This is a genomic window from Lysobacter sp. GCM10012299 (assembly GCF_042649405.1).
Lineage (GTDB): Bacteria > Pseudomonadota > Gammaproteobacteria > Xanthomonadales > Xanthomonadaceae > Lysobacter_J.
In genome coordinates this window covers 1-57,671 of record NZ_JBHRZC010000005.1, presented here as the reverse complement: position 1 = coordinate 57,671, position 57,671 = coordinate 1, and the positions used below count along the sequence as shown (strand labels likewise).

Below are 57,671 nucleotides of genomic sequence, written 5' to 3'. Positions count from 1 at the left end.
ACGACGCGCGGCCAGCGCCTTGCGCAGGTACGACAGCGGATGCCGGCCGAGCGTGGTACCGGTCAGGGCGTAGTCGGCACGCAGGTCCTCGTCGGCGGTCGGCATCGGCAGGCGAATCTGCGATTCCTTGCCGGACACGGTCGCGCCCAGCAACGGCAGCTGGCGTTCGACGCCGGTGATCGCCCAGCGTGCGCGATGGCGATGGCCCGCGAGTGACTTCAGCGCACCGGCATCGGCCAGCAGGCCCTGCTGGCGGCGATCGAGCGCGGCGCGTTCGCACAGGTCGGCGACGTCGTCGAACGCGCGCCGTGCCCGCGCCGCCTCGATACGTTCGGCGGCGACGCTGTCGAAGCCCTGGATCATGCGCAGGCCGAGCCGGATCGACGGCTGGTCGTCGAGCCCGTCCTGGCCGCGCAAACGCTCCAGGCTGCAGTCCCAGTCGCTGAAACGCACGTCCACCGGCAACACGCGCACGCCATGGCGACGCACGTCCTGCAGGATCTGGTCGGGCGTGTAGAAGCCCATCGGCCAGCTGTTGATCAGGCTGCAGGCAAACGCCGCCGGCTCGTGCCGCTTGAGCCAGCAGGTGACGTAGGTGATCAGCGCGAAACTGGCCGCGTGCGACTCGGGGAAACCGTAACTGCCGAAGCCCTTGATCTGCTCGAAGATGCGGTCGGCGAACTCCCTTGAGTAGCCGTTGTCGAGCATGCGCGAGGTCAGCCGCTCGCGATGGTGCTCCAGCCCGCCGTGGCGCTTCCATGCCGCCATCGAGCGGCGCAGCTCGTCGGCTTCGCCGGGCGTGTAGTCAGCGGCCTGGATCGCCAGCTGCATCACCTGCTCCTGGAACAGCGGCACGCCCAGGGTGCGTTCGAATACTTCGCGCAGGCGCGGCGGGTACTCGACCGGCTCCTGGCCGTTGCGGCGGCGCAGGTAGGGATGGACCATGTCGCCCTGGATCGGCCCGGGCCGCACGATCGCCACCTCGATCACCAGGTCGTAGAAGTTCTTCGGCCGCAGCCGCGGCAGCATCGCCATCTGCGCGCGCGATTCGATCTGGAACACGCCGACGGTATCGGCGCGGCCGATCATCTCGTAGGTGTCCGGGTCATCGGCCGGGATGTCGGCCATGGTCATGTCGCGACGCCCGTGCCGGCGCAGCTGGTCGAGCGTCTTTCGCACCGCGGTCAGCATGCCCAGGGCGAGGCAGTCGACCTTCGACACCTGCATGACGTCGAGGTCGTCCTTGTCCCACTGGATCACGGTGCGGCCGTCCATCGCCGCGTTCTCCACCGGCACCAGGTTGTGCAGCGGCTGCTCGCTGATGACGAAGCCGCCCGGGTGCTGCGACAGATGCCGCGGGAAGCCGATCAGCTCACCGGTGAGCTGCAGCACCCGGCGCAGGATTGGCGCCTCCGGGTCGAAGCCGCGCTCGCGCAGGTACTCGGGCATCGGCAGTTCACCGCTCCAGCGTTCCATGGTCGCGGCCAGTTCGTTGACCTGGTCCGGTGGCAACCCCAGTGCCTTGGCGACGTCGCGGATCGCGCTCTTGCCGCGATAGCTGATTGCCACCGTCACCAGCGCCGCGCGCTCTCGGCCGTAGCGTTCGAACACGTACTGAAGCACCTCCTCGCGGCGCTCGTGCTCGAAGTCGATGTCGATGTCCGGCGGCTCGTTGCGCTCGCGCGAGAGGAAGCGCTCGAACAGCATGTTCATCGCCCCGGGGTCGAGCTCGGTCACGCCCAGCGCGTAGCACACCGCCGAATTGGCCGCCGAGCCGCGGCCCTGGCAGAGGATCGCGCGGCTGCGGGCGAAGCGGACGATGTCGTGCACGGTCAGGAAGTACGACTCGTAGCGCAGCTCGGAGATCAGCGCCAGTTCGTGCTCGATCTGGTCGTGGGCCTTGTCGGGCGTGCCCTTGGGCCAGCGCCAGCGCGCGCCCTCGTCGGTCAGTTGCCGCAGCCAGCTGGCGGCGGTGTGGCCTTCGGGCACCAGCTCGCGCGGGTACTCGTATTGCAGCTGGTCGAGGGTGAAGCGGCAGCGCTGCGCGACGCGCACGGTCTCGGCCAGCAGGTCGGCCGGGTAGATCGCCGACAAGGCGCGACGCGTTCGCAGGTGGCGCTCGCCGTTGGGGAACAGCAGCGCCCCGGCCTCGACCACCGTGGTGCGGTGGCGGATCGCGGTCAGCGTGTCCTGCAACACCCGGCGCGAACGCACGTGCATGTGCGCATCGCCGGCGGCGACCAGCGGCAAGCCATGGCGATGTCCGAGTTCGCGCAGTGCCTGCAGGCGTTCGTCATCGTCCGGGCCGCGGTGGAGTTCGACGGCGATCCACAGGCGGTCGGGGAATATCGATTTCAGCCAGTCGATCTCACCGTCGCCGCCATCGGCCGGCAGCCACAATGCCAGCAGGCCGGCGGGAAGTCCCTCGAAGTCCTCGCGCAACAGGCGGTAACGGCCCTTCTCGGCGCGGCGCCGGGCGACGGTGATCATCCGGCACAACGCGGCGTAACCGTCCAGGTCCGCCACCAGCAGCACCACCGCCGGACCGTCTTCGATCCGCATTTCGCTGCCGACGATCAGCGGCAGGCCGCTTTTCCGCGACGCCTCCAGCGCGCGCACGATGCCGGCCAGCGAGCATTCGTCGGTGATTGCCAGGGCCTGGTAGCCCTGCTCCCTGGCGCGGTCGAACAGTTCCTGCGCGACCGAAGCGCCGCGCTGGAAGCTGAAGGCCGACAGGCAGTGCAGCTCGGCGTAGTCGGGCAACTCCGTCATGCGAACCACCCATGCAGCATGTACGGCCCACGCTCGCCGGCGACGCAATAGGCCCAGGCGCGCTGACCGCTGGACGTCTCGACCAGGTAGTAATCGCGGCGCACTTCGAAACCGTCCCACCAGCCCGATTCGATGCGCTCGGGCCCGGCCAGCACGGTCAATGCGTGATCGCGCAGCGGGATCGGCTGGTGCAGCAGCCAACCCGGTCGCGGCAATGACGGCGGCGCGGCTTCGCGTTGCCCCGGCGCATCGAGGCCCCAGGCGCGCTCGGGCCGATGGTCGCCACGAATGGCCAGCCCATGCACGGCGTCATCGCCGAGACGCGCGCGCAACCGCTCGCGCAACTGCGGCCACGGCATCGCCTGCTGCGAACGCGCATCGAACAGGTCGCGGCTGGCCGGCACGAACGGTGGCAGTTCGCTCGCGATCAGGCGCAGGCCGCGCACCGGTGCAGGCACCCGCGCCTGCTCGAGGCGGCCGCGGGTGAGTTCGAACAAGGTCGCCGCCGCACGCTCGGGCGCGAGCAGGCCGACCGTGACTTCGCTGTCGTCGCAGCGCTCGTGTTCGAGCACCAGCACGAAGCGCTGCACGCCGCCGTCGCGACCGGCGAGGAAGGTGGCCAGGTCGGCAGTCAGGCGGCGCAGCGGGAACAGCAGCGCCTGGCTGGATTCGATCTCGTGGTCGAACTCCATGCGCTGGTCGAACACGTCCGGCGGCCGGTACAGCGTCAACGGCTGCGTCATCTCGCCGCGCAGGGCATCCAGGTACGGCAGCACCGTCTTCGGAAAGCGCCGGGTGATGCTGTCGCGCGGCAACTCGAAGACCTGGCTCAGGCGACGCAGGCCCATGCGCGACAACGACAGCGCGGTTTCGCGATCGAGCCCGGCCCGCTCCACCGGAATCTGCCCCAGGCCGGTCAGCAGGCTTTCGTCGGTCAACCCGATGCCATCGTGGACATTGGCCAGCACCCGCGCGGCATGCGGATTGGGCGCGGCGACCAGGCGATGGCGGAAGCCCATCTCGCGCAGCTCCTCGCGCATCTGCGCTTCCAGCCGCGGCCACGGCCCGAACAGCTTCAGACTGCGGCCGATCTCCAGCACGATGGCATGGGCGAACTGCGTGCTGACCTGCGAACTGAAACGGTAGGCCCAGGCCGCGACCAGGTCACGCCAGTGTGCCGCGTCCTTCGCATCAAAGGCGACGCTGGTGAAACCGGCATGGATCGCCTGCGCCGCCGCCAGCGATTGCCCCGCCCGCAACCCGAGCGCGCGTGCGGCCGGATTGACCGAATGCAGCACGCGCCGCTGCACCGGTCCATCGATCAGCGCCAAAGGCTGATCGGGCATCGGCTGACGGCGCAGGACACCGTCCAACGCCAGTTGCGGCAACAGCAGGCAGACCCAGCGCATGACGGTCCTGCCTCACTGCCATTCGAAGGCAATGGGCCGCGTCGGCGCCAGCCCGCCGCGGCACTTGAGCACGCGCAATTGCTGCGGATCGGTATCGATGGCGATGCGCAGCGCCGCCGGCGAAGGATTGCGCGCGGCCTTGGCCGGACGGATCGCGAAGCCCAGGCAGCGCCCGCTCTCGGCCGCCACCTGCAACCGCCGCAGCGCGCGATCGTCGGCGTGCAGCGGCCAGCACAGCACCGCCGCGCACGCTCCCGAACGCAGGCACTGCTCGGCCGCCCACAGCGCATCACGCGGCGGCGTATCGATGACCTGCAACTGCGACAGGCGCACACCGGCGCGTTGCCACGCCGGCGCGAACGGCACGTACGGCGGCGCGACCAGAACAATCGTTCCTTCCTGCTGCGACAACCGCGCCAGCGCCGGCCACAGCAGGCGCAACTCACCGACGCCGTCGGCCGGGATCAGCAGTTCGGTCAATGCACCGTCGGGCCAGCCGCCCGAAGGCAGCGCCGCATCGAGCAGGGCGTGCCCGCTCGGCTGCGGACTGGCGGGCAGCACATGGCGCTGCTGGCCTTTCCAGAGCCGGCGCTGGTCCAGCAGGCTGTCGATGGCGACGACCGCGCCCATGCCCTGCCCTCAGCCCTGCCGGATCAGACCGCAGAAAATGCCTTCAATGGCGAAGTCCTGGCCCGGTTCAACCACGATGGGCGAATGCGCCGGATTGCGCGGCAACAAGCGGATGCCATCGCCCTCGTGCTCCAGTCGCTTGATGGTGATCTCGCCATCGACCCGCGCCACGACCACCTGGCCATCGCGCGCCGCGTTGCTGCGATGCACCCCGACCAGATCGCCGTCGAGGATGCCGTCATCGATCATCGAATCGCCCTGCACCCGGAGCAGGTAATCGGGCGCACGCGAGAACAGTCGGCGATCCAGGCGCAGACGCGGAGCGTCCTCGACGATGTCGGCGCCAATGGGCACACCGGCCGCGACCCGTCCCAGCACCGGCAGGCTGACCAGCTCACCCGGCGCATCGCGACCGAGCAGGCGAATGCCACGGCGCTGGTTCGGCACCAGCTCGATCTGGCCCGCGTCGGCCAGCGCCTGCACATGCTTTTTGGCCGCGGTGACCGAAGCGAAACCGAACGCCTGCGCGATCTCCGCCAGGCTCGGCGGCTGCCCCTCCTCGATCCGTTCGCGGATGAAGGCCAGGACGGCGGTACGTTTCGGAGAAGGGCTGGCCATGGTGCATATATTTACACCTTGGCGCTGGAGTTGAACAGATCCGGCTGTCGTCTTTGCAAAAGGAGGGATTCGTGTAGCACAGCCTTATGCGGCCAATGACCTCAATTGGTTCAATCGTTTACAAATAATTGTTGAAGTCCGCGCGAGGTGACAGGCAACGTCAAGGTCAAAATGGATCCCGGCGTTCGCCGGGATGACGAGCTCCCGATCGTCCGCGGGGCGTAGCAATCCCCGGGTCGGCGGACGGCGCCGCTCCGGAGACGGAAGCCCTGTGACCACCGCAGACCGCAAAGAAAAGAGCCGCCCAAAGGCGGCTCTTTCCGAATCACACAACCAGCTGGAGATCAGGACTCGATCGGCACCAGCGTGATCTCGACACGACGGTTCTGCGCACGACCGGATTCCGAATCGTTGCTCGCCACCGGATGCGTCTCACCCGCACCCACCACGATGAAACGATCGCGATTGAGGCCGCGGCTGGTCAGATAACCCGACACCGCATTGGCACGCTGCTCCGACAGCTTCTGGTTGTAAGCATCGCTGCCGACGCTGTCAGTGTGACCGGCCACCTCGACGATCGTCTGGTTGTACTCCTGCAACGTACGCGCAACGTTATCCAGCACCGGATAGAACTCCGGCTTCAGATTGGACTTGTCGAAATCGAACGTGATGCCGCTGGGCATGTTGAGCGTGATGTTGTTGCCATCGCGCACCACGTCCACGCCAGTGCCGGCCATCTGGTCGCGCAGCGCACGCTCCTGGCGGTCCTGGTAGTTGCCGATCGCAGCACCGGCCAGGCCACCCACACCCGCACCGACCAGCGCACGCTGGCGGCGCTCGGTGGCATCGTCACCACTGAGCAGGCCCGCGGCAACGCCGGCCAGCGCACCGATCAGCGCGCCCTTGCCCGTCTTGCTCATGCCCTGCTGCTGCGCCGGCGGCTGCCCCTGCTGCGGCTGTTGGCCCTGCGGATACTGGCCCTGGGGGTACTGACCCTGCGGGTACTGCTGGCCGTAATACGGCTGGCTCGTGGCGCAACCGGCAAGCACGGCGGTCATCGCCAGTGCGGCGAATGCGATCTTGATCTGGGTCTTCATCGGGGCGGTCCTTCTGGGAAGCTCGGTTGAACTGTGGCGCAAGCTAATCACGTCCGCGTGCGCCGGGAGTGACCAGCGGTCACACCTATTCAGTTTCCGGCAGGGAACATGGCTTCAGCCGCAACGGCATCCAGCGTGTGCTCCCAGCTTCCCATCAGGGACAGATACAACAGCTTCTCGAACTCGGCCCCGAAGCGGCTGATCACCGCGTCCGGATCCGGAATCAGGCGACCGTCCGCGATCAGGCCGAAGTGCACGCGGCCGTTGTAGCTCAGGATCGAAATGCCGATCCCGATCGAACCGGTCTGCGGCACCCAGAACATCATCTCGCGCAACATGCAGCCCGCCAGGTACAGCGGCTGCTGCGGCCCGGGGACGTTGGTGGCCACCGCAGTCGCCTTGCGGCTGAAAAGCTCCAGTGCGAGGCCCTGCACTGCCGCCGGCGCCATGCCGAGCGCAGCCAACAAGCCATATGCAACAATAGCTTGCCTCGAATTCTTCAGGTTACGCATGCACTCGGCGACGAGTTCCAGCCGCCGGATCGGGTTGCCCTCGCCGACCGGCAGGTCGAGGAACACCAGGCCGAAGTGGTTGCCGAGCTTGCGCGCGTGTTCGAGCGGACGCAGGTTCACCGGCACCGTCGCGCGCAACGTCATGCCATCGACGCGCTCGCCGCGCTCGATCATGTAACTGCGCAGCGCGCCGGCGGCCGTCGCCATCAGCACGTCATTGACGGTGCAGTCGCAGGCGCGACCGACCGCCTTTACCTCTTCCAGGTCGAGCGGCTCGGCCCACGCCACGCGCTTGCTCACGCCCAGGCGCCCGCGCAACAACGACGGCGGATCGTCGGACAAGGCCAGCGCATGCAACAGCTCGCGCGCGATCTCGCCGCCCTCCTTCGCCAAGACCGCGGCCAGGCCCGGATCGCGATAGAAGTCCATGCCCTTCTCGACGACCTTGCTGCCCAGCTGCATGTAGCGGTCGACGGCGCCGACGCGACGGGCGACGTCGGCGTGGTCCTGCTTGAGCCACGCACGTGGCAGCTCGCTGTCGTTGCCGGCGTCGGGCTGGGTGTCGGTCAGCGACAGCAGCACCTGCACCAGCGCGATGCCGTCGGCGTAGCTGTGGTGGATGCGGGCGATCAGTGCCGAGCCGCCGTCGTAGCGCTCGACCAGGTGGAACTGCCACAGTGGCCGGTCGTGGCTCAATGGTGAAGATGCCAGCTGGCTGACGAAGCGTTCCAGCGCGCGCTTGTCGCCGCGGCCCGGCAATGCTGCCGGCTGCACGTGCCAGTCGAGGTTGAAGTTGGGGTCGGTGCGCCAGGAGGCGCCAGCGGGTGTGTCCACGGCCTTCTGGCGGAAGCGGCGGTAGGACAGGAAGCGCTGCTTGATCACGCGCTTGAGCCGCTCCAGCGACATCGGCTCGGCGAACATCAGCACGCCGGTGATCATCATCGGATTGGTCGGCCGTTCCATCCGCAACCAGGCCGTGTCGACGCGCGACATCGCCTCACGGCGCGCGCGCTTGCGCGAAGTTGCCCGATCTCCTGTCGTCGCCATGCGCCCTCCCAAGCCTTGTCGCGAGTGAATCACGCTGCCGAGAGCAGCGTCAACGCAATGTGCGTGATGGGGCGCGTCCCGGGTGCGCTTCGCTTACCCGGGCTACGAGACTCGCATTTGGCGGTAGGCCTTGAGGGCACCGTCACGGCCGGCGAACAGGTCCACCAGGGGTTGCATCGGGTAGTCGGGTGCGAGCCGTTGCGAGGTGGCCGGGTCCTGCCACGGTGCGAACCGCAATGGCACCGGCAGACTGGCCAGCTCTGGCAGCCAGCGCGCGATGTAGCGTCCGTCCGGGTCGAACTTCTGCGCCTGCGTCACCGGATTGAAGATGCGGAAGTACGGCGCGGCATCGGCCCCGGTGCCGGCCACCCACTGCCAGCCCAGCGTGTTGCTGGCCAGGTCGGCATCCACCAGCGTGTCCCAGAACCAGCGCGCGCCGTGGCGCCAGTGGTAACGCAGGTGCTTGGTCAGGTAGCTGGCCACGATCATGCGCACGCGGTTGTGCATCCAGCCGGTGCTCCACAACTCGCGCATGCCGGCATCGACGATGGGTACGCCGGTGCGGCCCTGCTGCCACGCCTGCAGATGCGAAGGTGACACCTGCGCCCAGTCGAAGGCGTTGAACTTCGGGTCGAAGTTCTGCTGCGGTGTCTCCGGGAAGTGGTGCAGCAGGTGGTAGCCGAACTCGCGCCAGCCCAGTTCGCGCCGGGCGGCGTCGATGTCGGTGTCGGCCACCTGGCCACGCAGGCGCTCCAATGCCGCGACCACGCGCCACGGCGCGATCTCGCCGAAGTGCAGGTGCGGTGACAGGCGCGAGGTACCGATACGGTCCGGGCGGTCGCGTTGCTCCGCGTAACCGTGCAGGGCGCCATCGGTGAATGCCTCCAGCGCCTGCATCGCACCCTCTTCGCCGGGCGTCCAGTCGTTCCAGAAGGCGCTGTCCCAACCGCGCGCCGGCGCCAGCCGCAACGCCAGCAGCGGCACGCCTTCCGGCCCCTCGCCACTGTCAGGCAGTCGCGCAGGTGCATCCACGCACGGCTCCAGGCGCCAGTTCGCCAATGCCGAACGCCAGTACGGAGTGAACACCCGGAACGGATTGCCCTGCTGGGTCTTCAGCGTCCACGGTTCGAACAGCAACGCGCTGTTGAAGCTTTCGGCATGCAGGCCCTGCCCGCGCAGCGCCTGCTTGATGCGGGCGTCCCGGCGTTCGAATGCTGGTTCGTAGCGGCGGTTCCAGAACACCGCCTCGGCGCCGGTGGTGGCCACCAGGGACTGCAGGGTTGCCAGGCTGGGACCGAAGAAGCGCCGCAGGTGAGAGCCGCGACGGCGAAGTTGCGCGTCGAGCGCATCGAGCGAACGATGCCGCCATGCATCGGAGGCCGCACCCGGGCGCCAGTCCCCGGCTTCGTCGGGGGCGTGGATGTAGACCGGGATCGGCGTGTAGCCGCCCTCGAGCGCGGCCTGCAGCGCCGGGTTGTCGGCCAGGCGCAGGTCGTTGCGGAACCAGACCAGCGCCGGTGGCGCCGGACTCGCAGCGGTTGCGGGCATCGCCCCTCCAGATGTCTCGACGGGCGAAGTATGCCGGCTACGGGGCGCCGTGGTACTCGCGCAGGCTGTACTCGCGTGGGATTCGGTCGTTGAGGCCGACCAGTATCTCGTAGGGGATCACGCCGGCCCGCTGCGCCAGTGCCTCGACGCTGATGGCGTTGTCGCCCTGCGAACCCACCAGCACCACTTCGTCCTCGTTGAAGGCGCTGTCCTGGCCGATGTCGACCATGAACTGGTCCATGCACACGCGGCCCACGATCGGGTAGCGCTGGCCACGGATCAGCACCTCGCCGCGCGACGACAGCGCCCGCGGGAATCCGTCGCCATAGCCGATGGGTACCGTCACCACGCGCGTGTCGTGTTCCGGCGCCCAGGTCGCACCGTAGCTGACCGGATTGCCGGCCTTGACCACCTTGAAGTAGACCACCCGCGAGGCCAGCGACATCACCGGCTTGAGGTCGACGGTGTGGCGCGACGCCGGATCGGGCTGGACGCCATAAAGCATGATTCCCGGGCGAACCATGTCGAGCCAGGTCTCGGGGAAGTGCAGCACGCCGCCAGAATTGGCCAGGTGCCGGATCGGCATCGGCGCGCCAATGCGCTCGATATGCGCGCACGCCTCGAGGAAGCGCTCAAGCTGCTGGGCGCTCATCGGCGAAAACGGATCGTCCGAGCACGCCAGGTGCGAATAGATGCCCTTGAGCACGCACCACGGCGAGGCCACCGCGGCCTCGATGAAGGGGCGCGCGGAGTAGCTGTGCACCCCGATGCGCTCCATGCCGGTGTCGATCTTGAGATGGATGACCGCCTTGCGGCCCAGCGCCTGCGCCGCGGCCTCGGCCAGGCGCAGCTTGTCCAGCGAGGAGACGGTGATCTCCAGGTCATGGGCGATGAACTGCGTCACCTGGCGGCCGAAGATGCCGCCCATCACCAGTACCGGTGCGGTCACGCCGGCCTGGCGCAGCGCAATGCCCTCTTCCAGGAACGCCACGCCCAGCTGCTCCACGCCCTGCGCCTGCAGGTGCTGCGCGACGCGCACCAGTCCATGCCCATAGGCATTGGCCTTGACGATGCCCATGACCGGCACGCCGACGTGGCCGCGGATGCTGCGCAGGTTGAAGGCCAGATGGTCGAGATCGACCACGATACGGGTGGGCCGTTCGCTGACGGCCGGGGGCATGCCTGCTGACTGGTGCACTTGTGTCCCGGTGGGTGGTCACGCGCCGGGCATTGTATGCCGCGATGGACGGATCAGTCGCAGCGACGCTCGGTCACCGTCTCGGTCTTGTTCTGCTGGTTCTCCTGGACCTTGCGCCCGGCATAGCCGCCGCCGACGGCGCCGGCAACGGTGGCGATCTTCTTGCCGCTGCCGCCACCGATCTGGTTGCCCAGCAGGCCACCGGCGACCGCACCGATCGCAGTGCCGGCGATCTTGTGCTCGTCCTTTACTTCCTTGGGCCTCTCGACCTGGACGTCGTAGCAGTGCGGCGTCTTGGTCGACGACTTGGTCTGCGCCGTCGCCAGCGGCGCCGCGGCCACCAGTGCAGCGGCCAGAAGGATCGATGAATTGCGCATGGCACACCTCCAACGGGATGGCTGCCACGCTGCACCGATGGGCGTTAGGGGCACGTCAATCCGTGCCGACCGTGTTGTGCCCGCGTTTATTCGAAGCTGCCGACCGAATCGTGCGACAGGTTGTCGAAGCGGGTGTACTCGCCGAAGAACTTGAGCTTCATCGAACCGGTCGGGCCGGAACGCTGCTTGCCGATGATGATTTCGGCCAGGCCCTTGTCCGGCGAGTTTTCCTTGTTGTAGTAGTCGTCGCGGTAGATGAACACGATCATGTCCGCGTCCTGCTCGATAGCGCCCGATTCGCGAAGGTCGGCCATCACCGGACGCTTGTCGGTTCGCGTTTCCAGCGAGCGGTTGAGCTGCGACAGGGCGATGATCGGCACCTGCAGTTCCTTCGCCAGGCCCTTGAGCGAGCGCGAGATTTCCGAGATTTCGGTCGCACGGTTCTCGCTGTTGCCCGGCACCGACATCAGCTGCAGGTAGTCGATGACGATCAGGCCCAGGCCGCCGTGCTCGCGCTTGAGGCGGCGCGCCTTGGCGGCGAGCTTGACGGGCGACAGGCCGGGCTCGTCGTCGATGAAGATCTTGACCTCGCGCAGCTGGCGGATCGCACTGGTGACGCGGCTCCAGTCCTCGTCCTCGAGCTGGCCGGTACGCAGGCGCTGGGCGTTGACGCGCCCGACCGAGGAGATCAGGCGCATCGCCAGCTGCGAGGCCGACATTTCCATCGAGAACACCGCCACCGGCTGCTTGCTGCGGAACGCGGCGTACTCGGCCATGTTCAATGCCAGGGTCGTCTTGCCCATCGCCGGACGCGCGGCCAGGATGATCAGGTCGGTCTTCTGCAGGCCGGCGGTCATCATGTCGAACTCGGTGTAGCCGGTGGCCAGGCCGGTGACGCCGCTGCCGTTGGTGTAGCGCGTCTGCAGCAGGTCGAAGGCCTCCGACAGCGCCTTGGTCACCGCGGTGAAGTCGGTCTTGCCGGCGGTGTTGGCCTGGGCGATGGCCAGCACCTGGCGCTCGGCCTCCTCCAGGATCTCGCTGCTCTCGCGGCCGTCGGGCTGGAAGCCATCGTTGACGATGACCGTGCCGACGTCGATCAGCTGGCGCAGGATCGCCTTGTCGCGGACGATCTCGGCGTAAGCGGTGATGTTGGCAGCCGAGGGCGTGGTGCTGGCCAGCTCGATCAGGTACGCGCCACCGGCGACCGTTTCGGACAGGCCCATCGACTCGAACCACTCGCCCAGGGTCACCGCGTCGAACGGCCGGTTCTTTCCGGCCAGTTCGCGGATCGCGCGATAGATCAGCTGGTGGTCGCGCCGGTAGAAGTCGCTGTCGTTGAGCTGGTCGGCGATCCGGTCGTAGGAATCGGGCACCAGCATGAGGCCGCCGAGCACCGCCTGTTCGGCTTCGATCGACTGCGGAGGCACGCGCAGCTGGTCCAGCCGCTGCTCAGTGCGCGTCTCGAACCGCTTCTCGCCGCGAAACCCTGGACGTGCGCTCATGCCGTTTTGTTGCCCCTACCGTGCGCCGTCTGCGCGGCTGTGATTGTGTGACGGGTCGAGCATCCTAGTCGCCGATGCGCTCGAGGGGTTGCAGATAACTCTGTGGATATCTGGTGGATATGAGCCGGGATGGATATGGAGTGAGGGATAGATGGCATGGCGCCGTCTCATCTGCTGCGACAACGTCGACGCCCTGCTCTGCCCGGTACCGATGCACCTGGACCTGCAGCGGCTGCGCCAGCATGGCCACGAGTGCCTCGGTCGCTTCCCCCATCCACCTGCCGGTGCGGTCGGGCGACAGGCTGTCGGCCAGGTGCAGGTCGACGATCGTTGCCATCAGCCAGATCGCGCGGTCGCCGTCGCCCTGGTCCCGGCAAAGCGAGCGCAGGCTGTCGGCAACCAGGTCGACCAGTGTGTCCATTGCGATGGCGAAACCCCGGGAGAGGACACCACCTAGCGCGATGGCAGCGGCAACTCTGTCAGCCAGTCACCCTGATCCATATAGGAATTGTCTGAGTTGCAAAAGCAAAGGGCGCCTTGCGGCGCCCCTTGTTTGAAGCCAGGTGGATCTTCGGATCAGGCGACTTCGCCGACCACGATGACCTTGACGGTGGCTTCGATGTCGGCGTGCAGGTGCAGGACGATCTCGTACTCGCCGGTGCGACGCAGCGGGCCTTCGCCCAGCACGACTTCCGACTTCTCGACCTTGTGGCCAGCCTTGGTGAGGGCTTCGGCGATGTCACGCGGGGTGACCGAGCCGTACAGCTTGCCTTCGGTCGAAGCGTTGGCCGACAGGGTGACTTCCACGCCGTCAAGCGCGGCCTTGCGGCCTTCGGCACCGTCGAGTGCGGCCTTGGCCTTGGCTTCGTACTCGGCGCGACGCGCTTCGAACTCGGCCAGGTTGGTCGCGGTCGCCGGGACGGCCTTGCCGTACGGGATCAGGAAGTTGCGGCCGAAGCCCGGCTTGACGTTGACCTTGTCGCCGAGCTTGCCGAGGTTCTGCACGTTCTGCAGGAGGATCAGTTGCATGGTGTTGCTCCTATTTCGTTAGCGAGGCGATGCCCCGCAGCGGTGTTTCGCTGTCCGAAACCCTCCCCCGCCGCGGACGGCGGCAGGGAGAGGAACGTCCGCCCCCGGAGGAGCGGACCAATTTCATTAGGCGTTGTGGTTGTCGGTGTACGGAATCAGGGCCAGGAAACGGGCGCGCTTGACGGCCGTGGACAGCTGGCGCTGGTACTTCGACTTGGTACCGGTCACGCGGCTCGGCACGATCTTGCCGGTCTCGGTGAGGTACTGGCGCAGGGTGTTGAGATCCTTGTAGTCGATCTCCTTCACACCCTCGGCGGTGAACTTGCAGAACTTGCGGCGACGGAAGAACTTGGACATGTTGGCGATCCCTTAGGCGGCTTCGTTATCGTCGGCGACGTCGGCGGTGCCGACTGCGGTCTCGCCTTCTTCGTCACGGCGGCGGCGCTCGCCGCGCTCCGGCTTGTCGCCCTTCTCATCCTTGAACTTCATGATGAGGGACTGCTCGGTGTCGGCTTCGTCACGCTTGATGACCAGGTGGCGCAGCACGGCATCGTTGAAACGGAAACCGTCGACCAGCTCGTTGAGCACGTTCTGGGTAACTTCGATATTGAGCAGGACGTAGTGGGCCTTGACCAGGTTCTCGATCGGGTAGGCCAGCTGACGGCGGCCCCAATCCTCGAGACGGTGGATCTTGCCTTCGCCGCCTTCGATGAGCGACTTGTAGCGCTCGATCATGGCCGGCACCTGCTCGCTCTGGTCCGGATGGACCAGGAACACGACTTCGTAATGACGCATGGTGTGATTCCTTGTGGATGATGATCCGCGCAGCTTCAGCGCGGACCGGATCAGCCCCCCAGCCTCCCGGAATGGAGGCGGTGGAGCAAGGTCTCCACGAGCCAAGGCCCGCGGAGCCGGAAATTATGGCTGATTCAAGGGCTTGGGGCAAACATCCACGCCTGAGGCCCGATAGTCTCCCTCCCCTTCAAGGGGAGGGCCGGGGTGGGGATGGGTGTCCCCCCAGCCCGATCACCCCTTCTTAAGCGCAATCCACGCGTCGATCCGCGCCTCCAGCGCCTGCAGCGGCACCGACCCGGTCTCGAGGACCGCGTCATTGAACTCGCGCAGATCGAACCGGTCGCCCAACTGCTTCGCAGCCTTCTCACGCAGCTCTGAGATCTTCAGCTGACCGATCTTGTATGCCAGCGCCTGCCCCGGCCAGCCGATATAGCGATCGATCTCGTTGACCACGTCCTGGCGGGTCTTGGGCGAGTTGTCCATGAAATAGGCGATCGCCTTGTCCCGGCTCCAGCCCTTGCTGTGCATGCCGGTGTCGACCACCAGCCGCACCGCCCGCCACATGTCGTAGGCCAGCTGGCCCATCCGGTCGTACGGGTCGTCGTACAGGCCCATGTCGTAGCCCAGGCGCTCGGCATACAGCCCCCAGCCTTCGCCATAGGCCACGAAGTAGGCGGTGCGGCGGAACATCGGCATGTCCGGCAACTCCATGCCGCGGGCGAACTGGAAGTGATGGCCGGGCACCGCCTCGTGCAGCGACAGCGCCATCATTTCCCACTTCGGCCGCACCTCGGGCTTGTAGAGGTTGACGTAGTAGAAGCCGGCGCGGGTGCCGTCGACGGCACCGGGCTGGTAGTACGCGGTGGTGGTGTCGGGCGCGATGTTGTCGGGGATCGGGCGCACGCCGTACGGCAGGCGCGGGATCGTCCTGAACACTTTCACCAGCTGCGGATCGATGCGCTTGGCAATCGCTTCGTAGCCGGTGAACAGCTCCTGCGGCGTCTTGTAGAAGAACTTGGGATCGCTGCGCAGGTACTGGAAGAAGTCGGCCATGCTGCCCTTGAAGCCAACCTCGGCCTTGACCTTCTCCATTTCGCCGCGGATGCGCGCGACTTCCTTCAGGCCAATCTGGTGGATCGCATCGGCGCTCAGGTCGGTGGTGGTGAAATAGCTGGCGACGAAGTCGTAATAGGCCTTGCCGTCAGGCAGGTCGGTGGCGGCGATGGTGGTGCGCGTCTTCGGCAGGTAGTCGTTGGCGAAGAACGTGGCAAAGCCCCGGTAGGCCGGGACGATGGTGCCTGCGATGACCTGCTTCGCCTCGGCCTGCAGCGCGGCGCGGTCGGCCTCGGGCACGGTGTCGGCAAAGCGGGTGAACGGCTTGTAGAACGGGCTCTTGGTCGGGTCGTCGACGATCTGCGCCTGGATCTGCCCGGTCACGCGCTCCATCAGCACCCGCGGCGGCGTGTAGCCGGCGGCGGCGCCTTCGCGCATCAGGGCTTCGTTCTGTTCGATCACGGTCGGCAACGCACGCATGCGTGCCAGCCAGTCGCGGTAATCCTTCGTCGACGCGAAGGGCAACAACTCGGCGATGCCGTCGGCGGTCTGCACACCGCCGCTGTGGCCGACCGGGCTCAGGTATTCGCGGTACTTCTGCCGTTCTACCGCCTTCTCAAGATCCCAGGCGAACACGTCGTAGTTGAGCTGGTCGCTGGCAGACAAGGCCTTGCGATCGATTGCGCGCAAGCGTTGCAGGGCCTTGCGGTCGCCTTCCATGCGCGCCTGGATCGCCGCCATGCTCATGTCGGTCCAGCGGTCGTTGAAGCGCTTGTCGCCGTTGTAGCTGGCCTCTTCCGGGTTCTCGCGCAGTCCGCGCTCCCACTCCTCGTCGAACAGGGTGTAGAGGGCCTGGGTGGCGGCGTTGCGCGTCGGCGTGGCTGCCTGCGTGGCAGCAGAAGGCTGGGCGACGGCGGCCAGCGGCACAGACAGACAGGCGGCGATGGCCGCGGCAAGCAATACAGGACGAAGCATGCTGGGAGTCCCCGGGAACCAGGGGACGAGTCTAGCGGGCGCAGCGGCTGCCAGTGGCGGCAGCCTTGGGACTCAGGCCGCGTCGGCCTTCGTCGTGAACGATTCGCCGCAGCCGCACTCGGCGGTGACGTTGGGGTTGCGGAACAGGAACTGCTCGCCCAGGCGCTGCTTGACCAGGTCGATCTGGGTGCCGTCGACCAGTGCCAGACTCAGCGCATCGACGTAGATGCGCACGCCCTCCTGCTCGAACACCGTGTCGCCCTCATGCGTCTCGCGGGCCAGGTCGGCCTTGTACTGCCAGCCCGAGCAGCCGGTGCGAGACACGCCAAAGCGCAGGCCGATCGCATCGGGCGATTCGACCAGGTAGCGCTGTACGCGTTCGAGGGCGGCGGGGGCAAGGGTGACAGCCATTGAGGCGCTCCGGGGTGGCGGGACGTTCTGCGGATCGAGGTCGGCGGGTTGAGCACTTTGGCTCAATTCCGGACCTCCGGCGAATTATAGCGACGCTATGCGGACGCTTCGGTAAACTGCCGCATTCCCCATATCGGCCCGAACAGGCAAGGATTCAAGGCATGACGGTGGTCAGCGTCGAACACGCGCTCGCGGGCAGGATCCCGGCGGGTGGTGAAGTCACGGTCCGTGGCTGGGTGCGTACCCGCCGCGACTCCAAGGCCGGGCTCAGCTTCGTCAACGTCAGCGACGGTTCCTGCTTCGCGCCGATCCAGGTGGTCGCCCCGGCCGACCTGGCCAACTACGAATCCGAGGTCAAGCGCCTCACTGCCGGCTGCTCGGTGATCGCCACCGGCACCCTGGTGGCCTCTCAGGGCCAGGGCCAGAGCTTCGAGATCCAGGCCACCTCGCTGGAAGTGGTCGGCTGGGTCGAGGATCCGGAAACCTACCCGATCCAGCCCAAGGCGCACTCGCTGGAGTTCCTGCGCGAGGTCGCCCACCTGCGTCCGCGCACCAACCTGTTCGGCGCGGTCACCCGCATCCGCGACTGCCTGGCCAAGGCCGTCCACCGTTACTTCCACGAGAACGGCTTCTACTGGATCAGCACCCCGATCGTGACCACGTCCGACGCCGAGGGCGCCGGGCAGATGTTCCGCGTCTCGACGCTGGACGTGGCCAACCTGCCCCGCGACAGCAAGGGCGAGGTCGACTTCAGCCGCGACTTCTTCGGCAAGGAAACCTTCCTGACAGTGTCAGGCCAGCTCAACGTCGAGGCCTATGCGCTGGCGCTGAGCAAGGTCTACACCTTCGGCCCGACCTTCCGCGCCGAGAACAGCAACACCACCCGCCACCTGGCCGAGTTCTGGATGGTCGAGCCGGAGATCGCCTTCGCCGACCTGGCCGAAGACGCGCGCGTGGCCGAGGAGTTCCTCAAGTACCTGTTCCGCGCGGTGCTCAACGAGCGCGGCGACGACCTGGCCTTCATCGCCGAGCGCGTGCAGGCCGACGCGATCACCCGCCTGGAAGCCTTCGTCAACGCCCCGTTCGAGCGCATCGAGTACACCGATGCGATCACGCTGCTGCAGAAGTCCGGCAAGAAGTTCGAGTTCCCGGTCGAATGGGGCCTGGACCTGCAGACCGAGCACGAGCGCTGGCTGACCGAGGAACACGTCGGCCGCCCGGTGGTGGTGACCAACTACCCCGAGCACATCAAGGCCTTCTACATGCGCCTCAACGACGACGGCAAGACCGTCGCGGCGATGGACGTGCTGGCCCCGGGCATCGGCGAGATCATCGGCGGCAGCCAGCGCGAAGAGCGCCTGGACATGCTCGACGCGCGCATGGCGCAGTTCGGCCTGGATTCGTCGCATTACGGCTGGTACCGCGATTTCCGCCGCTACGGCACGGTGCCGCACGCCGGCTTCGGCCTGGGCTTCGAGCGCCTGGTGGTCTACGTCTGCGGCCTGAGCAACATCCGCGATGCGATCCCCTACCCGCGCGCGCCGGGACACGCCGAGTTCTGACGAGCGGAACACCATGATCCTGTTCTTCGCCCTGCTCTTCGTCGCCGTTGCCATCGCCGGCTTCTGCGCGTTCGTGATCTTCTGGCCGCTGTCGCTGGTGCACATCCGCGACCGCCACCCGCAGTTGCAGTCGCAGCTCGGCGAAGGCGCGTTCGCCCGTCCCTCGGCCTGGGGCTGGCTGCTGCGTCGCGGCTACCTGTCGGTGGCCGATGGCAACCTCAACGGCCTGGCCAACCCGGCACGGATCTCATTGCTGACGATCATCGCCGGCCTGGTCTGCGCTGCCCTCCTCTGGCTGCTCTCGGTGGTGATCGGATGACCCATAACGACCAATGGTGGCTGGCCACGATCGGCCGCACGCTGATCTGGGCGCGCCTGCGCGTGCTCGAGGCCGGCACCGCCGAAGTGCTCGACAGCGATGGCGTCAGCCAGCCCTACGACAGCGAGGACACCGCCCGCGCCGCATTGATGGACGCCGAGTTCGTCGCCCTGGACGGTCTCGATGAAGACGACGCGCACGCGCGCGGCTTCGCCCTCGACGAACTGGCACCGCCCAGCGGTAACGACGACGACCTGCTGCGCGCGCAGATGGTGCGGCAGCTTCCGTCGCGACGCTGACCGCAGCCGCTGACGCAACGCATGTACCTGCCGCGCGCCTTCGCCGAAACCGACCTGCAGGCGCTGGACTGGCTGGCCCGGCGCGACCGCTTCATCACGCTGGTCACCGTGCACGACGGCGAGCCCACCGTCAGCCACCTGCCGGTGCTCTATCGCCGCGAAGGCGATCGCGTCGAGCTGATCGGCCACTGGGCGCGGCCCAACCCGCAGGCGCGTCATGCCGGCCCGGCGCTGGCGATCCTGCACGGCCCGCATGCCTACGTCTCGCCGTCGTGGTACCCCGACAAGGAAGAAGAATCGCGCGTTCCGACCTGGAACTACGCGGTCGCCCACCTGCGCGGCCAGTTGACGACCTTCAACGATGAAGTCTCGCTCGCCGAAGTCGTCGATGGCCTCAGTCGCGAGCACGAGGCCAGCGTCGGCCAGGACTGGCGTTTCGAATTCGAGCGCGACGACCATCGCAGCCAGCTGCGCGGCATCATCGGTTTCCGCTTCGTCGCCGACCAGATCACGCTGAAATTCAAGCTCAGCCAGAACCATCCGATCGCCAATCGCGAGTCGGTCATCACCCAGCTTGATGCCAGCCCGCGCGAAGGCGGCCGCGAAATCGCGGCGCTGATGCGCGGGCGCATGAACGAACCCAACGGAGACTGAGACATGGATCTGGACCTGAGCGGCAAGCACGCCCTCGTCTGCGGCGCCAGCCAGGGCATCGGCCTGTCGACCGCCAAGGCGCTGGCCGAACTGGGCGCCAACGTCACCCTGCTGGCCCGGCGCGAGGAGCGGCTGCGCGAAGCGGCGGAACAGTTGCCGACGAAGCCGGGACAGGCGCACGGCTGGATCGCCGTCGACAGCGCCGACACCGACGCCCTGCGCGCCAAGGTCGAGGCGCTCGTCGCCGCGCAGCCGGTGCACATCCTGGTCAACAACAGTGGCGGCCCGCCGCCGGGCCCGGTGCATGGCGCCGAGATCGCCGCGTTCGAGGCTGCTTACCGGCAGCACCTGATCGCCAACCATGTGCTCGCCGAGTCGGTGATTCCGGGCATGGAGCGCGATGGCTACGGCCGCATCGTCAACGTCATCTCGACGTCGGTGAAGGAGCCGCTGCAGGGCCTGGGCGTCTCCAACACCACGCGCTGGGCGGTGGCGTCCTGGGCCAAGACCCTGGCGACCGAAGTGGCCGCCAAGGGCATTACCGTCAACAACGTCCTGCCCGGCTCGACCGAGACGCCGCGCATCGAGCAGATCATCGACAACACCGCCAACAAGACCGGACGCAGCCGCGCGGAAGTGTTCGAGAAGATGGTGTCGGAGATCCCGATGCGCCGCTTCGCGCGACCGCAGGAGACGGCGGCAGCGATCGCATTCCTGTGCTCGCCGGCGGCGTCCTACATCACCGGGGTGAACCTGCCGGTGGATGGCGGGCGGACGCGCTCGCTGTAGGGGGCGGGCCGCTGCGAAACATACGCACAGGCACGGCGGGGCGGCACTGTTAAGCTAGCCACATGCGCCTTTGTCACTTCATCGCCGGGCAATCCCGCGAGCCTGCATCCGGTCGCTGGCTTGAAGTCATCGATCCGTCCAACGGCAAGCCCTTCGCCGAAGTCGCCCGGGGCGACGCCGCCGACGTCGACGCCGCGATCGCCGCGGCCGACGCGGCCTTCCCCGCATGGTCGGCCCTGCCCAACAGCGAGCGCGCGCGCTGGCTGGAGAAGCTGGCCGATGCGCTGGAAGCGAAACTCGACGATTTCGCCCACGCCGAATCGCGTGACGGCGGCAAACCCATCGGGCTGGCACGCGACGCAGAGATCCCGCGCGCGATCAGCAACCTGCGCTTCTTCGCCCATGCCGCGACCCAGTTCGCGAGCGAATCGCACCACGGCCAGGCCGGGCTGAACTACACGCTGCGGCAACCGCTCGGCGTGGTGGCCACGATCTCGCCGTGGAACCTGCCGCTGTATCTGTTTACCTGGAAGATCGCGCCGGCGCTCGCCGCCGGCAACACGGTCGTGGCCAAGCCGTCGGAGGTGACGCCGCTGACGGCGACGATGCTCGGCGAACTGGCCGCGCAGATCGGTTTCCCCAAGGGCGTGCTCAACATCGTGCACGGCCTCGGCCCGGAGGTCGGCGAGCCGCTGGTGGTCGATCCGCGCATCAAGGCGGTGTCGTTCACCGGCAGCACCGCGGTCGGTCGCCGCATCGCCGGCATGGCCGGTCCGCTGCTGAAGAAGGTGTCGCTGGAACTGGGCGGCAAGAACCCCACCCTGGTGTTCGCCGACAGCGACTGGCGCGACCACCTCGACACGCTGGTGCGTTCGGCCTTCCAGAACTCCGGGCAGATCTGCCTGTGCGGTTCGCGCATCCTCGTTGAACGAAGCATCTATCGCGAGTTCCGCGACACGCTGGTCGAACGTGCCACCGGCCTGCGCGTCGGTGACCCGATGGACGGCGACAACCAGCTCGGCCCGCTGGTGTCGCAGGCCCACTTCGACAAGGTCATGGCGGCATTGCAGCGTGCCCGCGACGAAGGCGGCCAGGTCCTGTGCGGCGGCAATGCCCTGGAACGCCCGGGCTGGTTCGTCGCGCCGACCGTCATCGATGGCCTCGGCCCGGATTGCGCCAGCAACCGCGAAGAGATCTTCGGCCCGGTCGTGACCCTGCAGCCCTTCGACAACGATACCGAAGCCCTGGCGCTGGCCAACGCCGGCGACTACGGCCTGGCCGCCTCGGTCTGGACCCGCGACCTCAACCGCGCCCACCATTTCGCCGCGCACCTGCGCGCTGGCATGGTCTGGGTCAACACCTGGCTGCAACGCGACCTGCGCACGCCGTTCGGTGGCAGTGGTGCCTCCGGCATGGGCCGCGAGGGCGGGTTCGAAGCCATGCGTTTTTTCACCGACGCCAAGAACGTCGGACTGAACCTGGGATGGAAGCAATGAGCACAAGCCCCCTCGCCGACCTGCTGGAAAAGAACCGCGAGTGGTCCGAGCGGATCAACCGCGAGGACCCGGAATTCTTCAAGCGCCTGTCCAAGCAGCAGGCACCCGAGTACCTGTGGATCGGCTGCTCCGATTCGCGCGTGCCCGCCAACCAGATCATCGACATGGCACCGGGCGAGGTCTTCGTCCACCGCAACATCGCCAACGTCGTCGTGCACACCGACCTCAACTGCCTGTCGGTGATCCAGTTCGCGGTCGACGTGCTCAAGGTCAAGCGGATCTTGGTGGTCGGCCACTACGGCTGCGGCGGCGTGCACGCGGCGCTGCATGGCCAGCGCGTCGGCCTGGCCGACAACTGGCTGCGCCATGTGACCGACGTCGCCGACAAACACGGCGAATGCATCGAACACGCCGCGCAGAGCGAGCGCCATGACCGCCTGTGCGAGCTCAACGTGATCGAGCAGGTGCAGAACGTCTGCCTGACCACCATCGTCCGCGATGCCTGGGCGCGCGGCCAGGACCTGTCGGTGCATGGCTGGGTCTACAGCCTGCGCAACGGCCTGGTCCACGACATGGCGATGAACGTCGACAGCTACGAAGCACTCGATGGCCTGTACAAAGCCGCGGTGGCCCGGGTCAACGCCTTCAAGGGAGATTCGCCGCGATGAGCGATGCCATCCGCGCCGGTGCCGCGCCGCGTCCGGTCGGCTCCTACCCGCATGCGCGCCGTGTCGGCGACCTGCTGTTCCTGTCCGGCATCGGTCCGCGTGATCCGGCCAGCAATGCGATCGTCGGCAACGTGCACGACGCCGCCGGCCACCTGATCAGCTACGACATCGACGCGCAGACGCGCGCGGTGTTCGCCAATGTGCACACCGTGCTCGAGGCCAGCGGCGCGCGCTGGGAAGACCTGGTCGACGTCACCGTCTACCTCACCGACATGGCGCACGACTTCAAGGCCTACAACGCGGTCTGGGCCGAGTACTTCCCGGACATCGACACCGCGCCGTGCCGGACCACGCTCGGCATCACCGCCCTGCCGACGCCGATCGCGATCGAACTCAAGTGTGTCGCCGCCTTCCCCGCCAAGCCTGCGGGAGAGTGAGAGAACCCATGCTGCCCAACCCCATCAACCTGCAGGCCTGGATCGAGGAACACCGCCACCTGCTCAAGCCGCCGGTCGGCAACAAGGTCGTCTTCCTCGGCGACTTCATCGTGATGATCGTCGGCGGCCCGAACCAGCGCACCGACTACCACTTCGAGGAAGGCGCGGAGTGGTTCTACCAGCTCGAAGGCGAGATGGTCCTGCGCATCCAGGAAAATGGTGCGGTACGCGACATCCCGATCCGCGCCGGCGAGACATTCCTGCTGCCGCCGCGCGTGCCGCATTCGCCGCAGCGCATGCCCGACTCGGTCGGCCTGGTGATCGAGCGCCGCCGCCTTCCGCACGAACTCGACGGCCTGATGTGGTTCTGCGAACAGTGCAACACCAAGCTGTACGAAGAGTTCTTCACGCTGAAGAACATCGAAACCGACTTCCCGCCGGTCTTCGATCACTTCTATTCCTCGCGCGAGCACCGCACCTGCAAGCAGTGCGGACATCTCAACCCGGCTCCGGCCAAGTACGTCATGCCGGACACCTGACGCACCAGATGGAGGAGGCGGGCATCGCCCGCCTCCTGCTGCGTCGCATGGGTGCAATGCAGCTGCTTACTGGTACACGCCCAGCACCGAGACGCCGGAGAACCCCTGCTCGCCCACGACGCGCACGTAATACGTGCCCGCCTGCGGATAGGTATAGGCCACCGTCTCGGCATTGCCGAACTTCGCGGACTTGCGCTCGTACGCCGTGGCAGTCGGCTTGACGCCGCGTGAGACGTACAGCGACACGTCGCCGGTGCCGCCGAAGGTGCGCAGGTTCAGGCTCGGAATGCCCGCCGGCACGTTGATCTCGTACAGCAGGCCTTCGCCTGTCGATCCAACCTGGTTGGTGATCGCGACGCGATTGACCAGCAACGTGGTCACGTCGACCGGCACCGGCTGCGAACTGGCGGCAACGGCAGCGGTCGCATCGATGATGCCGGCGCCCATGAGCCTGTTGCTCGGCGGTGCCACGGGCAAAGGCCGCGCGGTCTTGCGCAACACGTAGCGCACCTGCGACGGCGTCAGCGGCGGCTGCCCGGCGGCCACTGCGGCGGACTGCATCAGCGCGACCACGCCGGCAACGTGTGGCGACGCCATGGACGTTCCGACCATGCCGGTCAGCACCTCGCCGTCGGTACCGGCGATCGGCGTCGTGGTGCCCTTGTTGCCGAGCGACCAGATCACGCCATAGTCCGGGGCCACACCGTTGCCCTCGCCACCCGGGGCGGAAACGGTCACGGTGGGACCGTAGTTGGAGTACGTCGCACGCGCGCCGGTCTTTGCAGTGGCGCCCACGGTGATCACGCCCGCGCAGTTGGCCGGAGAGTAGTAGGCGGCATCGTCGTTGCTGTTGCCGGCAGCGATCACCACGGTCACGCCCCGCGAGGCCGCGAAGTCGATGGCCGACTGCTCCGCCTGCGAGCAAGGGCCTTCACCGCCCAGGCTGAGGTTCAACACTTCAGCCGGATCGTTGTTGGCCGGAACGCCGTCCACCGCACCGCCGGAGGCCCAGACAATCGCGTCGGCGATGTCGGACGTCCAGCCGCCGCCCTTGCCAAGCACGCGGATCGGCTGGACCTTGGCGTCGAACGCAACGCCGGCCACGCCAAAGCCGTTGTTGGTGATGGCCCCGACCGTGCCGGCCACGTGCGTACCGTGCCACGAGCTCGTCGGCCGGTTCGGCAGGATGAAATCGCCCGGATCATGCGCGTCGGCATCGCGGCCGTCGCCGTCGCCGGCCGTTTCCAGGTCATCGATGAAGTCATAGCCCGGCACGAGGTTGGCGTTGAGGTCGCGGTGGTCGAGGTAGCCGGTGTCGAGCACCGCCACCTTCACGCCGGCGCCGCGCGAGCTGTCCCACGCCTTGGGCGCGCGGATGCCGCCGGCATTGTCGAGGTAATGCCATTGCAGGCTGTAGTTGCTGTCGTCCGGCGTGTAATCCAGCGCCTGCCTCCGGTAGTCCGGCTGGGCAAACTCCACCGAAGGATCCGAACGCAACTGTGCCAGCAGCGTGTCGGCCTCGACCCGATCGAGCACGCGCGCCAGTTTGATCACGTCGGCGCCGCCGGCCATCCTGCGCAGGTGCCGGGTGCCGATCGCGGCGCCATTGGCGCCGCGGACACCGGCACGGGAAATCGCGCTGGTCATCGCGTTGAGTGCTGCCAGCTGGCCGCGCGGTGCAGCGACGCCGGCCTTGTACTTGACGATGAAGCGGTCATAACCGGATTCAACCGTTGTAGCGGTCGGCTTGGCGATGATGCGACTGGCGGTGGCGCCAGTGACGGCGGCGCTGGCGCCGCCGATGCTGGTGGCCATCGCGGCCAGGATGGCGGTGCCAAGAACGCTGGCGCCGATGATGCGGACTTGTGTGTTCATGGAATATCTCAGTGATTGAAATACGCGGGGGATGTCGTGTCGAAACTTCGTTACAGATCGATACCGAAGCCGACGCCCGCCGACTGGTCATCGCCGCTGAAGGCACCGCCCACCGAGAACGAGGCGCGCTCGCCGACGGACTTCGAGTAACCGACCGACATCGCGCTCTCGCCGTTCTGCCAGCCTGCGCCGACCGCGACGCGGCCACGCGGGCTGCGGCTGTTGGCCGCGTTGATTGCCATGTTCATCATGGCGCTGCCCATCGCACCCTGACGGTCGATCCGCTCGTCCTGCTTGCCCAGGCGGAGACCGAGCTCGTCGCGCAGCCCGCTGAACTGATCGTCGAGCGCCTGCAGGCGGCCGTCGGTGTAGGCGTTGGCGCGCGTCAGCGTCTGCGTTGCCGTGATGTCGGTGTAGCCGTTGGCCGAAGCCAGCGTGGCCTGGTCGCCGGCCTGCATCTGCTGCACATTGGTGGCATCGGTCGCGGCCGTACCCGCGGCGACGTTGACCACGCGACGCTCGCTGCCGGCGCTGCCGACCGAGACCGTGCTGGCCTGGTCCGCCACCGAGCCGCGCCCCAGTGCAACCGAGTCTTCCGCCGTTACCGACGCGCCCTGGCCCAGCGCGGTGCCCGACGCCGATGTGACGCTGCTGTCGGCACCGACCGCGACCGAGTTGGTCGCTGCCGCGTCGATGATGCTGTTGTTGCCGACCGCGGTGCTGCCGTCGGCATTAACCACCGCGCCGTTGCCGTAGGCGGTGTCGCTGACGGCAGCCGCGTGGCTGTCCTCGCCGATCGCAAGGCCGTCACCGGTGCCCGTCGGCAGGCCCAGGCCAGGCGTCTGCTCGAGCCCGGACACGCGGCTGGTCAGGCGGGTCAGCGCACCGTCGACGGCGGCGAACGCGTCGCCGACGTTACCGAAGTCGCTGCCACCGATGGAATACGAAGGCGTGCCGAACGTGCCGTTGCCACCACCGAGCAGCGCCACGACCGACGACAGCTGCCCGTAGTTGACCGCATCCATCGCGGCCGTGCCGGCCTTGACGTTGCCGATGACCGTGCCTTCGCTGCCACCGAGCGTGATCGCGCCCTTGTTGGCGGCGTCGTCGTACTTCACCGCGCCGACGCCCGCAATCGCGGCGCCGAGCTGGCCGACGTTGACGGCATCGGTGGCCTCGGTGCCGGCGGCAACGCCGGTGATCTGGCGGGTCAGTCCGGTCGCCGAATTGCCGATCGCGACGCTGCCCAGGCGGTTGGTCTGCGAGCCCGCGCCCAGGGCCACCGAACCTTCGTGGACGCTGCGCGCACCGGCGCCCAGCGCCACCGAATTCTTGTACTGGCCAAAGGCCTTGGTGCCCATCGCGAGGGCGTTCTCGCCCCACACGGTCGACGCACCGATCGCGACGGCATTCTTGGCGTCCGGACTGGTGTACGCGCCCGCGCCGAGTGCGGCGGAGTTCTGGCCCCAGGCCTGGGTCAAGCGCGGTTGGCCAAACAGGCTGGGATGCGCAGTGCCGCCGATGGCGACCGAGCTCTCGCCCGCGGCATTGCTCGACTGCCCGATGGCCACCGCAAAGGTACCCGTTGACAGGCTCGACGAACCGATGGCGATGGCGCGGTTGCCGGAAGACGTTGCCGAGAGGCCCAGCGCCATGCTGCCGTACCCACCCGACGCAACGCTGCCGGCACCCATCGCAATGTCATAGTCGCCGGTGCTGGTGGACATCGGGCCCACGGCGGTGCTCAGGTAACCACTCGAAACCGAATCGGCGCCGAGCGCGGTGCTGCCGTAGTTGTTGGCCTGGGAGCCTCCGCCGATCGCGGTGGCAGCCAGGTCCAGCGCCTGGCTCTGGAAGCCGAACGCGGTGCTGTAGTCGCCCAGTGCGCTGGTGCTGCTGCCCACCGCGGTCGCGCCGTTTCCGAGCGCGAAGCTGCTGCCGCCGAAGGCATTGGCGTGATCGCCCATCGCGGCGCTCTGGAAACCGAACGCGCTGGACTCGATGCCCGTCGCCGCACTGAAGGCGCCTGCGGCGACCGCGTTCTCGCCGACCGCAATGGCCATGTCGCTGCCGTCGCCCGTGCCCGCGGCGGCGAAGTAGTCGGTGGCATCGGCAAGGCTGCTGGCTACCGCATCCGGCTGCGCCACATCGACCGGATCCGTCTGCCGGGTACCGGTGGCCGGCGTGGTGGCCTTGCAAGCGATTGCGTCGGCATCGACACACAACGACTGGGCACCGGCGAACGCCGGGACCAGCCCCAGCGCAAACGTAACGGCACTGGCCAGACGCGCTCCACGCAGGCGTCCAACAACGGGGTACAGGCTCATCTTCATCATCTCCATGGGCGCAATGGCGCCTGGCCGCGTTGGTTTCGCGGCTGCAAAAAAGGTGTTTGGGCGGGTATGCGGCCCGGATACCCCCCAAGGACGCACGATTGCAGCCTATGGCGCGCAATCCGGCATTGATTTGATTGCCGGTTCCATCGTTTGCCCATTCGTCCCGGCACACGAAGACAGCCTGTCTGGCAAGGTATTCGCGGCTGTAAGTCGCGCCGGCGCATGCCCATACGGCTTGTCGGGTATTGTATGGAGGCACCTCCAGCGCCGGGCAGACAGCCAGCAAAGGCCTCCAGAAGTTCATGCTGAAGATCGACACCCACGCCCACTACTTGCCCCGCGACTGGCCCAACCTGGCGCGCAAGTACGGCGACGACCGCTTCCCGGTGATCCACCACACCGAGGACGGGCGCCATCGCATCTACAAGGACGGCAAGTTCTTCCGCGAGATCTGGTCCAAGACCTGGGACCCGCAGGAGCGCATCGACGATTACGCCCGCTTTGGCGTGCAGGTGCAGGTGATCAGCACGGTGCCGGTGATGTTCAGCTACTGGGCCAAGCCGCACCACGCGCTGGAACTGCACCAGGCGCTCAACGAGCACATGGCCCAGGCCTGCCGCGATTACCCGCGCCATTACGCCGGCATCGGCACGGTGCCGCTGCAGTCGCCGCGCCTGGCGATCCAGGAACTGGAACGCTGCATGGACCAGCTCGGCCTGCAGGGCGTGCAGATCGGCAGCCACATCAACGACTGGAACCTGGACGCGCCGGAGCTGTTCGACTTCTTCCAGGCCGCCGGCGAACTCGGCGCGGCGATCCTGGTGCACCCGTGGGACATGATGGGCGCCGCGTCGATGCCCAAGTACTGGCTGCCCTGGCTGGTCGGCATGCCGGCCGAGCAATCACGCGCGGCCTGCTGCCTCGTGTTCGGCGGCGTGCTCGAGCGCATCCCCAACCTCAAGGTCTGCATGGCCCACGGCGGCGGCAGTTTCCCGTACACCATCGGACGCATCGAGCACGGCTTCAACATGCGCCCGGACCTGGTCGCGACCGACAATCCGCGCAATCCGCGCGAGTACCTCAACCAGTTGTTCTTCGATTCCTGGGTCGCCGATCCGCGCGCGCTGCAGTACCTGCTCGACACCTGCGGCGTCGACCGGGTGATGCTCGGCACCGACTACCCCTTCCCGCTCGGCGAACAGGAACCCGGTGCGGGCATCGCCGCGCTGACGCTGTCGGAAGCCGAACAGGCGCGGCTCTACCACGGCACGGCGCTGGAATGGCTCGGGCTGTCGAAGGCGCGGTTCGTTTGAAATGAACACCATCCTCTACTCCACCCGTCATCCCGGCGAAAGCCGGGATCCATCTGCTTTCGACGCTGCAGCAAAGTCAAAGTGGGTCCCGGCTTTCGCCGGGATGACGGCGCGATCATCAGTTCTGTAATCCTGGACAACCCCGAATTCCCGTGACCGACCTCTACACCGACGCATACGCCCGCGCCCTCGACGCCGCCGACCCGCTGCGCGACATGCGCGCGCAGTTCCTGATCCCGCAACACGACGGCGCCGACCAGGCCTACTTCGTCGGCAACTCGCTGGGCCTGCAGCCGCGCGGTGCGCGCCGCCATGTCGAGGAAGTGCTGGACAAGTGGGCGGCCGAAGCGGTGGAAGGCCACTTCACCGGCGATGCGCAATGGATGGCCTACCACCAGCTGGTGCGCGAATCGCTGGCGCGCCTGGTGGGTGCCAAGCCCATCGAAGTGGTCGCGATGAACACGCTGACCGTCAACCTGCACCTGATGATGGTCAGCTTCTACCGCCCCACGCGCGAGCGTCCGGCGATCCTGATCGAAGCCGGTGCGTTTCCGTCCGACCGCCATGCGGTGGCATCGCAGATCGGCTTCCATGGCTTCGACCCGGCAACCGACCTGATCGAGCTGGAAGCGGACGAGGCCGACGGCACCATCTCCATGGGCGCGATCGAACGCGCCATCGCCGAACACGGTCCACGCCTGGCGCTGGTGCTGTGGCCGGGCGTGCAGTACCGCACCGGGCAGGCATTCGACCTGGCTGCGATCGCACGCCTGGCGCACGCACAGGGCGCCGTCTGCGGTTTCGACCTGGCCCACGGCGTCGGCAACCTCGAGCTTGCGCTGCATGACAGCGGCGTCGATTTTGCCGTGTGGTGCCACTACAAGTACCTCAACAGCGGTCCCGGTGCGGTCGCGGGCTGCTTCGTCCATGAGCGCCACGCCAGCAGCGATCGCCCGCGTTTCGCCGGCTGGTGGGGACACGAGGCCGATACCCGCTTCCGCATGGGTCCGCAGTTCGTGCCGACACCCGGCGCCGAGGGCTGGCAGTTGAGCAATCCGCCGATCCTCGGCCTTGCGCCGCTGCGCGCATCGCTGGAGTTGTACGACCAAGCCGGCATGCCGGCCCTGCGCGCCAAGTCGCTGCAGATCACCGGCTACCTCGAGGCCCTGATTCGCCTGCGCCTGGCCGAGACGCTACAGGTGGTGACGCCTTCGCAGCCCGAGCGTCGTGGCTGCCAGTTGTCGCTGCGCGTGGCCGGCGGCCGCGAGCGCGGTCGCGCACTGTTCGAGTACCTGGCGCGCAACGGTGTGCTCGGCGACTGGCGCGAGCCCGACGTGATCCGCATCTCGCCCGCCCCGCTCTACAACCGCTACGCCGACGTGCTGCGGTTCGTGCGCACCGCCGAAGCCTGGCGCGACCAGGCCTGAGCCACGACGTCCATCGAATCTTCTTCCGCCTGGAAGAAGGAACCGCAGCACCCGCACAGGTGACCCGTTTGAGCAACGACACTTCCAAGCACATCACCCTGATCGGCGCCGGCCTCGCCGGTGCCGTGCTCGCCACGCTGCTGGTGCAGCGCGGCTGGAGCGTCGACGTGTTCGAAAAGCGCGGCGACCCGCGCCTGCAGGGCTACCAGGGCGGTCGCTCGATCAACCTCGCCCTCGCCGAGCGCGGACGCCACGCCCTGCGCCTGGCCGGCGCCGACGACGCGGTGATGCAGCATGCCGTGATGATGCGCGGGCGCATGGTGCACTTCCTCGATGGCCGCACCGACCTGCAGCGCTACGGCCGGGACGACAGCGAAGTGATCTGGTCGGTGCACCGCGGCGAGCTCAACGTGATCCTGCTCGACATCGCCGAGCGCGCCGGCGCGCGTTTGCACTTCGATCGTGGCCTGGCGTCGGTCGATTTCGATGCGCGCATCGCCCGCTTCAGCGACCCGCGCGACGGCAGCCTGCACGAGGCCGCGTTTGCATCCCTGGTTGGCGCCGACGGCGCCGGCTCGGCGTTGCGCGCCGCCATGGGCACGCAGCAGGAGCTGGGTGAGAGCACGCAGTTCCTCGGCCACTCCTACAAGGAGCTGGAGATTCCGCCCAGCGCCGACGGTGGCTTCAGCATCGAACCGAACGCACTGCATATCTGGCCCCGCGGCCGTTACATGTGCATCGCCCTGCCCAACGACGAGCAGACCTTCACGGTGACGCTGTTCCTGCCGAACGAGGGCGATCCCAGTTTCGCCACCGTCCGCAACGGTGCCGATGCGCGCGCCCTGTTCGAGCGCGACTTCGCCGACGCGCTGCCGCTGATCCCGAACCTGGAGCAGGACTTCGAGCGCAATCCTGCCGGCCTGCTGGCCACGCTGTACCTGGACCAGTGGCACCTCGACGACCGCGCGGTCCTGCTCGGCGATGCCGCGCACGCGATGGTGCCCTTCCACGGGCAGGGCATGAACTGCGCATTCGAGGACTGCGTCGCGCTGGCCGAGCACCTGGACGCGACGCCCGACCGCGCTGTCGCATTCGCCGCCTTCCAGGCCGAGCGATTGCCGAACGCCCGCGCGATCCAGGCGATGGCGCTGGAGAACTACCTGGAGATGCGCGACCGCGTCGACAACGACGACTACCTGCTGCAGCGGACCCTCGAGCGCGCATTGGCAGAGCGTCACCCCGACCGGTTCATGCCGCGCTACTCGATGGTCACCTTCCAGCGCATGCCCTATGCCACCGCTTTCGCGCGCGGAAACCTGCAACGCGAACTGTTGGTGGAGCTCACGCGCGGGCACCGTTCGCTCGACACGCTGGACTGGGACGCCGTGGACGCGGCCGTGCGCGAGCGGCTCGACGTGCTTCCGGCGCAGGCTTGAGCGGAGCCGCGATGCCTGCCAGCTTCCTCTTCTACGACCTGGAAACCTTCGGCGCCGATCCGCGCACCTCGCGCATTGCCCAGTTCGCGGCGATCCGCACCGATGCCGATCTCAACCAGATCGACGAAGAGATCAGCTTCTTCGTCAAGCCGGCTGACGATCTGCTGCCCTCGCCCGGCGCGACCATGGTCACCGGCATCACACCGCAGCACGCCATGCAGGAGGGCGTGAACGAGGCGGCTGCATTCGCCCGCATCTTCGACGAGATGGCGCGACCGGAAACCTGCAGCCTCGGCTACAACTCGCTGCGCTTCGACGACGAGTTCGTCCGCTACGGCTTTTTCCGCAACTTCTTCGACGCCTACGAGCGCGAATGGCGCGGCGGCAATTCCCGCTGGGACCTGCTCGACGTGCTGCGCCTCGCGCATGCCCTTCGTCCCGAGGGCCTGGTGTGGCCCAAGCGCGAGGACGGCGCCACCTCGTTCCGCCTCGAGCACCTTGCCGAGGCCAACGGCGTTCGTGAAGGTGACGCGCACGAGGCGCTTTCCGACGTGCGCGCACTGATCGGCCTGGCGCGCAAGCTCAAGGCCGCGCAACCGCGGCTGTGGGACTACGCGCTGCGCCTGCGCGACAAGCGCTACGCGGCCAGCCTGATGGACGTGGTCGCGATGACCCCGCTGCTCAACGTCTCCCAGCGTTTCCCCGCCAGCCGCCTGTGCTCGGCGGCGGTGCTGCCGATCGCGCGCCACCCGCACATCGACAGCCGGGTGATCGTGTTCGACCTCGCCCAGGATCCAGAGCCCCTGCTCCAGCTCGATGCCGAGGCCATCGCCGCGCGCCTGTATGCGCGCACGGCCGACCTGGCCGAAGGCGAGGAGCGGATCGCGCTGAAGGAAGTGCACAGCAACCGCAGCCCGGCCCTGGTCGCCTGGGACCACTTGCGCGCGCCGGACTTCGAGCGCCTGCTGATCGACCCGGTCGAATCTGAGCGTCGTGCCGCGCGGATCCGCGATGCCGGGCCGGCGCTGGTGGAGAAAGTCCGCCAAGTGTTCGTGCGCGAGCGCCAGCGCGTCGTGCCGGACCTGGATGCCTCGCTGTACGACGGCTTCATCGGCGATGGCGACAAGCGCCTGTTCGCGCAGGTGCGCACGACGCCGCCGGAAGCCCTGGGCGATCAGCCGTTCGCGTTCCGCGACCAGCGCCTGCCCGGCCTGCTGTTCCGCTACCGCGCGCGGAATTGGCCGCAGACCTTGTCGGCCGAAGAGCGTGCACGCTGGGACGAGTACCGGCGTCAACGCCTCTACACCGATACCGGGCTGGCCGAATACGGCTTCGACCGTTTCGGTGCCGAGATTGCCGAGCTGCGCACCACCCACGCCGCCGCCCCCGAAAAGCTGGCCCTGCTCGACCGCCTCGAGGCGTGGGGCGGTGACATCGCGGCCAGCCTGAACCGAGCCTCGCCATGAGCCAGTACTTCACCGATGCCAGCTTCAAGTTCCTGCGCGGACTTGCACGCAACAACGAGCGCGAATGGTTCCAGGCGCACAAGGGCGACTATGACAGCCACGTGCGTGAGCCGTTCCAGCACCTGCTGACCGACCTGCAGCCGGTGCTGGCCGGGGTCAGCGAGCACTACCGCTCCGAGCCCAAGGGCGTGGGCGGATCGCTGTTCCGCATCCATCGCGACACCCGCTTCGCCAACGACAAGACGCCGTACAAGAACTGGCAGGGTGCGCGCCTGTTCCACGAGCGCGGCCGCCAGGTCGAGGCGCCGTCGTTCTATCTGCACCTGCAGCCGGGCAACTGCTTCATCGCGTCGGGCATCTGGCACCCGCAGCCGGACAGCCTGCGCCGCGTGCGGCATTTCATCCTCGACAATCCGGGCAGCTGGAAGGCCGCCGCGCACGCGGCGAAGTTCCGTCGCCGCTTCGACCTCGACGACAGCGAAGTGCTCACGCGCATGCCGCGCGGCTTCCCGGACGACTTCGAGTTCGCCGACGACCTCAAGCGCAAGAACTTCGTCGCCCTGCGCGCCATCGACGACGCCACGATGACCGGACCGCGCCTGCTCAAGACCCTGGAGACCGACCTGCAGGGGCTGGCGCCGTTCACCGATTACCTGTGCGCGGCGCTGGACCTGGAGTTCTGATCGTTTGTCTCCCGCCGATTTCCGCCGCTATGCGCTGTTCTACCTGGGCTATTACGGCGCGCTGGGTGCCTATACGCCCTACATAGGCCGCTGGGTCGTCGCCAACGGCCACGGTGGCTACGTGGTCGGGGCGATGCTGGCGCTGTGGTACGGCGGACGCATCGTCGCGCCCCCGACCTGGGCGCGCATGAGCGCGCGCAGTCCCCATCCGGGGCACTGGCTGGTGGCCGGTTGCGTGCTGTCGCTGCTGGGCTTCTCCGCCTTCGCCGGCTTCAACACCGGCGTGATGCTGTTCGTGACGATGGCCTGGTTCGGCATCTTCTTCAACGCGGTGATGCCGCAGTTCGAAGCGATGACCCTCTCGGCGCTGGGACAACGCAACCACGACTACGGCCGCATCCGCATGTGGGGTTCGATCGGCTTCCTCGTCGTGGCGGGCAGTTACGGCTGGCTGCTCGATCGGCTTGGCAACGATGCCTTCGTCTGGCTGACCCTGCCGTGGCTGCTGCTTACCGTGGCCGCCTCGTGGCTGCATCGCGGCGACCATCCGATTCCTGCTGCTGCTGCCGGCGCCGTGCCCAGGCCGGCATTGTGGCGCCGCGCCGGTGCGCGGCGACTGCTGCTGGTTGCGATGCTCATGCAACTTGGCTTCGGGCCGTTCTACGTGTTCTTCACGCTGCACCTGCAAGCCAATGGCCACGACGGTTTCGCCGTCGGCGTGCTGTGGGTTGTCGGCGTGCTGTGCGAGATCCTGATGTTCTGGCGGGCACCGCGCCTGGTGCAGCGATTTGGTGCGCAACGCCTGATGACTGCCTGCCTCGTCGCCACCGCCGTGCGCTGGACGATGGTCGCACTGCTCGGCGATTCGTTCGCCTGGATGGCGCTCGCACAGACCGGCCATGCCCTCAGCTTCGCCGCGTTCCATGCCGGCTGCATGCGGCGCATGGCCGAACTGTTCCCCGAGCGACGCGACATGGCCGCTGCGCAGGGCATGCTGTATGGCTTCAGTGGTGGCATCGGCGGTGTCGCCGGCGCCGCCATCGCTGCCGTTGCCTGGCAGCACGGCGGTGGTCATCTCGCCTTCCTCCTCGGCGCCGCCATCGCCGTGATTTCCCTGCTGGTGCATGTCGTTCCTGCACGCGTATTGCGTACGCAAACAGCCGCCTGATCTGCACGCGCCGAAGCGCGACGTGACACCGCATGTGATTGGTGCGCCGCGGCTTGACCGTCGAATCCGCGCACGTAGGCTCCACTCCCGATGCGTCTAAGGATGGACGGCGCAGGCACGCTTTGACACGCGGCCCTGCGCCCTGCTGCCGGGCCGCAGCACTCGGGAGTACTTTCATGCGAACCCTGCTTTTTGGCTTGTCACTGGCCGCGGCATCGCCTTGGGCGATGGCGGCCGACGTTACCGGAGTCGCCTTCGTACACGGCACCGGTCTGCAGACCGACGCCTACCAGAACTACTGGAATCCACAGTTCGTCGATTCGGTTCGACAAGGTCTTGCCGATCCGGCTGACCACGTCGTCATCAACTGCGACTTCGACCAGCGCATGGCCGATCCGCGCGCGGCCGGCTGCCTCGCCGAACAGCTCACCACGTTCATCCGTGACCGGAAGATTACGCGACTTGTGGTGCTGACCCACTCGCACGGTGGCAACGTCATGCGCTGGATCCTCTCCAACCCGACGCTCGACAGCCGCTATCCGGCGATCATCGACAAACTGGTGAAGGTCAACGCGATCGCTCCTTCGTCGGCCGGCACGCCACTGGCCGATGCGGTGATGAACGGCAGTGCCTTCGACCAGGCATTGGGCTGGCTGCTCGGCTACCAGTCCGATTCCGTGCGCGAGCAGCAGGTCAGCTGGATGGCCACGTTCAACGCCACCCAGCTGTACGGAACCGCCGGTCGCCCTGCCCTGCCCAAACCTTTCCGTACCGTGGTCGGCACCGATGTCGATTCGTCGCCGTTCGACAGCGACAGCTATTGCGGCGGATACGCCGAAACCCTCGCGCTCGAAACCACGCAGAACTGGCTGTCCAGCTGCTCGGACGGCTTCCTGGAATGCAGCAGCCAGTCCGCCGCGGGCACCGTCTGGTTCACCGACAAGGCGCGCATGGCCGGCGGCGAACCGCTCAGCCACAACCAGAGCCGTCGTCCCTGCTTCGGGCTCGACGTCGTCCTCCGCAACGATCTGAAACTGTGAGGTCCGCCATGCGCAACGCAATCCATTCCACGCTCGTCGCGTCCGCAGTAGTGATCGCCATCGCTACCGTCTCGCAGCCGGCACAGGCATCGCAACCCCTGCTTCCCCATGGCGGACACGACCAGGTACCAGCGCGACTGGTCGCCCTTCCGACACCGCAGGGAGACTTCGAACGCGCCCCGGTCCGGTACGCCTGGCCCCTGGATCCGCAGCGGGAGCTGTCCGAGGCAGAGCCCTTCCAGGCTGAAAGCCGCGAGTTCTGGCAGACGGTCGACGCGGCGAAGCTCAAGCGCGGTTTCGATGTCGACCTGTCGGCGCCCGGCGCGTTGATCCGGGTCACTCCGGCCAAGGGCGCCCGCCCATTGCAACAGCCCGATGTGCGGTTGCTGGGCAACGGTCGCGCGGTGGCGCTGGCCCCGACTGCGAGCGCAACACAACTGCGCGCCGCAGGGATGGCAGTGCCGGCCGGCACGGTGGTGATGAAGATCGCCGACGACCACGGCAGCGGGCGCTACCACCTGCAATCGCAGGCGGCAGAGGGCCGTTACATCGTCCACGTGCTCGAACCCGACAGTCCCGTCGCATTGCTTGCACGCGCTGACCGTTCGCACGCAGTGGTTGGCGACACGATCGGGCTCGATGTCGCGATGACCGACGCCGGGCGCGAGCAGCAGGCGCAGGCCGGGGCGTTGCTGGTCTCGCCCGAAGGCACCAGCCGCCCGGTCGGGCTTCGCAGCGACGGCAACCACCTGCGTGCGAAAGTGAGGATCCCCGCTGACGCCGGCCACCTGCCAGGCCTGTGGGAACTGCAGGTGTTCGCCAGCGGGGATAATGGGATACAGCGCGACGCCCGCGTTGCGTTCGCGGTATCGCAACCGACGGCGCGCCTGGCCGGCGACTACACCGCCGACCGCAGGGCACGTCGAGTGCAGGTCCCCGTCGAGACGGCAACCGCGGGCCGCTATGAAGTGCGCGGCACGCTGTATGCGACCGGTCCCGGGAAGACCTTGCGACCCGTCGCACAAGGCCATTCGGCCGCGTGGTTCGAGCCGGGTCGCGGCGTGCTCGCGCTCGACTTCGGCACGGTCAAGCTGCCGGCTGGCTACGGCGCGCCGTTCGAACTGCGGCAGCTGGAACTGCAGGACCAGGTTCGCAGTTCGCTGATCGAGGTGCGGGCACGCGCGGCAAAATTCTGACCTGCGCGGCTGACCCAGTAGTGCCCGGCTGCGGCTTCAACGCAGCCGGGCATTTTGCAACGCGCTCAGCCGCCGAGCGCGATGGCCACGGCCACCAGCGCCGCGCCGCCCACCAGGAAGCACAGGCCGACCAGCCACGGCTTGCCCATGGTGTATCGCGACCAGGCCGAGCCGGTCGCGAACAGCAGCACCAGCAGCACCGCATTGGAGGTGCGCAACGCAAATCGCGCATCGTCGAACAACAAGAAGGGGACGGCCGCCGGCACGCTGCTCAGCACCACCAGCCAGAAGCTGGTGAAGGCGCCGAGCAGGTCGTCCTTGTGCAGCGCCACCGTGCCGTCCTGCCGGGTCCGCAGATGGTTGGCAATGCGCGCGTACATCGACTGACGCTCGGCTGCAGACACGACGTCACCGAGCAGTTCATCCAGCTCACCGGCTACCACCGCGGTGGCGGAGGCGTCATCGGCACAGGCGCGGACGGCCTGCGCGACACGACGTTTGCGTCCACGATCGAACAGCACACCGACCAGGTACATGGCCGCATCGATGATGCCCCAGGCCAGGTTGCAGCCGATAAGGGCGATCAGCAGTTCGCGTGCCCCTTCGCGCCCTTCGTCCTCGATGATGATGCCGGCGCCGAGGGTGAAGGTCAGCGTCATGATCAGGCCGAACAGCACCTCGGCCAGGCTCGTGGCCGGGTCAAGGTAACGGTCCATCAGGGAGGAACGACGCTTGCCGACCATGCACGCACCCATCGTGGAAGCTGGCGCCCTTATACCAGCATCGCGATCAGCCCGATGTCACTGCGGCCGCAGTCATCGCTGCGTGGTGGCGTCCCCGAGCGGCGGCAACGGCGCCCCGAAGTCGCCGCCCAGGGCGAGGTGCAGGTTGGCGCGCTGGATCCGTCGCTCCGTGGCGATCCGCGTCTGGGCAATCCTGGCCGCATCCAGCGCCAGTTCGTGGTCGAGCACTTCATAGCGATCGACTTTGCCGACACGAAACTGGACATTGGCGGCATCGAGCACTTGCTGCAATGCCTCGACCTGGGCCGTGAGCGAACGCTCCCGTTGCTGCAGTAGCGCGTCGGCAGCCAATCCGCTCTCGACTTCGCCGAAGGCCGTGAGGATGGTTCGCGCATAGTCGCCAGCCGCTTCACGCTGCTGCTCGTCGCGAATCTCGACCTGGGTTTTCAGCCGTCCGGCGTCGAACAACGGCCATAGCAGCTTGCCTCCGAGCGGATAGACCGCCGAGCCCAGGCCATCCTTGAGCTGCACGTACTCCGACGACAGGTAGCCGGCGCCGAGGTTGAGCGCAACCCGTGGCAATCGCGCGGCCCTGGCTTCCTCGTGGTTGAAGAACGCCTGTTCGTAGCGCTTGCGCGCGGCCAGCAGGTCGGGGCGACGCGCCACCATGTCCGAGGGCACGCCGACCGGGATTGCCTCGAGGTTGCCGGGAAGCGTCGACGGAACATTGATCGACGCCGACGGGTAGCGGCCGATCAGCAGCTCAAGCGCGCGCAGTGCCTGCTGCCTTCCCTGGTCGGCCTGGAACGCCGCCTCCTCGCTCGTCTGCGCCTGTGCACGGGCCGCGGCCACGTCCTGGCCGGAAACCTTGCCAACGCGCTCACGGCGCGACATCAGCTCGACCTGCGCGCGCGCGGCATCGCGGATCCGCACCGCCAGCGCGGTCTGGCGTGTCGCCTCGATGCCTAGCAACCACGCCCGCGCCGTCGTCGCCGCCAGCGATTGCCGGGCATAGGCGAAGTCGGCCTCCGCCGAACGGTAGCCGGCCTCACCGGCCTTCTGCTCCGCGCGGGCCCGGCCCCACAGGTCCAGCTCCCAGTTGAGCACGACGCCATAGCCATTGATGTCGAGGCCATTGGCGGGTTGGAGCGAGTTGGCGTACTTGCCACCGAGGGTGACGGTGGGTTGCAGGTCGGCACCGGCCAGGCGCATCTGCAGGCGTGCCTGCTCGAGTCGGCTGGCCGCCACGCGCAGGTCCGGATTGTGCGCCACGGCCTCGTCGATCAATGCCTGCAGCTGCCCATCGTCGGAGCCGAGCCATTGCGGGCGGAACGCGTTGGCATCGGCCGCCGCGCTCCATGCGGGTGGCACCGCCAACCCGCCCATTGCCTGCTCGTAGATGTTGCCGTCGTCAGGCGCGGTCAGGTTCGCGCAGCCGCTTGCGGCGACAAGCAGTGCCGCCAACAGCAGCCCGCGGGCGCGAGGGATCTTCAGGTGGGCGGCCATCATCATGCCCACCTCAATGAAGCTTCAGGATCAGGTAGTTCGTCACCGAGTTGACCCGCAGGATCACCTTCCTGATCAGATGGATCGGCTTTGCGTGCGGCGTATAGATGGCGCCGGTTCCGCGCGCCCCCATGGCGAGGAAGTTGTGGTCGGGGTCGGTGATGCGCACCTTCACCGCGTACTTCTGTGGCGGCGATGCCTGTTCGGTCTGGGCAGGCAGGTTGGGCAGCACGCCCGACGCCTGGAACTGGCCCTGCCCGGTCGCCCACACGATGGAATCGACTTCGCCCTTGATGATCTTGCCCGGCAAGGTCGGCAACGCGATTTCGACTTCGTCGCCCGCTTGCACCCTGGTCAGCTCGTTCTGGTTGTAGAACGCGACGACCTGCTGCTCGACTTCCACGAAGGTCATCACCGGCCGCAGCGGCAGCGCCGCGGCATAGGAGCCCGCGCGTACCTGCAGGTTGATCGCGTAGCCGTCGGCAGGCGCGTACACGACGGTCTGCGACAGCTCCCACTTCGCCTGTTCGAGCCGGGCACGGGTCACGGCCACCGACGATTGCTCACCGCCGACGATTGAATCCAGCTCGGTCCGGACCTTCGCCTCAGCGGCCATCGCGGCGTGATGCTCCGCATCCAGGCGCCGGACGTCGGCATCGTAGGACTCGACGTCATAGCGTGCGCCGGCGCCTGCCGACGACAGCTGTCGCGACTGCTTCAGGCGAGTGCGCGCCAGGTCGAGCTGGGCCAGTGCCGAGCGGGTCTTGTCACGCGCGGCGCGCAGGTCCTGGTCGAGCTGTGCGGCCGACGCTTCGGCGGCGACCAGGCTTGCCTCCAGTTCCTTTACCTTCAGCGCGAACGGTTCCGGGTCGATTTTCAGGATCGGCGTGCCCTTGCGATAAAGGCGATTGCCTTCGATCGGCACCTCGGTGACGCGGCCGGTGACGCGAGGCACCACTTCGACCGCGTAGTTCAGCACGCGCACATCGCTTGAAGACGGTGCGACCACGTTGAGCAGGAGGATGGTGGCGGCCATGCCGGCCAGGGCGACCACCACCACCGCAACCTGGGAATAGATATTCCACGGCAGCAGCTTGAACTTGATGAAGACCAGCCAGACGAGCAGGCTGTACAGCGCGAGTATCAGGATTTCCAAGGCATTCCCAGCTTCTGTTGGTTGGGTTATCTGTCGGCAGGCGCGACGTCGCCGGCGCTGTCGAAATGCGGATCCACTACGGGTTCGCGCGCAGTCGGGGGCAGCTCCGGGCCGGCGGAGCCTTCCAACTGGAACCGCAACGGCTTCATGTAGGCCCACAGCATCGCCAGCGGCCACAGCAGGCCGCCGAACACCAGCGACAACAGGCACAGGGCCTGGATGGCGTCCTTCTGCGGATGGTTGCGTGCAATGGCGACCCGCTCGGGCCAGACGTGCACGATCCAGAACAGGGTCAGCCCGAGCAGGGGCGCCACCACGATCACGACCCAGACCATCACGTCGGCGATCTTGTCTTCCATTCCGCCGGACGCGAGGGCCTGCCCGGACTGGATCGCGAGAAGCGCCAGCAGCCATCGGGCGATCGCGGGCGGACGCCATCTCACTTTGCTCTCCACCCGGGCTTGTGTTGCCTTCACTCGGACCTCCATGGCTGGCCGCGCGATCCGGCCGTCTTCGGGCAGCAAAGTGACAGCCGGCACAAGCCGGCACAATGAGAAATGTCTCAATCGGCTGCGAGGGCTTGCGCGGATGCATTGCATTGGCCTTCACCGACGCCGGTGAATGCGCCGCTATCCTGTTTCCCTCACATTGGAGTCGCCGCATGAAGAAGTGGTTGGCACTGGCGCTGCTTGCCCTGCTCGCGCTGCTGGGCTGGATCGCCGCAGGTCCGTTCATCACGATCCATTCGATTCGCGAGGCGATCAAGGCGCAGGACAGCGCCGCGCTGTCGCGCCATGTCGATTTCCCGCTGCTGCGCCAGAGCCTGCGCGCGCAGGTCGAGGACGCGCTGGCGCGGCGATTGGGACCGGACATGCTGGACAGTCCGCTCGGTGGCCTGGCCGTGGGCATGGCCAACCAGGCCGCCGGCGGGCTCGTCGACGCCGTCGCCACGCCAGCCGGGATCGGCGCCATCCTCGAGGGCCGGGGGTTGCTGCATCGAATCACCGGCGGCGGCATCGACCCGAACGACGCCTACGCACACCAGCCCCCACCCGACCCGCTGCGCGACGCCCGCTACCGTTTCGAATCGCCCTCGCGCTTCACGGCCACGGTGAAGACCGCCGGCGGCTCGCCGGTCGTGGTCGTCCTGCTACGGCAGGGATTGGACTGGAAACTGGTCGATATACGCATGACCCCGCCGGCAGCTCCGGCAGAGTGAACTGGCGGCCGCCAGGTTTGTCGTCAGCGGTTGGCGATGCCGTGGGGCACATGCCCCGCGGCCACGTGATCGCGTGCCGAGACAATGTTGTGCTCGGAATCGTCGAAGAAAATGTCGGCGCCGAACGCCTCCAGGAACGGGCCCTTGGCGCGCCCCCCGAGGAACAGCGCCTCGTCCAGGCGGATACCCCATTCGCGCAGGGTGCGGATCACGCGTTCGTGCGCGGGCACCGAGCGCGCGGTGACCAGCGCGGTCCGTATCGGCGCGTTCTGCCCGGTCGGGAAGGCCTCCTGCAACCGGTGCAGGGCATCGAGGAAGCCACGGAACGGGCCGCCCGACAGCGGCTCCCCGGCGTGGCTGCGCTCGTGCTCGGCGAACGCCGCAAGGCCGCCCTCGCGCGATACCCGTTCGCCTTCGTCGTCGAAGATCACCGCATCGCCATCGAAGGCGATGCGCAGCTGGTCGTGGCGCTGCTGCGGCGCCCGTGACGGCAGCAGCGTCGCCGCGGCGACGCCGGCGGCAAGCGCGTTGCGGACGTCTTCGGCATTGGCCGACAGGAACAGGTCGGCGCCAAACGGCCGGATGTACGGGAACGGCGGCGCGCCGTTGCTGAAGGCCGCGCGCTTGATCGCAAGCCCGTGATGGGCAATCGAGTTGAAGATGCGCAACCCGCTGTCGGCGGAATTGCGCGAGATCAGGATCACCTCGACCCGCGGCGCCTCCACCGGCGCGCCCTCGTTGAGCGCAAGCAGCTTGCGCACCAGCGGGAAGGCCACGCCAGGCGTCAGCAGGTCGTCCTCATGGGCACGCTGGAAGTCGGCATAGGCGTCGATGCCCTCGCGCTCGAACAGCGCGTGGCTGTCTTCCATGTCGAACAGCGTGCGCGAGGAAATCGCGACTATCAGAGGGTCGGCGTCACGGTCGGGCATGCGCCCATTATGCCGCACCCTGTCTCCCCCAATGCGACACCGTAGCCCGGGTAAGCAAAGCGCACCCGGGGGCCGTCACCCGCTGGTGAACTGCTCGGCCAGCATGCGCTCTTCCAGGTTGTGCTCCGGATCGAACAGCAGGGTAACCGTGCGGTCGTGCGATTCGCGGATGGTGACCTCGACCACGTCGCGGACCTCATGCGAATCGGCGGTGGCGCTGACGGGACGCTTGTAAGGATCGAGGACGCGGAACCGGACCTCGGTATCGGCCTTGAGCACGGCGCCGCGCCAGCGCCGCGGGCGGAAGGCCGCGATCGGAGTCAGCGCGATGACATTGGCGCCCAACGGCAGGATCGGCCCGTGCGCGGAGAAGTTGTAGGCGGTGCTGCCGGCCGAGGTGGCCACCAGCACGCCGTCGCAGATCAGCTCGTCCAGGCGGGTCTCGCCGTTGAGGTCGATGCGCAGGTGTGCAGCCTGGCGTGTCTGGCGCAGCAGCGACACTTCGTTGTAGGCCAGCGAGCCGACGGTCGCGCCGGACTCGGTCTGGGCGACCATTTCCAGCGGACGCAGCACCGCCGGCTCGGCCGCATGGAGCCGGCCCAGCAGGCCGTCGCCGCCGTGGTGGTTCATCAGGAAGCCGACCGTGCCCAGCTTCATGCCGTAGACGGGCCGGCCCAGGCTGCCGTGTCGGTGCAGCGTCGACAGCATGAAGCCATCGCCGCCGAGCGCGACGATGATGTCGGCGTCGGCGGGCTCGTGCTGGCCATGCCGTGCAGTCAGCTCGGCCAGAGCGCGCTGTGCCTCTTCGGCGGTACTGGCGAGGAAGGCGATGCGTGGCGTCGCGGTCATCGGCTGCTCCGGTGGATGGGATCAGCATAACCCGGGGCCGGCTTGAATCGCGATTGATTGAAACCGGTTGGACCAGAAAGAAAAAGCCCCGGACATGCCGGGGCTTCCTCCTGCTTTCATCCGGACGCTTACGCCCCCGAAGCCGCCACCTGCGCGAGGCGTCGCACCGCCACCGACAGCGTCGGGTAGTCGAGCGCCTTCTGGTTCAACAGGTCGGAGAACATCGCCTGGGTGAAGCGCAGCGACGCGTCATCGCGCTTGAGCCAGGCTTCGACCTTGGCTTCGGCCGGCTTCTTGCCTCCGTCGGCGAGGATCTGCGAGACCAGCGTGCGCGCCTGCGTCGCCAGCTCGTCGCGCAGGGCGCCGCGGGCCAGGGCCTGCCAGCGACCGTCGACCGGCAACTGCTCGACCTGCTCGTACAGCCACGGCAGGTGCAGGGCCGCACCGAGCGAGAAGTACGCACGCGCCACTTCGACCGGCGACATCTTGCGCGCCAGCGAGATCTCGACGATGTCGCAGCCGAACTCCAGCAGCGGCAACACGGCCAGTTGCTCGGCCAGCGCCTGCGGCAGGCCCTTGCTCTTCCAATCGGCCAGGCGCGCGGCGTAGTTGTCGCGACGGACGTCCGACAGCACGCCCGGCACCGCAGCGCGGACGGCGTTGATGCCGTCGCCGTAGCGGGCCATTGCGGTCGCGATCTCCGGCATCTTGCCCGGACGCGACAGCAGCCAGCGCGACATCGAGCGCAGCAGGTGCCAGATCACCTGCAACGCGTCGACCTGCACGCCTTCCGGCACCTTGCCGTCGAGCGCGTCAATCTGCGCCCACAGGCCGCGCGCATCGACCGCTTCGCGGGCGATGGTGTAGGCCTCGGCAACCTCGGCCGGGCTGCGACCGGTGTCCTCGGTCATGCGCAGTGTGAAGGTCGCGCCCATGCGGTTGACCATCGAGTTGGTCACCGCGGTGGCGATGATCTCGCGCTTCAGGCGGTGGTTCTCCATTGCCTTGGCGTACTTGGCCTGCAGCGGCTGCGGGAAGTACCGCACCAGCTCCTTCGACAGGTACGGGTCTTCCGGCACGTCGGACTCGAGCAGTTGCTGGAACAGCACGATCTTCGAGTACGACAGCAGCACCGCCAGTTCCGGACGGGTCAGGCCCTGGCCGCGCGCCTTGCGCTCGGCGATCTCGGCGTCGGACGGCAGGAACTCGATCTGGCGATCGAGCAGGCCCTGCGATTCCAGCGTGTGGATGAAGTGCTGCTTGGAGCCCAGGCGATGCACGCTCATCCGCTCCATCAGGCTCAGCGCCTGGTTCTGGCGGTAGTTGTCGTTGAGCACCAGCTGGCCGACCTCATCGGTCATCTGTGCCAGCAACTTGTTGCGGTCAGCAACCGTCAGCTTCTTCTTCTGCACTTCGCCGTTGAGCAGGATCTTGATGTTCACCTCATGGTCGGAGGTGTCCACGCCGGCGGAGTTGTCGATGAAGTCGGTGTTGAGCAGCACGTTGTGCTGCGCGGCCTCGATGCGGCCGAGCTGGGTCATGCCCAGGTTGCCGCCCTCGCCCACCACCTTGCAGCGCAGGTCGCGTCCGTTCACGCGCAGTGCGTTGTTGGCGCGATCGCCGACGTCGGAGTTGCTCTCGCTGCTGGCCTTGACGTAGGTGCCGATGCCGCCGTTCCACAGCAGGTCGACCGGCGCCTTGAGGATGGCGCTGAGCAGTTCCACCGGGCTCATCGCCATCACGCCGTTGTCGATGCCCAGCGCGGCCTTGATCTCCGGCGACAGCGGGATCGACTTGGCCGAGCGCGGGAACACGCCGCCGCCCTTGCTGATCAGCGACTTGTCGTAGTCGTCCCAGCTCGAGCGCGGCAGCTTGAACATGCGCTGGCGTTCCTTGAACGTCACCGCCGCATCCGGGTTCGGGTCGAGGAAGATGTGGCGGTGGTCGAACGCGGCCAGCAGGCGGATGTGCTTGCTCAGCAGCATGCCGTTGCCGAACACGTCGCCGGACATGTCGCCGACGCCGACCACGGTGAAGTCCTGCTTCTGGCTGTCGCGGCCCATGGCGCGGAAGTGGCGCTTGACCGACTCCCAGGCGCCGCGCGCGGTGATGCCCATGCCCTTGTGGTCGTAACCGACCGAGCCGCCCGAAGCGAAGGCGTCGTCGAGCCAGTAACCGTGCGCACGGGCGATGGCGTTGGCGATGTCGGAGAAGGTCGCGGTGCCCTTGTCGGCGGCCACCACCAGGTACGGATCGTCACCGTCATGGCGCACCACGTTCGACGGCGGAACGACCTTGCCGTCGACCAGGTTGTCGGTGATGTCGAGCAGGCCGTTGATGAAGCGCTGGTAGCAGGCCACGCCCTCGTTGAACCAGGCGTCGCGATCGACGGCCGGGTCCGGCAGCTGCTTGGCGAAGAATCCGCCCTTGGAACCGACCGGCACGATCACGGTGTTCTTCACCATCTGCGCCTTGACCAGGCCCAGCACCTCGGTACGGAAGTCCTCGCGGCGATCCGACCAGCGCAGGCCGCCGCGGGCGACCGGGCCGAAACGCAGGTGCACGCCTTCCACGCGCGGGCCGTAGACGAAGATCTCGCGGTACGGACGCGGCTTGGGCAGGTCCGGCACCTTGCTGGCGTCGAACTTGAAGCTGATGTAGTCGGTCGGGCCGCCGTCGGCACGCAGGCCGTTCTTGTACTGGATGTAGTAGCTGGTGCGCAGGGTCGCATCGATCACGCCGATGAAGCTGCGCAGGATGCGGTCCTCGTCGAGGCTGGCGACGCGGTCGAGCAGGCCCTTGATCGCGGTGCGGGTAGCCTCGACCTGTGCATCGCGCTTGCCGGCGCGCGCATCGACGGCGGGCTTGAGCACGGCCAGCGCGGCCTCGTCGCCGTTGGCGAGCGCCTTGAGCTGGGCGGCGAACTTCTCCATGCCAGCCTTGATCTCGGCCTTGCTCTCGTTGCCGGTGATCGGGTCGAACTTGGCTTCGAACAGCTCCACCAGCAGGCGCGCCAGCAGCGGGTAACGGTTGAGCGTGGCTTCGACGTACGGCTGCGAGAACGGCACGCCGACCTGCATCAGGTACTTGGTGTAGCCGCGCAGCATCGACACCTGGCGCCAGGACAGGTTGGCGGTGAGGATCAGGCGGTTGAAGCCGTCGTTCTCGGCATTGCCACGCCAGATCTGGCCGAAGGCCTCCTCGAAGTTGGCGTCCAGGTTGGAGATGTCGAGGTTGGCATCGGCGATCTCGACCTCGAAGTCCTGGATGAACATGGTCCTGGCGTCGGTGACCAGGCGGTACGGATGCTCGGAGATCACCCGCAGGCCCATGTTTTCCATCATCGGCAGCGCGTCCGACAGCGGAATGTCGTCGTGCTCGCGGTAGAACTTGAAGCGCAGGCCACCGACACCGCGGTGCGCGCGGTACAGGCTCAGGCGCAGGTCGTCCGGACCGCTCAGCGCAGCGAGGTGATCGACGTCGTCGGCAGCGACAGCGGCGCTGACTTCCTCGATGTAGCCGGTCGGAAGCGCACGGCCGATGCTGTTGGTCAGCGCCAGGCCGCGCTCTTCGCCGTGGCGATCGATCAGCTGCTCGCGCAGGTCGTCCTGCCAGTTGCGCACGATCTTCGACAGCTCGGCGTCGATGTGCGCCGCCTCGGCCGCGGAAATGTCCTCGCGTGCGGTTTCGCCGCTCTTCGGGCGCACGATCAGGTGCACCTGCGCCAGCGGCGACTCGCCGCCCAGCGTGACCGAGGAGTCGACGTGTTCGCCGTGCAGCTCGCGCTTGAGCATCGCCTCGATGCGCAGGCGCATGTCGGTGTTGAAGCGGTCACGCGGGATGTAGACCAGTACCGAGAAGTAGCGGCCATAGCGGTCGCGGCGCAGGAACAGCTTGCTGCGCACGCGCTCCTGCAGGCCGAGGATGCCGGTCGCCGTGCGCAGCAGCTCTTCCTCGTTGGACTGGAACAGCTCGTCGCGCGGCAGGCTCTCGAGGATATGGCGCAGCGCCTTGCCGCTGTGGCTGTCCGGCGCCAGGCCGGACTTGTCCATGACGTAGTTGTGGCGCTGGCGCACCAGCGGGATGTCCCACGGGCGGCGGTTGTAGGCGCTGGAGGTGTACAGGCCAAGGAAGCGCTCCTCGCGCACCGGCTGGCCCTTGGCATCGAAGCTGAGGATGCCGATGTAGTCCATGTAGCCCGGGCGATGGACGGTGGCACGGGCGTTGGTCTTGGTCAGGATCAGTGCGTCGACCGAGCCGGACTGCGGCATGTAATGCGCCGCAAGCGAGGTCAGCAGGCGCGGCTTGCCGACATCCTGCCCGCGCAGCAGGCCCATGCCGCTGGCCTTGTCGGCGGCGAGCACCTGCTGGCCGCCCTTGTCGACGACGTCGTACTCGCGGAAGCCGAGGAAGGTGAAGTGGTTGTCGGCGGCCCAGCGCAGGAACTCCTGCGCTTCGTGCTTGCCGGCATCGCTGACCGGCAGCTTGCGCGAGCCCAGGTCCTCGGCGATGTCGACCATCTTCTGCTTCATCTGCGGCCAGTCGCGCACCGAGGCGCGGACGTCGGCCAGCACCGCTTCCAGCGCCTGCCTGATCTTCGGCATCGCTTCCTGCGGCTGACGATCGATCTCCAGGTGCATCAGCGATTCGGACACGCCTTCGCCGACAGCGACCAGCTTGCCGGCCTTGTCGCGGCGGAAGGTCACCACCGGGTGCCCCAGCACGTGCACGCCGATGCCCTGCTCGGCCAGCGCCATGGTCACCGAGTCGACCAGGAACGGCATGTCGTCATTGGCGATCTGGACGACGGTGTGGGTCGATTCCCAGCCTTCGTTCTTGATCGTCGGGTTGAACAGCTGCACCAGCGCCGAACCCGGCTTGCGCGCACGCGCGAAGTCGAGGAAGTCGGTGGCCAGTTCGGCCCAGCCTTCGGCGCTGTGCTGCGGCAGCTCGTCGCTGCTCATGCGCTTGTAGAAGGCGTTGATGAACGCCTCGGCCTCGGCATGGCGCGCCTTCGGCAGGCGCTTGCGCATGGCGGCAAGGATGGGTTCGAGCGAGACGGTGTCGTTCTTCTCGATCGCCGCGGAGCCCTTCGACGAGGACTTGGCCGGCACCTTGGATTTCGACGGGGCCTTGGCGGCGGATTTGGCAGCAACGTTGCGTTTGATGCTCATGGGAACTGAAGGTCCAATGGAAAGAGGCCCACGCTATTCGCGCGGGCCAGGGGGATACGGTTCAGTACGGACTGTTTGCGGACGCGGCTTGGCGCGGCGCGAGCAGTGGGCGCGATGCGTCCGGGACGGCGTCGCGTGCGCCGCCTCCGGGCTTGCGGAGGCGGGCGATTGTCAGCAGGCCGCCACCGCGGTCTACAGGACAGGCGGTAGGGCGTGACGATCCGAAACGTTTCATGACGTGGCTCGCTACTGCTTTTGGATCAATGCAACTCGCGCGACACACACAGCATGCGTCGCTCGTGGCCGATTGCCACGGCCGGCCTCAGCGCAGGCCGGTTTCGTGGCGGGCGATGACCAGACGCTGGATCTCGCTGGTGCCCTCGTAGATCTCGGTGATCTTGGCATCGCGGAAATACCGCTCCAGCGGCATCTCCTTGGAATAGCCCATGCCGCCATGGATCTGCACGGCCTGGTGGGTGATCCACATCGCCGCTTCCGATGCGGTGAGCTTGGCGATCGCCGCTTCGTTGCTGAAACGGGCGCCGCCCTGCTCGTGCTGGCCCTTTTGCCAGGCCGCGCGCAGCGTCAACAGCGTGGCCGCGTCGAGCTTGCACTTCATGTCGGCGATCTTGGCCTGGGTCATCTGGAAGGTGCCGATCGGGGCGCCGAAGGCCTTGCGTTCGCGCACGTACTCCAGGGTCTTTTCGTAGGCGGCGCGGGCGATGCCGATGGCCTGGCTGGCGATGCCGATGCGGCCGGCGTCGAGCACGCTCATGGCGATCTTGAAGCCATGGCCTTCGTCACCCAGCACGTCCTCGGCCTGCGCGACGTAGTTGTCGAACTCGATCTCGCACGTGGCCGAGGCGCGGATGCCGAGCTTGGGCTCGGTCTTGCCGCGCAGGAAACCGGGCTTGGCGGTGTCGATCATGAACGCGGTGATGCCGCGCGCACCCTTGTCCGGCTCGGTCATCGCGAACAGCACGATGTACTTGGCGACCGGGCCGGAGGTGATCCAGCTCTTCTTGCCGTTGATGACGAAGGTGCCGTCGGCCTGCTTGGTGGCCTTGCAGCGCATCGCGGTGGCGTCGGAGCCCGACTGCGGCTCGGTCAGCGCGAACGCGCCGATCTCGCGGCCTTCGGCAATGGCGCGCACGTACAGCTGCTTCTGCGCCTCGGTACCGAACTTGAGGATGCCGTTGCAGAACAGCGAGTTGTTGACCGAAACAATCGTCGAGTGGGCGGCGTCGCCCGCGGCGATCTCGATCATCGCCAGCACGTAGCTGATCGGGTCCATTCCGGCGCCGCCGTATTCGGCCGGCACTTCGATGCCCATCAGGCCGTTCTCGCCGAGGGTGCGGATGTTCGCCAGCGGAAACTCGCCGGTCTGGTCGTGGTGCTCTGCGCTGGGAGCAATCTTTTCCTGGGCGATGCGGCGAGCCACATCCTGGATCATCAACTGCTCTTCAGTGAAGCGAAAATCCACGTCGGATACCTCGGGCTGCAAATAAAGGGATGATTCAATGCCACAGACGGCGAATTGTAGCCGTCTCGTACAGATTTGGCAGGTCAACCCGTCATCCCGGCGAACGCCGGGATCCAGGGGCCGAAGCATCAACGGCGATCCGGCGGGTTTGTTGGCCTGGATCCCGGCATTCGCCGGGATGACGGCCACTGGCCGAACTTGACCCTTGCGGCCTTGCGGGCGAAACTTATCGCTATATCGCGATAGGTTGATAAATCATGGATCTGGAAGGCTGGTCGCTGCGTCTGAAGGTGTTCGCCGACGCCACGCGCGTGCGCCTGCTGGCGTTGCTCGAGCGTGAAGAGTTGACGGTCGCCGAGCTTTCGGCCATTACCCGCCTCGCCCAGCCCCGCGTCTCGACGCACCTGGCAAAACTCAAGGAAGCCGGCCTGGTCCGCGACCGTCGCTCCGGCGTGTCGGCGTACTACCGGTTCGACGATGCCGCGCTGGATTCGGCGCAAAGGGCACTGTGGCAAACGCTGCGTGAAGGCAGCGACGACCCGCTGCTGCGCCAGGACGCCGACCGTGTGAGCAATGTCCTCGCGGCACGCGCATCCGAGCAGAACTGGGCCGACTCGGTCGCCGGCGACATGGAGCGCCACTACTCTCCCGGCCGCACGTGGGAGGCACTGGCGCGCTCGGCCCTGCCGCTGCTCGAACCGGGCGACGTGCTCGACATCGCATCCGGCGATGGCGTGCTGGCGGAACTGCTGGCCCCGCACTCGCACCGCTACGTCTGCCTGGATTCGAGCACCAAAGTCGTCCTGGCCGCCTCCGAACGCCTGCGCAAGCTGCGCAACGTCGAAGTACGCGAAGGCGACATGCACGCGCTGCCGTTCGCCGACGAGCATTTCGACCTCGTGGTGCTGATGCACGCGCTGACCTACGCCGACCATCCGGCGCAGGCGGTGGCGGAAGCCGCGCGCGTCCTCCGGCCCGGCGGTCGCCTGCTGCTGACCAGCCTGGCCCGGCATGAGCACCGCGGCGCGGTCGAGGCTTACGGCCACGTCAACCTCGGCTTCAGCGAGAAGGACCTGACGAAGTTCGTCACCAAGGCCGGGTTCGATATCAGCAGCTGCGAAACCGTAACCCGCGAGCGGCGCCCGCCGCATTTCGAAGTCATCGCCCTGATCGCGCGCAAGCCAGCCGGCGCCGCCACACGAAAATCAAGCAGGAAATCCTGATCATGAGCACGCTCCCCTGGCTCAACCCCACCCGTGCGCAGGCGCTGCAGCAGCACCTGGCAGAACGCATCCTCATCATCGACGGAGCCATGGGCACGATGATCCAGCGCCATGAGCTGGACGAAGCGGCCTATCGCGGCGAACGCTTCGCCCACGGCTACGACCGCGCCTACGCCCGCTCGGAGCACGTCCACGGCGACGGGTGCGGCTGCGCGCGCGACCAGCGCGGCAACAACGACCTGCTCACGCTGACCCAGCCGGACATCATCCGCAGCATCCACTCGCAGTACCTGGACGCCGGCGCCGATCTGATCGAGACCAACACCTTCAACTCCACCACGGTGTCGCTGGCCGACTACGGCCTGGAGCACCTGGCGCGCGAGCTCAACGAGGCTGGCGCGCGCCTGGCCCGCGCCGCCTGTGATGCGGCAGAGGCCGCGACCCCCGATCGCCCGCGCTTCGTCATCGGCGTGCTCGGGCCGACCAGCCGCACCGCCTCGCTCAGCCCCGACGTCAACCGCCCCGGCTTCCGCGCAATCACCTTCGACGAACTGCGCGTGGCCTACCGCGAAGCCGCCGACGGACTGATCGACGGCGGCGCCGACGTGCTGATGGTCGAGACCGTGTTCGACACGCTCAATGCCAAGGCCGCGCTGTTCGCGATCGAGGAAGCGTTCGATGCGCGCGGCGCACGCCTGCCGGTGATGATCTCCGGCACGATCACCGATGCCTCGGGCCGCACGCTGTCGGGCCAGACCGCCGAAGCCTTCTGGTACTCGCTGCGGCATTCGCAGCCGCTGGCGATCGGGCTCAACTGCGCCCTCGGCGCCAAGGACCTGCGCGCGCACGTCGACGTCCTCGCGCAGGTTGCCGACGCCAACGTCAGCACCCATCCCAACGCCGGCCTTCCCAACGCCTTCGGCGGTTACGACGAAACGCCGGAAGACATGGCCGCCGTGCTCGGCGAGTTCGCCAAGGCCGGCCTGCTGAACCTGGTCGGTGGTTGCTGCGGCACCACGCCGGCCCACATCGCAGCGATCGCGCAGGCGGTTGCCGCGTATCCGCCGCGGGTACTGCCCGCGCTGGAGCGTGCTGAAGCCGGCGACGTCGACAAGGACCTGGCGGCATGAGTGCATTGCCGCGTCAAACCCGCCTCAGTGGCCTGGAGCCGCTGCAGATCACCCCGGAAAGCAACTTCATCAATGTCGGCGAGCGGACCAACGTCACCGGCTCGGCGCAGTTCAAGAAGCTGATCCTCGAAGGCCGGCTCGACGAAGCCGTCGTGGTCGCGCGCCAGCAGGTCGAGAACGGCGCCCAGGTCATCGACGTCAACATGGACGAAGGCATGCTCGACTCCGAGCGTGCCATGGTCGACTTCCTCAACCTGATGGCCGCCGAGCCCGACATCGCGCGCGTGCCGGTGATGGTCGACAGCTCCAAGTTCAGCGTCATCGAGGCTGGCCTGAAGTGCCTGCAGGGCAAGGGCATCGTCAACTCGATCTCGATGAAGGAAGGCGAGGCCGAGTTCCTGCGCCAGGCACGCCTGGTGCGCCGTTATGGTGCCGCCGTAGTGGTGATGGCGTTCGACGAGACCGGCCAGGCCGACACGATCGAGCGCAAGGTCGAGATCTGCTCGCGCGCCTACCGGCTGCTGACCGAGCAGATCGGGTTCCCGCCCGAAGACATCATCTTCGACCCCAACGTGTTCGCCATCGCCACCGGCATCGAGGAACACAATGACTATGCGGTCGCCTTCATCGAGGCCGCACGCGAACTGAAACGGCGCTTTCCGTTCAGCCACATTTCCGGCGGCGTCTCCAACGTCAGCTTCTCATTCCGCGGCAACGAGCTGGTGCGCCAGGCCATCCACGTGGTGTTCCTGTACCACGCGATCCGCGCCGGCATGGACATGGGCATCGTCAACGCCGGCGCCCTGCCCCTGTACGACGACCTCGATGCCGATCTTCGCGAGCGCGTGGAGGACGTCGTCCTCAACCGCCGCAGCGACGGCACCGAGCGCCTGCTCGAGATCGCCGACCGCTACAAGGGCAAGAAGGGCGAGAAGCGGGTCGAGGACCTGGCCTGGCGCGACAAGCCCGTGCGCGCGCGCCTGAGCCACTCGCTGGTGCACGGCATCGACCAGTACATCGAGACCGACACCGAAGAAGCGCGCGCCCAGTCCACGCGCCCGCTCGACGTGATCGAAGGCCCGCTGATGGATGGCATGAACGTGGTCGGCGACCTGTTCGGCGCCGGCAAGATGTTCCTGCCGCAGGTCGTGAAGTCGGCGCGCGTGATGAAGAAGGCCGTGGCCTACCTGCTGCCGTACATCGAGGCCGAGAAGCTGCGCACCGGCGATGTCGGCAAGTCCAACGGCAAGATCGTCATGGCCACGGTCAAGGGCGACGTCCACGACATCGGCAAGAACATCGTCGGCGTGGTCCTGGCCTGCAACAACTTCGAAGTCGTCGACCTGGGCGTGATGGTGCCGGCGCAGACCATCCTCGACCGCGCGCGCGCCGAGAATGCCGACCTGATCGGCCTGTCCGGCCTGATCACGCCTTCGCTGGAAGAGATGAGCCACGTCGCTCGCGAGATGCAGCGCCAGGGCTTCCACATGCCGCTGCTGATCGGTGGCGCGACCACCTCGCGCGCGCACACGGCGCTGAAGATCGATCCGCACTACAAGTCGCCGACCGTCTGGGTGAAGGATGCGTCCCGTGCCGTCGGCGTGGCGCAGTCGCTGATCAGCCCCGACCTGCGCGTGGGCTTCGTCGCCGCCAACGATGCCGACTATGCCGAGATCCGCGAGCGCCACAGGAACCGCGGCGACGGCAAGCGCCTGGTGCCGCTGGCGAAGGCGCGTGGACAGCGCTTCGACGGCCGCTGGCAGGACTACGTCCCGCCGGTGCCGAAGCAGCCAGGACTGCACGTCTTCGACGACTACCCGCTGGCGGAGCTGGTCGACTACATCGACTGGACGCCGTTCTTCAACACCTGGGAACTGGCCGGCAAGTATCCGGCGATCCTTCAGGACGAGATCGTCGGCGCGCAGGCGCGCGAGTTGTTCGGCGATGCGAAGGCGATGCTCCAGCGCATCGTCGACGAGCAATGGCTGAAGGCGAAGGCGGTGTTCGCGTTGTGGCCGGCCAACAGCGTCGGCGACGACGTCGTCGTGGATACCGGGTCAACGCCAACCACCCTGCACTTCCTGCGCCAGCAGGTCGACAAGCCGGTCGAGCGCCCGGACTTCTGCCTGGCCGATTTCATCGCGCCGAAGGACTCGGGCCGGCGGGACTGGATCGGCGGATTCGCCGTCACCGCGGGCCTCGGCATCGAAGCGCACGTCGCCCGCTTCGAGGCCGACCACGACGACTACAACGCGATCCTGCTCAAGGCGCTGGCCGACCGCTTCGCCGAAGCGCTCGCCGAACGCCTGCACGAACGCGTGCGCAAGGAGTTCTGGGGTTTCGCGGCCGACGAAGTGCTGGACAACGATTCGCTGATCCACGAGGCCTATCGCGGCATCCGTCCCGCCCCCGGTTATCCGGCCTGCCCGGAGCACAGCGAGAAGGCGACGCTGTTCGCGATGCTCGATGCGCCCGGCAATGCGGGACTGCAGCTGACCGAGAGTTTCGCGATGTATCCGGCCGCAGCCGTGTCGGGGTACTACTTCAGCCACCCCGACAGCCAGTACTTCGTGGTGGGCCGGGTGTCGAAGGAACAGGCCGAGGACTATGCACGGCGCAAGGGCGTCAGCCTGGCCCAGGCCGAGCGCTGGCTGGCGTCGAACCTGGATTACGACCCGGAGTAGTCATCGGCACGAGGCAACGTCATCCCGGCGAACGCCGGGATCCAGTTGCGTTGCTCTTGCGGATGTCGCAAAGATCAACATGGGTCCCGGCGTTCGCCGGGACGACGGTTACCAGACCAGGTCGTCGGGCACCTGGTATTGCGGGTCGGCGTACGGGTCGTCGCCGGCCGGCGCATTCGGATCCACTTTCAAGGCGATCGCGGCGGCAAAGATGACTTCCGCCTGGGCCATCACTTCCGCGCTGACCAGCACGTAGCGGCCGTCCATCTGCAGCACGCCAAGCTCACCGGCATTGAGCGCCTTGAGCTGGGTCTCGTTGACGTAGATGCGCTTGATCTTGCCGCCATACGGGAAGTGGCGTGCGATCTCCGCGGTCGGGTCATTGAGCGCCTTGTCCTTGACCAGCTCGGCCAGCCTGGCGCGCGCTTCGCGCCGCAGCCGTGCTTCTTCCTGCTTGGCCGCCTCGGCGGCGATGCGCTCTTCCTTCTCGCGTTGGGCGCGGATGGCGTAGGCCTTGGCCAGGTCGATGTCCTCGCGCGACTGCGGCTTGCCGCCCGGGCGTGGGCCGCCCGGCTTGCGCGTATCGCCGCGGCGCTGGTCGCCCTTGCGCTGTTCACCGCCCTTGCGCTGTTCACCGCCCTTGCGCTGTTCGCCGCCCTTGTTGGCACCTGCTGCGTGCCCACCCGGCTTGCCACCGTGAGGCTTGCCCGGGCCGCGCTGGCCCGGCCTGCCATCGGCCTTGTTGTGCGCCGGGCGCTCGGGACGCTCGGGCTTTGGCGCCGGCGTGAAGCCGAGCCCCATCAGTTGGTCGCGAAGACTATTGCTCATTGCGTCGTATCAGTAGTGCGGCGGGGGCGGCTCTTGCGAAGCATCGCCGGTGATCGGGTTGGTCGACATCGCCATGCGCATCTGCTTGAGTTCCTCGAGCACGCGATGCAACAACAATGCGTTGCGACCTTCTTCCTCGCGCGCGCCTGCCAGCGCATCGCTCAGTTCGGTCAGAGCCTGCTCCTGGAATGCAACGCGCATCTCCAGGTCGACCAGGCGCTGCTCGAGTTCGCTCTGGCTGCCCATGTCAGTCAATCTGGATCGAGCGACCGCGCCCGATGCCGTAATACGCCAATCCGGCCGCTTCGACTTCATCGGGGTGGTAGAGGTTGCGCCCATCGAAGATCACGCGGTCGGCCAGCGACTGGCCCAGGCGCTGGAAATCCGGGCTGCGGAACTGCTTCCACTCGGTCACCACGACCAGCGCGTCGGCATCGGCCAGGGTCGCCCGCGCGGAATCGCACAGCACCAGGTCGTCGCGATCGCCGAAGATCCGCTGCGCTTCCTCGCTCGCTTCCGGATCGTACGCGCGCACCTTGGCGCCCGCGTCCCACAGCAGCTGCAACAAGCGCCGACTCGAAGCCTCGCGCATGTCATCGGTGTTGGGCTTGAACGCCAGGCCCCACACCGCGAAGGTCTTGCCAGCAATCGCACCGTCGTAGTGGCGGCCGATCAGTTCGAACAGGTGCGCCTTCTGGCGGTCGTTGACCGACTCGACCGCGCCCAGCAGCTCCGCGTCGTAACCGTACTGCTGCGCCGTCTTCGCCAGTGCCTGCACGTCCTTGGGGAAGCACGATCCGCCGTAACCGGCCCCCGGGTAGATGAAATGCCAACCGATGCGCGGGTCCGAGCCGATGCCCTGGCGCACCATCTCCACGTCGGCACCGACCTTCTCGGCGATGTTGGCGATTTCGTTCATGAAACTGATCTTGGTCGCCAGCATCGCGTTGGCGGCGTACTTGGTCAGCTCGGCTGAACGCACGTCCATCACCACGATGCGCTCGTGGTTGCGGTTGAACGGTGCGTACAGGCGCTTGAGCTTGTCCACCGCCGCGGCGCTGCTGGCACCGA

50 protein-coding genes (1 of these 50 running past the window's edge) are annotated in these 57,671 nt (G+C 67.4%); 21 read left to right on the top strand and 29 right to left on the bottom strand.

Annotated elements, in window-relative coordinates:
• The 16 genes from ACFOPO_RS14265 to ACFOPO_RS14190 all read right to left on the bottom strand — a co-directional run.
• On the bottom strand, positions 1-2,772 hold the 5' portion of the coding sequence (locus tag ACFOPO_RS14265; protein ID WP_386703969.1) for an error-prone DNA polymerase. It extends 321 nt beyond the left edge of the window; only the first 2,772 of its 3,093 coding nucleotides appear in the window; the start codon lies at positions 2,770-2,772; its stop codon lies off the left edge, out of view.
• Positions 2,769-4,181: a Y-family DNA polymerase gene (locus ACFOPO_RS14260; protein WP_386703967.1), complete on the bottom strand. Its 1,413-nt coding sequence runs from the start codon at positions 4,179-4,181 to the stop codon at positions 2,769-2,771. Before ACFOPO_RS14260 ends, ACFOPO_RS14265 begins: the two co-directional genes overlap by 4 nt.
• Before the next feature lie 12 nt (positions 4,182-4,193).
• Positions 4,194-4,811 carry a translesion DNA synthesis-associated protein ImuA gene (gene imuA / locus ACFOPO_RS14255; protein ID WP_386703965.1) on the bottom strand — a complete coding sequence of 206 codons (618 nt, stop codon included), beginning with the start codon at positions 4,809-4,811 and terminating at the stop codon, positions 4,194-4,196.
• Positions 4,812-4,820: 9 nt separating this feature from the next.
• Positions 4,821-5,429 (bottom strand): transcriptional repressor LexA, encoded by a 609-nt coding sequence (lexA, locus tag ACFOPO_RS14250; protein ID WP_386703963.1) that lies wholly within the window; start codon positions 5,427-5,429, stop codon positions 4,821-4,823.
• A gap of 344 nt (positions 5,430-5,773) precedes the next feature.
• A complete protein-coding gene (locus ACFOPO_RS14245; RefSeq protein WP_386703961.1) occupies positions 5,774-6,526 on the bottom strand; it encodes an OmpA family protein in 753 nt (250 codons plus the stop codon).
• Positions 6,527-6,615: 89 nt separating this feature from the next.
• Positions 6,616-8,085, bottom strand: coding sequence for a wax ester/triacylglycerol synthase family O-acyltransferase (locus tag ACFOPO_RS14240; protein WP_386703959.1), 1,470 nt, complete (start codon positions 8,083-8,085; stop codon positions 6,616-6,618).
• A gap of 102 nt (positions 8,086-8,187) precedes the next feature.
• The gene (locus ACFOPO_RS14235) at positions 8,188-9,633 is read right to left on the bottom strand and encodes a cryptochrome/photolyase family protein (protein WP_386703957.1); all 1,446 of its coding nucleotides are present in this window, start codon (positions 9,631-9,633) and stop codon (positions 8,188-8,190) included.
• A gap of 37 nt (positions 9,634-9,670) precedes the next feature.
• The gene (gene alr, locus ACFOPO_RS14230; RefSeq protein ID WP_386703956.1) at positions 9,671-10,813 is read right to left on the bottom strand and encodes an alanine racemase; all 1,143 of its coding nucleotides are present in this window, start codon (positions 10,811-10,813) and stop codon (positions 9,671-9,673) included.
• Between the two features lie 71 nt (positions 10,814-10,884).
• The gene (locus ACFOPO_RS14225; RefSeq protein ID WP_386703954.1) at positions 10,885-11,208 is read right to left on the bottom strand and encodes a glycine zipper 2TM domain-containing protein; all 324 of its coding nucleotides are present in this window, start codon (positions 11,206-11,208) and stop codon (positions 10,885-10,887) included.
• Between the two features lie 86 nt (positions 11,209-11,294).
• Positions 11,295-12,710, bottom strand: coding sequence for a replicative DNA helicase (locus tag ACFOPO_RS14220; protein ID WP_386703952.1), 1,416 nt, complete (start codon positions 12,708-12,710; stop codon positions 11,295-11,297).
• Positions 12,711-12,774: 64 nt separating this feature from the next.
• Positions 12,775-13,131, bottom strand: a complete 357-nt coding sequence (locus ACFOPO_RS14215) for a hypothetical protein (protein ID WP_386703950.1) — start codon at positions 13,129-13,131, stop codon at positions 12,775-12,777.
• A 155-nt stretch (positions 13,132-13,286) separates the two neighbouring features.
• Positions 13,287-13,739, bottom strand: coding sequence for a 50S ribosomal protein L9 (gene rplI / locus ACFOPO_RS14210; protein ID WP_386703948.1), 453 nt, complete (start codon positions 13,737-13,739; stop codon positions 13,287-13,289).
• A gap of 126 nt (positions 13,740-13,865) precedes the next feature.
• Complete coding sequence (rpsR, locus tag ACFOPO_RS14205; RefSeq protein ID WP_055899483.1) at positions 13,866-14,096, bottom strand: 30S ribosomal protein S18; 231 nt, start codon at positions 14,094-14,096, stop codon at positions 13,866-13,868.
• Positions 14,097-14,108: 12 nt separating this feature from the next.
• Positions 14,109-14,534: a 30S ribosomal protein S6 gene (gene rpsF / locus ACFOPO_RS14200; RefSeq protein ID WP_386703947.1), complete on the bottom strand. Its 426-nt coding sequence runs from the start codon at positions 14,532-14,534 to the stop codon at positions 14,109-14,111.
• A 231-nt stretch (positions 14,535-14,765) separates the two neighbouring features.
• Positions 14,766-16,562, bottom strand: a complete 1,797-nt coding sequence (locus ACFOPO_RS14195; protein WP_386703945.1) for a DUF885 domain-containing protein — start codon at positions 16,560-16,562, stop codon at positions 14,766-14,768.
• 72 nt (positions 16,563-16,634) lie between these two features.
• The gene (locus ACFOPO_RS14190) at positions 16,635-16,973 is read right to left on the bottom strand and encodes an iron-sulfur cluster assembly accessory protein (protein WP_200605071.1); all 339 of its coding nucleotides are present in this window, start codon (positions 16,971-16,973) and stop codon (positions 16,635-16,637) included.
• 161 nt (positions 16,974-17,134) lie between these two features.
• Here ACFOPO_RS14190 and asnS point away from each other — a divergent pair, with 161 nt between their 5' ends.
• The 9 genes from asnS to ACFOPO_RS14145 all read left to right on the top strand — a co-directional run bounded on the left by asnS (position 17,135) and on the right by ACFOPO_RS14145 (position 23,736).
• Complete coding sequence (asnS, locus tag ACFOPO_RS14185; protein WP_386703943.1) at positions 17,135-18,535, top strand: asparagine--tRNA ligase; 1,401 nt, start codon at positions 17,135-17,137, stop codon at positions 18,533-18,535.
• A gap of 13 nt (positions 18,536-18,548) precedes the next feature.
• The gene (locus ACFOPO_RS14180) at positions 18,549-18,854 is read left to right on the top strand and encodes a hypothetical protein (protein WP_386703942.1); all 306 of its coding nucleotides are present in this window, start codon (positions 18,549-18,551) and stop codon (positions 18,852-18,854) included.
• Entirely contained in the window at positions 18,851-19,153 is a 303-nt protein-coding gene (locus ACFOPO_RS14175) for a hypothetical protein (RefSeq protein WP_386703941.1), read from the top strand. Before ACFOPO_RS14180 ends, ACFOPO_RS14175 begins: the two co-directional genes overlap by 4 nt.
• Positions 19,154-19,174: 21 nt before the next feature.
• A complete protein-coding gene (locus ACFOPO_RS14170) occupies positions 19,175-19,807 on the top strand; it encodes an FMN-binding negative transcriptional regulator (protein ID WP_386703939.1) in 633 nt (210 codons plus the stop codon).
• A gap of 3 nt (positions 19,808-19,810) precedes the next feature.
• Entirely contained in the window at positions 19,811-20,596 is a 786-nt protein-coding gene (locus ACFOPO_RS14165) for an SDR family oxidoreductase (protein ID WP_386703938.1), read from the top strand.
• 62 nt (positions 20,597-20,658) lie between these two features.
• A complete protein-coding gene (locus ACFOPO_RS14160) occupies positions 20,659-22,092 on the top strand; it encodes an aldehyde dehydrogenase (protein ID WP_386703936.1) in 1,434 nt (477 codons plus the stop codon).
• Positions 22,089-22,760, top strand: coding sequence for a carbonate dehydratase (can, locus tag ACFOPO_RS14155; RefSeq protein WP_386703934.1), 672 nt, complete (start codon positions 22,089-22,091; stop codon positions 22,758-22,760). Before ACFOPO_RS14160 ends, can begins: the two co-directional genes overlap by 4 nt.
• Positions 22,757-23,197, top strand: a complete 441-nt coding sequence (locus tag ACFOPO_RS14150) for a RidA family protein (RefSeq protein WP_386703933.1) — start codon at positions 22,757-22,759, stop codon at positions 23,195-23,197. Before can ends, ACFOPO_RS14150 begins: the two co-directional genes overlap by 4 nt.
• Before the next feature lie 8 nt (positions 23,198-23,205).
• A complete protein-coding gene (locus tag ACFOPO_RS14145; RefSeq protein ID WP_386703932.1) occupies positions 23,206-23,736 on the top strand; it encodes a 3-hydroxyanthranilate 3,4-dioxygenase in 531 nt (176 codons plus the stop codon).
• 66 nt (positions 23,737-23,802) lie between these two features.
• Here ACFOPO_RS14145 and ACFOPO_RS14140 read toward each other — a convergent pair whose 3' ends face one another.
• Both ACFOPO_RS14140 and ACFOPO_RS14135 read right to left on the bottom strand, forming a co-directional pair.
• The gene (locus ACFOPO_RS14140; RefSeq protein WP_386703930.1) at positions 23,803-25,611 is read right to left on the bottom strand and encodes a S8 family peptidase; all 1,809 of its coding nucleotides are present in this window, start codon (positions 25,609-25,611) and stop codon (positions 23,803-23,805) included.
• 50 nt (positions 25,612-25,661) lie between these two features.
• On the bottom strand, positions 25,662-27,938 hold the full coding sequence (locus tag ACFOPO_RS14135) for a YadA-like family protein (protein ID WP_386703929.1): 2,277 nt from the start codon (positions 27,936-27,938) through the stop codon (positions 25,662-25,664).
• 311 nt (positions 27,939-28,249) lie between these two features.
• Here ACFOPO_RS14135 and ACFOPO_RS14130 point away from each other — a divergent pair, with 311 nt between their 5' ends.
• From ACFOPO_RS14130 to ACFOPO_RS14095, 8 genes are all read left to right on the top strand, one after another.
• Complete coding sequence (locus ACFOPO_RS14130; protein ID WP_386703927.1) at positions 28,250-29,260, top strand: amidohydrolase family protein; 1,011 nt, start codon at positions 28,250-28,252, stop codon at positions 29,258-29,260.
• Between the two features lie 152 nt (positions 29,261-29,412).
• Positions 29,413-30,687 carry a kynureninase gene (kynU, locus tag ACFOPO_RS14125; RefSeq protein WP_386703926.1) on the top strand — a complete coding sequence of 425 codons (1,275 nt, stop codon included), beginning with the start codon at positions 29,413-29,415 and terminating at the stop codon, positions 30,685-30,687.
• Positions 30,688-30,755: 68 nt separating this feature from the next.
• Positions 30,756-32,123 (top strand): FAD-dependent oxidoreductase, encoded by a 1,368-nt coding sequence (locus tag ACFOPO_RS14120; protein ID WP_386703924.1) that lies wholly within the window; start codon positions 30,756-30,758, stop codon positions 32,121-32,123.
• Between the two features lie 11 nt (positions 32,124-32,134).
• The gene (gene sbcB / locus ACFOPO_RS14115) at positions 32,135-33,589 is read left to right on the top strand and encodes an exodeoxyribonuclease I (protein WP_386703922.1); all 1,455 of its coding nucleotides are present in this window, start codon (positions 32,135-32,137) and stop codon (positions 33,587-33,589) included.
• Positions 33,586-34,272, top strand: a complete 687-nt coding sequence (locus ACFOPO_RS14110; protein ID WP_386703920.1) for a DUF2461 domain-containing protein — start codon at positions 33,586-33,588, stop codon at positions 34,270-34,272. Before sbcB ends, ACFOPO_RS14110 begins: the two co-directional genes overlap by 4 nt.
• Before the next feature lie 4 nt (positions 34,273-34,276).
• Positions 34,277-35,440 carry an MFS transporter gene (locus tag ACFOPO_RS14105; protein ID WP_386703918.1) on the top strand — a complete coding sequence of 388 codons (1,164 nt, stop codon included), beginning with the start codon at positions 34,277-34,279 and terminating at the stop codon, positions 35,438-35,440.
• Positions 35,441-35,616: 176 nt separating this feature from the next.
• Positions 35,617-36,480 (top strand): hypothetical protein, encoded by an 864-nt coding sequence (locus ACFOPO_RS14100; protein ID WP_386703917.1) that lies wholly within the window; start codon positions 35,617-35,619, stop codon positions 36,478-36,480.
• 8 nt (positions 36,481-36,488) lie between these two features.
• A complete protein-coding gene (locus tag ACFOPO_RS14095; RefSeq protein ID WP_386703915.1) occupies positions 36,489-37,676 on the top strand; it encodes a DUF4785 domain-containing protein in 1,188 nt (395 codons plus the stop codon).
• 65 nt (positions 37,677-37,741) lie between these two features.
• Here the strand turns inward: ACFOPO_RS14095 and ACFOPO_RS14090 are convergent, their stop codons facing one another.
• The 4 genes from ACFOPO_RS14090 to ACFOPO_RS14075 all read right to left on the bottom strand — a co-directional run bounded on the left by ACFOPO_RS14090 (position 37,742) and on the right by ACFOPO_RS14075 (position 41,524).
• Complete coding sequence (locus ACFOPO_RS14090) at positions 37,742-38,392, bottom strand: hypothetical protein (RefSeq protein ID WP_386703914.1); 651 nt, start codon at positions 38,390-38,392, stop codon at positions 37,742-37,744.
• A 99-nt stretch (positions 38,393-38,491) separates the two neighbouring features.
• Positions 38,492-39,931: a TolC family protein gene (locus tag ACFOPO_RS14085; protein WP_386703912.1), complete on the bottom strand. Its 1,440-nt coding sequence runs from the start codon at positions 39,929-39,931 to the stop codon at positions 38,492-38,494.
• 7 nt (positions 39,932-39,938) lie between these two features.
• A complete protein-coding gene (locus ACFOPO_RS14080) occupies positions 39,939-41,081 on the bottom strand; it encodes an HlyD family secretion protein (protein ID WP_386703910.1) in 1,143 nt (380 codons plus the stop codon).
• Positions 41,082-41,107: 26 nt separating this feature from the next.
• Positions 41,108-41,524, bottom strand: a complete 417-nt coding sequence (locus tag ACFOPO_RS14075; protein WP_386703909.1) for a DUF3302 domain-containing protein — start codon at positions 41,522-41,524, stop codon at positions 41,108-41,110.
• Between the two features lie 218 nt (positions 41,525-41,742).
• Between ACFOPO_RS14075 and ACFOPO_RS14070 the strand changes: the two genes are divergently transcribed.
• On the top strand, positions 41,743-42,300 hold the full coding sequence (locus ACFOPO_RS14070) for a DUF2939 domain-containing protein (RefSeq protein ID WP_386703908.1): 558 nt from the start codon (positions 41,743-41,745) through the stop codon (positions 42,298-42,300).
• Between the two features lie 23 nt (positions 42,301-42,323).
• On the opposite strand, the gene ACFOPO_RS14065 is transcribed toward ACFOPO_RS14070, so the two are convergent.
• The 4 genes from ACFOPO_RS14065 to ACFOPO_RS14050 form a co-directional block, all read right to left on the bottom strand.
• Positions 42,324-43,229: a 5'-nucleotidase gene (locus ACFOPO_RS14065; protein ID WP_386703907.1), complete on the bottom strand. Its 906-nt coding sequence runs from the start codon at positions 43,227-43,229 to the stop codon at positions 42,324-42,326.
• 75 nt (positions 43,230-43,304) lie between these two features.
• A complete protein-coding gene (locus ACFOPO_RS14060) occupies positions 43,305-44,078 on the bottom strand; it encodes an NAD kinase (protein ID WP_386703906.1) in 774 nt (257 codons plus the stop codon).
• A gap of 128 nt (positions 44,079-44,206) precedes the next feature.
• Positions 44,207-49,252, bottom strand: a complete 5,046-nt coding sequence (locus tag ACFOPO_RS14055; protein WP_386703905.1) for an NAD-glutamate dehydrogenase — start codon at positions 49,250-49,252, stop codon at positions 44,207-44,209.
• Positions 49,253-49,574: 322 nt separating this feature from the next.
• Positions 49,575-50,756 carry an acyl-CoA dehydrogenase family protein gene (locus ACFOPO_RS14050; protein ID WP_386703904.1) on the bottom strand — a complete coding sequence of 394 codons (1,182 nt, stop codon included), beginning with the start codon at positions 50,754-50,756 and terminating at the stop codon, positions 49,575-49,577.
• Between the two features lie 236 nt (positions 50,757-50,992).
• Between ACFOPO_RS14050 and ACFOPO_RS14045 the strand changes: the two genes are divergently transcribed.
• The 3 genes from ACFOPO_RS14045 to metH are packed head-to-tail and all read left to right on the top strand — an operon-like array spanning position 50,993 to position 55,772.
• Entirely contained in the window at positions 50,993-51,958 is a 966-nt protein-coding gene (locus tag ACFOPO_RS14045; protein ID WP_386703902.1) for an ArsR/SmtB family transcription factor, read from the top strand.
• Positions 51,959-51,960: 2 nt separating this feature from the next.
• Positions 51,961-53,088, top strand: coding sequence for a homocysteine S-methyltransferase family protein (locus ACFOPO_RS14040; protein WP_386703901.1), 1,128 nt, complete (start codon positions 51,961-51,963; stop codon positions 53,086-53,088).
• Positions 53,085-55,772 (top strand): methionine synthase, encoded by a 2,688-nt coding sequence (metH, locus tag ACFOPO_RS14035; protein ID WP_386703900.1) that lies wholly within the window; start codon positions 53,085-53,087, stop codon positions 55,770-55,772. The genes ACFOPO_RS14040 and metH overlap by 4 nt, the downstream gene beginning before the upstream one ends.
• 108 nt (positions 55,773-55,880) lie before the next feature.
• Here metH and ACFOPO_RS14030 read toward each other — a convergent pair whose 3' ends face one another.
• The 3 genes from ACFOPO_RS14030 to ACFOPO_RS14020 all read right to left on the bottom strand — a co-directional run.
• Positions 55,881-56,600, bottom strand: a complete 720-nt coding sequence (locus ACFOPO_RS14030) for a DUF2058 family protein (protein ID WP_386703898.1) — start codon at positions 56,598-56,600, stop codon at positions 55,881-55,883.
• A 9-nt stretch (positions 56,601-56,609) separates the two neighbouring features.
• The gene (locus tag ACFOPO_RS14025; protein WP_386703897.1) at positions 56,610-56,846 is read right to left on the bottom strand and encodes a SlyX family protein; all 237 of its coding nucleotides are present in this window, start codon (positions 56,844-56,846) and stop codon (positions 56,610-56,612) included.
• 1 nt (position 56,847) lies between these two features.
• A partial coding sequence (locus ACFOPO_RS14020; protein WP_386703895.1) for a UDP-glucose dehydrogenase family protein occupies positions 56,848-57,671 on the bottom strand: 824 nt, incomplete at its 5' end.

Excerpts from the sequence above, each read along its gene's own strand:
- ACFOPO_RS14260 (WP_386703967.1), bottom strand. The coding sequence starts at position 4,181 with ATGCGCTGGGTCTGCCTGCTGTTGCCGCAACTGGCGTTGGACGGTGTC.
- imuA (WP_386703965.1), bottom strand. The coding sequence starts at position 4,811 with ATGGGCGCGGTCGTCGCCATCGACAGCCTGCTGGACCAGCGCCGGCTC.
- lexA (WP_386703963.1), bottom strand. The coding sequence starts at position 5,429 with ATGGCCAGCCCTTCTCCGAAACGTACCGCCGTCCTGGCCTTCATCCGC.
- ACFOPO_RS14245 (WP_386703961.1), bottom strand. The coding sequence starts at position 6,526 with ATGAAGACCCAGATCAAGATCGCATTCGCCGCACTGGCGATGACCGCC.
- ACFOPO_RS14240 (WP_386703959.1), bottom strand. The coding sequence starts at position 8,085 with ATGGCGACGACAGGAGATCGGGCAACTTCGCGCAAGCGCGCGCGCCGT.
- ACFOPO_RS14235 (WP_386703957.1), bottom strand. The coding sequence starts at position 9,633 with ATGCCCGCAACCGCTGCGAGTCCGGCGCCACCGGCGCTGGTCTGGTTC.
- alr (WP_386703956.1), bottom strand. The coding sequence starts at position 10,813 with ATGCCCCCGGCCGTCAGCGAACGGCCCACCCGTATCGTGGTCGATCTC.
- ACFOPO_RS14225 (WP_386703954.1), bottom strand. The coding sequence starts at position 11,208 with ATGCGCAATTCATCGATCCTTCTGGCCGCTGCACTGGTGGCCGCGGCG.
- ACFOPO_RS14220 (WP_386703952.1), bottom strand. The coding sequence starts at position 12,710 with ATGAGCGCACGTCCAGGGTTTCGCGGCGAGAAGCGGTTCGAGACGCGC.
- ACFOPO_RS14215 (WP_386703950.1), bottom strand. The coding sequence starts at position 13,131 with ATGGACACACTGGTCGACCTGGTTGCCGACAGCCTGCGCTCGCTTTGC.
- rplI (WP_386703948.1), bottom strand. The coding sequence starts at position 13,739 with ATGCAACTGATCCTCCTGCAGAACGTGCAGAACCTCGGCAAGCTCGGC.
- rpsR (WP_055899483.1), bottom strand. The coding sequence starts at position 14,096 with ATGTCCAAGTTCTTCCGTCGCCGCAAGTTCTGCAAGTTCACCGCCGAG.
- rpsF (WP_386703947.1), bottom strand. The coding sequence starts at position 14,534 with ATGCGTCATTACGAAGTCGTGTTCCTGGTCCATCCGGACCAGAGCGAG.
- ACFOPO_RS14195 (WP_386703945.1), bottom strand. The coding sequence starts at position 16,562 with ATGCTTCGTCCTGTATTGCTTGCCGCGGCCATCGCCGCCTGTCTGTCT.
- ACFOPO_RS14190 (WP_200605071.1), bottom strand. The coding sequence starts at position 16,973 with ATGGCTGTCACCCTTGCCCCCGCCGCCCTCGAACGCGTACAGCGCTAC.
- asnS (WP_386703943.1), top strand. The coding sequence starts at position 17,135 with ATGACGGTGGTCAGCGTCGAACACGCGCTCGCGGGCAGGATCCCGGCG.
- ACFOPO_RS14180 (WP_386703942.1), top strand. The coding sequence starts at position 18,549 with ATGATCCTGTTCTTCGCCCTGCTCTTCGTCGCCGTTGCCATCGCCGGC.
- ACFOPO_RS14175 (WP_386703941.1), top strand. The coding sequence starts at position 18,851 with ATGACCCATAACGACCAATGGTGGCTGGCCACGATCGGCCGCACGCTG.
- ACFOPO_RS14170 (WP_386703939.1), top strand. The coding sequence starts at position 19,175 with ATGTACCTGCCGCGCGCCTTCGCCGAAACCGACCTGCAGGCGCTGGAC.
- ACFOPO_RS14165 (WP_386703938.1), top strand. The coding sequence starts at position 19,811 with ATGGATCTGGACCTGAGCGGCAAGCACGCCCTCGTCTGCGGCGCCAGC.
- ACFOPO_RS14160 (WP_386703936.1), top strand. The coding sequence starts at position 20,659 with ATGCGCCTTTGTCACTTCATCGCCGGGCAATCCCGCGAGCCTGCATCC.
- can (WP_386703934.1), top strand. The coding sequence starts at position 22,089 with ATGAGCACAAGCCCCCTCGCCGACCTGCTGGAAAAGAACCGCGAGTGG.
- ACFOPO_RS14150 (WP_386703933.1), top strand. The coding sequence starts at position 22,757 with ATGAGCGATGCCATCCGCGCCGGTGCCGCGCCGCGTCCGGTCGGCTCC.
- ACFOPO_RS14145 (WP_386703932.1), top strand. The coding sequence starts at position 23,206 with ATGCTGCCCAACCCCATCAACCTGCAGGCCTGGATCGAGGAACACCGC.
- ACFOPO_RS14140 (WP_386703930.1), bottom strand. The coding sequence starts at position 25,611 with ATGAACACACAAGTCCGCATCATCGGCGCCAGCGTTCTTGGCACCGCC.
- ACFOPO_RS14135 (WP_386703929.1), bottom strand. The coding sequence starts at position 27,938 with ATGAGCCTGTACCCCGTTGTTGGACGCCTGCGTGGAGCGCGTCTGGCC.
- ACFOPO_RS14130 (WP_386703927.1), top strand. The coding sequence starts at position 28,250 with ATGCTGAAGATCGACACCCACGCCCACTACTTGCCCCGCGACTGGCCC.
- sbcB (WP_386703922.1), top strand. The coding sequence starts at position 32,135 with ATGCCTGCCAGCTTCCTCTTCTACGACCTGGAAACCTTCGGCGCCGAT.
- ACFOPO_RS14110 (WP_386703920.1), top strand. The coding sequence starts at position 33,586 with ATGAGCCAGTACTTCACCGATGCCAGCTTCAAGTTCCTGCGCGGACTT.
- ACFOPO_RS14100 (WP_386703917.1), top strand. The coding sequence starts at position 35,617 with ATGCGAACCCTGCTTTTTGGCTTGTCACTGGCCGCGGCATCGCCTTGG.
- ACFOPO_RS14095 (WP_386703915.1), top strand. The coding sequence starts at position 36,489 with ATGCGCAACGCAATCCATTCCACGCTCGTCGCGTCCGCAGTAGTGATC.
- ACFOPO_RS14090 (WP_386703914.1), bottom strand. The coding sequence starts at position 38,392 with ATGGACCGTTACCTTGACCCGGCCACGAGCCTGGCCGAGGTGCTGTTC.
- ACFOPO_RS14085 (WP_386703912.1), bottom strand. The coding sequence starts at position 39,931 with ATGATGATGGCCGCCCACCTGAAGATCCCTCGCGCCCGCGGGCTGCTG.
- ACFOPO_RS14070 (WP_386703908.1), top strand. The coding sequence starts at position 41,743 with ATGAAGAAGTGGTTGGCACTGGCGCTGCTTGCCCTGCTCGCGCTGCTG.
- ACFOPO_RS14065 (WP_386703907.1), bottom strand. The coding sequence starts at position 43,229 with ATGCCCGACCGTGACGCCGACCCTCTGATAGTCGCGATTTCCTCGCGC.
- ACFOPO_RS14060 (WP_386703906.1), bottom strand. The coding sequence starts at position 44,078 with ATGACCGCGACGCCACGCATCGCCTTCCTCGCCAGTACCGCCGAAGAG.
- ACFOPO_RS14055 (WP_386703905.1), bottom strand. The coding sequence starts at position 49,252 with ATGAGCATCAAACGCAACGTTGCTGCCAAATCCGCCGCCAAGGCCCCG.
- ACFOPO_RS14045 (WP_386703902.1), top strand. The coding sequence starts at position 50,993 with ATGGATCTGGAAGGCTGGTCGCTGCGTCTGAAGGTGTTCGCCGACGCC.
- ACFOPO_RS14040 (WP_386703901.1), top strand. The coding sequence starts at position 51,961 with ATGAGCACGCTCCCCTGGCTCAACCCCACCCGTGCGCAGGCGCTGCAG.
- metH (WP_386703900.1), top strand. The coding sequence starts at position 53,085 with ATGAGTGCATTGCCGCGTCAAACCCGCCTCAGTGGCCTGGAGCCGCTG.
- ACFOPO_RS14030 (WP_386703898.1), bottom strand. The coding sequence starts at position 56,600 with ATGAGCAATAGTCTTCGCGACCAACTGATGGGGCTCGGCTTCACGCCG.
- ACFOPO_RS14025 (WP_386703897.1), bottom strand. The coding sequence starts at position 56,846 with ATGGGCAGCCAGAGCGAACTCGAGCAGCGCCTGGTCGACCTGGAGATG.